This is a genomic window from Acidimicrobiales bacterium, from assembly GCA_035531755.1.
Classification (GTDB): domain Bacteria; phylum Actinomycetota; class Acidimicrobiia; order Acidimicrobiales; family UBA8190; genus DATKSK01.
The window spans coordinates 1-44,096 of the sequence record DATKSK010000066.1 but is presented as its reverse complement, the minus strand read 5'-3'; the positions used below and the strand labels follow the sequence as shown (position 1 = coordinate 44,096).

Annotated in this window: 26 protein-coding genes; 16 read left to right on the top strand and 10 right to left on the bottom strand. The window is 74.0% G+C overall.

All coding sequences use genetic code 11. From position 1 onward, the window contains the following. Window positions 1-222: 222 nt before the first annotated feature. Entirely contained in the window at window positions 223-2,649 is a 2,427-nt protein-coding gene (locus VMV22_13200; GenBank protein ID HUY23287.1) for a YfhO family protein, read from the top strand. Here VMV22_13200 and VMV22_13195 read toward each other — a convergent pair. Further along, window positions 2,633-3,538 (bottom strand): glycosyltransferase family 2 protein, encoded by a 906-nt coding sequence (locus tag VMV22_13195; GenBank protein ID HUY23286.1) that lies wholly within the window; start codon window positions 3,536-3,538, stop codon window positions 2,633-2,635. The genes VMV22_13200 and VMV22_13195 overlap by 17 nt on opposite strands. A gap of 127 nt (window positions 3,539-3,665) precedes the next feature. Here VMV22_13195 and VMV22_13190 point away from each other — a divergent pair, with 127 nt between their 5' ends. The 3 genes from VMV22_13190 (at window position 3,666) to VMV22_13180 (ending at window position 7,102) form a co-directional block, all read left to right on the top strand. Beyond that, complete coding sequence (locus VMV22_13190; GenBank protein ID HUY23285.1) at window positions 3,666-4,595, top strand: sulfotransferase; 930 nt, start codon at window positions 3,666-3,668, stop codon at window positions 4,593-4,595. 218 nt (window positions 4,596-4,813) lie between these two features. Beyond that, window positions 4,814-5,602: a class I SAM-dependent methyltransferase gene (locus VMV22_13185; protein ID HUY23284.1), complete on the top strand. Its 789-nt coding sequence runs from the start codon at window positions 4,814-4,816 to the stop codon at window positions 5,600-5,602. A gap of 174 nt (window positions 5,603-5,776) precedes the next feature. Continuing rightward, window positions 5,777-7,102 carry a glycosyltransferase family 4 protein gene (locus VMV22_13180; protein HUY23283.1) on the top strand — a complete coding sequence of 442 codons (1,326 nt, stop codon included), beginning with the start codon at window positions 5,777-5,779 and terminating at the stop codon, window positions 7,100-7,102. A gap of 51 nt (window positions 7,103-7,153) precedes the next feature. On the opposite strand, the gene VMV22_13175 is transcribed toward VMV22_13180, so the two are convergent. Next, complete coding sequence (locus tag VMV22_13175) at window positions 7,154-11,650, bottom strand: alpha-(1->3)-arabinofuranosyltransferase family protein (protein HUY23282.1); 4,497 nt, start codon at window positions 11,648-11,650, stop codon at window positions 7,154-7,156. A gap of 144 nt (window positions 11,651-11,794) precedes the next feature. On the opposite strand from VMV22_13175, the gene VMV22_13170 reads away from it, so the two are divergent. Together VMV22_13170 and VMV22_13165 are read left to right on the top strand one after the other, a co-directional pair. Beyond that, window positions 11,795-12,538, top strand: coding sequence for a hypothetical protein (locus tag VMV22_13170; protein ID HUY23281.1), 744 nt, complete (start codon window positions 11,795-11,797; stop codon window positions 12,536-12,538). A 12-nt stretch (window positions 12,539-12,550) separates the two neighbouring features. Continuing rightward, window positions 12,551-14,824 carry a YfhO family protein gene (locus VMV22_13165; protein HUY23280.1) on the top strand — a complete coding sequence of 758 codons (2,274 nt, stop codon included), beginning with the start codon at window positions 12,551-12,553 and terminating at the stop codon, window positions 14,822-14,824. On the opposite strand, the gene VMV22_13160 is transcribed toward VMV22_13165, so the two are convergent. The 3 genes from VMV22_13160 to VMV22_13150 form a co-directional block, all read right to left on the bottom strand. Continuing rightward, the gene (locus VMV22_13160) at window positions 14,809-15,687 is read right to left on the bottom strand and encodes a sensor domain-containing diguanylate cyclase (protein ID HUY23279.1); all 879 of its coding nucleotides are present in this window, start codon (window positions 15,685-15,687) and stop codon (window positions 14,809-14,811) included. The genes VMV22_13165 and VMV22_13160 overlap by 16 nt on opposite strands. A gap of 476 nt (window positions 15,688-16,163) precedes the next feature. Beyond that, the gene (locus VMV22_13155) at window positions 16,164-16,553 is read right to left on the bottom strand and encodes a hypothetical protein (protein HUY23278.1); all 390 of its coding nucleotides are present in this window, start codon (window positions 16,551-16,553) and stop codon (window positions 16,164-16,166) included. 124 nt (window positions 16,554-16,677) lie between these two features. After that, window positions 16,678-18,444, bottom strand: a complete 1,767-nt coding sequence (locus tag VMV22_13150; protein ID HUY23277.1) for a hypothetical protein — start codon at window positions 18,442-18,444, stop codon at window positions 16,678-16,680. Between the two features lie 173 nt (window positions 18,445-18,617). On the opposite strand from VMV22_13150, the gene VMV22_13145 reads away from it, so the two are divergent. Next, entirely contained in the window at window positions 18,618-19,094 is a 477-nt protein-coding gene (locus VMV22_13145) for a CoA-binding protein (protein HUY23276.1), read from the top strand. A gap of 9 nt (window positions 19,095-19,103) precedes the next feature. Here the strand turns inward: VMV22_13145 and VMV22_13140 are convergent, their stop codons facing one another. After that, window positions 19,104-22,982, bottom strand: coding sequence for an adenylate/guanylate cyclase domain-containing protein (locus VMV22_13140; GenBank protein HUY23275.1), 3,879 nt, complete (start codon window positions 22,980-22,982; stop codon window positions 19,104-19,106). Between the two features lie 325 nt (window positions 22,983-23,307). After that, entirely contained in the window at window positions 23,308-24,198 is an 891-nt protein-coding gene (locus VMV22_13135; GenBank protein ID HUY23274.1) for a hypothetical protein, read from the bottom strand. 105 nt (window positions 24,199-24,303) lie between these two features. On the opposite strand from VMV22_13135, the gene VMV22_13130 reads away from it, so the two are divergent. The 4 genes from VMV22_13130 (at window position 24,304) to VMV22_13115 (ending at window position 29,868) form a co-directional block, all read left to right on the top strand. Continuing rightward, window positions 24,304-24,840 carry a histidine phosphatase family protein gene (locus VMV22_13130; protein ID HUY23273.1) on the top strand — a complete coding sequence of 179 codons (537 nt, stop codon included), beginning with the start codon at window positions 24,304-24,306 and terminating at the stop codon, window positions 24,838-24,840. 58 nt (window positions 24,841-24,898) lie between these two features. Further along, window positions 24,899-27,364: a hypothetical protein gene (locus tag VMV22_13125; protein ID HUY23272.1), complete on the top strand. Its 2,466-nt coding sequence runs from the start codon at window positions 24,899-24,901 to the stop codon at window positions 27,362-27,364. A gap of 51 nt (window positions 27,365-27,415) precedes the next feature. Beyond that, window positions 27,416-28,306: a class I SAM-dependent methyltransferase gene (locus VMV22_13120; protein HUY23271.1), complete on the top strand. Its 891-nt coding sequence runs from the start codon at window positions 27,416-27,418 to the stop codon at window positions 28,304-28,306. A gap of 77 nt (window positions 28,307-28,383) precedes the next feature. Further along, window positions 28,384-29,868, top strand: coding sequence for a glycosyltransferase family 39 protein (locus tag VMV22_13115; protein ID HUY23270.1), 1,485 nt, complete (start codon window positions 28,384-28,386; stop codon window positions 29,866-29,868). A gap of 30 nt (window positions 29,869-29,898) precedes the next feature. Here VMV22_13115 and VMV22_13110 read toward each other — a convergent pair whose 3' ends face one another. Together VMV22_13110 and VMV22_13105 are read right to left on the bottom strand one after the other, a co-directional pair. Then, on the bottom strand, window positions 29,899-31,398 hold the full coding sequence (locus VMV22_13110) for an acyltransferase (GenBank protein ID HUY23269.1): 1,500 nt from the start codon (window positions 31,396-31,398) through the stop codon (window positions 29,899-29,901). A 28-nt stretch (window positions 31,399-31,426) separates the two neighbouring features. Beyond that, window positions 31,427-36,019 carry an alpha-(1->3)-arabinofuranosyltransferase family protein gene (locus tag VMV22_13105; protein HUY23268.1) on the bottom strand — a complete coding sequence of 1,531 codons (4,593 nt, stop codon included), beginning with the start codon at window positions 36,017-36,019 and terminating at the stop codon, window positions 31,427-31,429. 259 nt (window positions 36,020-36,278) lie between these two features. On the opposite strand from VMV22_13105, the gene VMV22_13100 reads away from it, so the two are divergent. Genes VMV22_13100 through VMV22_13085 form a run of 4 tightly spaced genes read left to right on the top strand, consistent with a single transcriptional unit; the run spans window position 36,279 to window position 40,197 of the window. Next, window positions 36,279-37,646, top strand: coding sequence for a nicotinate phosphoribosyltransferase (locus VMV22_13100; GenBank protein HUY23267.1), 1,368 nt, complete (start codon window positions 36,279-36,281; stop codon window positions 37,644-37,646). A gap of 10 nt (window positions 37,647-37,656) precedes the next feature. Continuing rightward, window positions 37,657-38,934, top strand: a complete 1,278-nt coding sequence (locus VMV22_13095) for an MFS transporter (GenBank protein HUY23266.1) — start codon at window positions 37,657-37,659, stop codon at window positions 38,932-38,934. 53 nt (window positions 38,935-38,987) lie between these two features. Beyond that, window positions 38,988-39,683: a nitroreductase family protein gene (locus tag VMV22_13090; protein HUY23265.1), complete on the top strand. Its 696-nt coding sequence runs from the start codon at window positions 38,988-38,990 to the stop codon at window positions 39,681-39,683. A 28-nt stretch (window positions 39,684-39,711) separates the two neighbouring features. Then, entirely contained in the window at window positions 39,712-40,197 is a 486-nt protein-coding gene (locus VMV22_13085) for a hypothetical protein (protein HUY23264.1), read from the top strand. Between the two features lie 52 nt (window positions 40,198-40,249). On the opposite strand, the gene VMV22_13080 is transcribed toward VMV22_13085, so the two are convergent. Beyond that, on the bottom strand, window positions 40,250-42,571 hold the full coding sequence (locus VMV22_13080) for a hypothetical protein (GenBank protein HUY23263.1): 2,322 nt from the start codon (window positions 42,569-42,571) through the stop codon (window positions 40,250-40,252). A gap of 59 nt (window positions 42,572-42,630) precedes the next feature. Between VMV22_13080 and VMV22_13075 the strand changes: the two genes are divergently transcribed. Then, the gene (locus VMV22_13075; protein HUY23262.1) at window positions 42,631-43,617 is read left to right on the top strand and encodes a Gfo/Idh/MocA family oxidoreductase; all 987 of its coding nucleotides are present in this window, start codon (window positions 42,631-42,633) and stop codon (window positions 43,615-43,617) included. The last annotated feature ends 479 nt before the right edge of the window (window positions 43,618-44,096 follow it).

Here is a 44,096-nt window from a genome sequence, read left to right as displayed (position 1 = left end):
CTGCTCGACGTGGCCGACCGGCACCGGGGCCGGGTCGACCCCGCCGCCATCGCCCCCACGGTGCAGTGGCGCAAGACGGCCAGCCGGCTGACGACCGCCGGCGGGCCGGGCGCGTAGACGGTCGACGCCTGACCGTCGGGGGCGTCGCACCCCCGCAGCACACCACAGGGCGCCGGGGGGGCGCTCCGTCCCCACGGCCCACCGATCCCTTACGTTGGGCCGATGACCGCCGCCCCCCCGACCCGGCGCGCCGCGCGCCTGCGGCGCCTCGGCCCCGATGCCCTGGGCATCGGCTGGGTGCTGGCGGCGGCCGCGGCGGTCATGGCGCCGGCGCTGGCCCACGGGGCCTCGCTCGGGCCGTTCGACTGGCTGGCGTCGTACGGCCTGTCGAAGCAACCCGGCGTCGCCATCCACAACCGCCAGACCTTCGACCTCGTCACGGAGATGATCCCGTGGACGTCGCTGTCGTGGACCCAGGTGCATCACGGCCACCTGCCGTTGTGGAACCCCTACAACGCGCTCGGGACGCCCCTGGCCTTCAACTGGCAGTCCGCCACCTTCAGCCTCCCCGCCCTCGTCGGCTACCTCTTCCCGCTGCACCTCGCCTACAGCGTCCAGGTCCTGACGACGCTCGCCGTGGCCGGCACCGGCGCCTACACCCTGGGCCGGCTGCTCGGCGTGGGCGTCCTCGGCTGCGTCATGGCCGGGACCGTCTACGAGCTCAGCGGGGCGTTCTTCAGCTGGCTCGGCTGGCCCATGGCGGCGGTGCTGTCCTGGGCGGGGTGGTTGTTCGCCGCCGCGCTCCTCGTGGTGCGCGGCCGACGCCGGAGCCGTGCCATCGCCGCCGTCGCCGTCGTCGTGGCCCTGGCGGTCTACGCCGGGCAGCCCGACGCCCTGGTGCTGCTGGCGGCCGCGCTGGCGGTGTTCGTCGCCGCCCTCCTGGTGCAACGGGCCCCCGTGCTCGGCGGGTCGGGCGGCGTGGGGCGCGCCGTGCTCGACCTGGCGGTGGCCGGCTGTGCCGGGGCCGCGCTGGGGGCACCGCTGCTCCTGCCCGGCGCGCAGCTCCTCGCCGGGTCGGTGCGCGGCGCCAAGGGGGGCAGCCAGGCGCTCCCCGTGGGCGACCTCGTGCACGTCTTGCTGCAGGGCTTCGACGGATCGCCTGCGGGGCGCTGGTTCGGCTCGTCGTTCTACATGCGCACCGCCTCCTACGTGGGGGTCATCGGCATCGTCCTGGCCGCGCTGGCGCTGGCGGCAGCCTCGGGCCGGCGTCGTCGCCGGCCCGAGGTCGTCGCCGTGGGCGTGGTCGCCGTGGCCGCCGCCGCCCTCACCGTGCTCCCGCCGGTGGTCTTGGGCTCCGTGCAGTGGCACCGGGCGCTGCTCCCCATGGACTTCGCGCTGGCGGTGCTCGCCGGGGTGGGGACCGACGTCCTCGTCCGGTCCCGGGGCGCCCGCCCGCGCCGGTGGGCCGTCGCCGGGTTCGCGTCGGCGGCGGTCTTCCTGCTGCTCGTCTTCGCCCTGGGCCGGGGCAGCCTCCCCCCGGGCGACGCCGCGGCGCGCGCCCGGAGCTTCGTGTGGCCGTGGTCCCAGTGTGCCGTGGGCCTGGCCACCATGGCGGTGCTGACCGCCTGGGCCCGGTCCCGCCGTGCGGGACCGTCGGCGGGACCGGAGGACCCCGGACGGGCCACGCCCCGGTGGCGCCGGCCGCGGTCGGTCCGGTGGGCCGCCGCCGCCGTCCTGCTCGGCTGCGAGACCGCCTTCCTCGTCACCGCCGGCGCCTCGCTGTGGTCGTCGAGCCCCGACTTCCTGGCTCCCACGCCTGCCGAGGTGGCGCTGCGGGCCACCGTCGGCAGCGCCGTCGTGGGCCTCGGGAGCGACACCTGCTTCACCCCCGACCAGCTGGGCACCGTCCCCGACGTCAACGCCGCCTTCGGCATCCACGAGTTCGCCGCCTACGACCCGTTGCTTCCGCACCGCTACGACTCGGCCTGGTTCGCCCAGACGGGCCAACCACCCCTGCTGCACCACGGCACCGGCATCATCCCCTTCACGGTCTTCTGTCCCGTCGTGCCCTCGGCGCAGATCGCCCGTCGCTACGGCATCGGCTACGTCCTCGAGCACGCCGGGGCGCCGGGGCCCGCGGGCGCGGTCCTGGTGCGACGGATCGCGCAGGAAGACCTGTACCGCGTCCCGGGCGCCGCCGCCGCCACCCTGGTGGCCGCGGCGCGGTCAGGAGCGCTCCCGCCCGTCGACGCCCGGGGCACGGCCCTCAGGGTGACCCACCCCGACCCCGCCGCCTGGCGGCTGGCCACCCGCTCGGTGGGCCCTGCCGTCGTGCGGCTCCGGCTCACCGACGTGCCGGGCTGGCACGCCACGGTGGACGGCCGACCCGTGGCGCTGCAGGCGTATGCCGGGGTCATGCTCCAGCTGCGGGTGCCGCGCGGGCACCACACGGTCGAGCTGCGCTACCGCCCGGCGGCGTTCAGCGTGGGGATCGTGCTCGCGCTCGTGGCCGTGGCCGCCTCCGTGGTGGTCCCGGCGGGGCTGCGTCTGCGCGCCCGGTGGCGGCGGCGGACGGCCGGCGACACGGCCGGCGACACGGCGGGGCCGGTGGCGACCGGGGGGGTCGGCGCTCTCAGCGACCCGGCGTGAGGTCGGGCAGCCGCACCGGGTCCTCGACCAGCCCGCGGCGCGGGACCCACCACTCCGACGGGATGTTGTGCGTCTCGAGGAGCGACACCCACGCCGCGCGCAGCGCGTCGTCGTCGTTGCCGCCGAGCCCGCGCCAGTGCATGCCGGAGTCGGCGGCGAGCTCGCTCACCGCCAACGCCGCACTGCCCTGCCGGATCTTGCGCACGAACTGCTCCTCGGAGCGGTACGGGAAGTGACGGACCTCCAGCCCCCGCTGGCGCCGGCCCCGTCGGGAGACACCGTGGTTCCCCTGGTCCAGGCGCAGCCGGGGATGGGCCCGGACCACCACCTTGTGCAGTCGGTTGGGCTCGGCCTTGCGCCACCGCAGGCGCCGTACGGGGTTCGGCTCGGTGAGATCGTCGCCCGCCGTGGGGACGTGGTTGAACACCGGCACCTGCACGACGTCGGCGTCGCACGACGCCAGCCACGCGGCCACGGTCCCCGCTGGCACGGTCCCCGCTGGCACGGTCCACACCTCGTCGGCGTCGAAGGGCAGCACCCATCCCGCGCCGGCGCGCACCGCGGCCCGGGCGAGGAGGGTGGTCTTCTCCGCCTGGTAGTACGCCGGGAGCCGGTCGGCCAGCACGGTCACCGGGTGCGCCCGGGCCAGCCGCTCCAGGACGGCGCCGGTGTCGTCGGTCGACAGGTTGTCGGCGATGACCACCCGCTCCACGCCCTGCGCCAGGAGGTTGGCGATCACCGTCTCGATGACATCGGCCTCGTCCCGGACCATCCCGACGGCCCACACGCCGCCGGCGCCGCGCACGCCCTCGGGCAGCGGCTCGAGGTGGCGGCGCGCCTCGGCCGTGTGCCGAGACCACCCGGGTCGCCGCGTGAGCCTTCTGGGCACGCGACGTAGGCTAACTCGGGCGGTCGCCGGTACGATGCGCGCGTGACGCCGGTGGGGGATCGACGCGCGGCCGTCCCGTCGGGCACGCGCCGTCGGGACCGCTCGGACGACGGCTGACGGGGGCGCGGTGCCCCTCCCCAACCTCTTCGTCATCGGCGCGCCCAAGTGCGGCACCACGTCGCTGCACCGGTACCTGGCGCAGCATCCCCGCATCTCGATGTCGGCGCTCAAGGAGCCGAAGTACTTCCTCACCGAGGGGGCCCGGCCGCATCACCGCGGGCCGGGCGACGAACGCGCCTGTCGCAACTACGTCGTGGACCGCGGTGCGTACGAGGCCCTCTTCACCTATCCGCCGGGCCCCGGCGCGTACGCCGGCGAGTCGACGCCGTACTACCTGTGGGACGGCGCCGCCGCGGTCCGGATCCGGTCCCTCGTCCCCGAGGCACGCCTCGTGGCCGTGCTGCGCGAGCCGACCCTGCGGGCGTACTCCAACTGGGCCGACCTGCGCGAGCAGGGACGCGAGAAGCTCGACTTCGCCTCGGCGGTCGCCGCCGAGGAGGAGCGCCGGCGGTTGGACTGGGAGCCGTTCTGGCTCTACCGGGAGCTCGGCCTCTACGGGGAGCAGCTGACCCGGCTGTTCACGGTGTTCCCCCGCGAGCAGGTACTGGTGCTGCTGGCGGAGGATCTCTCCGAGGCGCCCGATCGCGGTGTCGACGAGGTGTGCGCCTTCCTCGGGCTCGACCCCCTGCCCGCGCCGTTGGAGGACGAGCGCCTCAACCAGACGATGTACAGGCCCGTGAACCGCAAGAGCCGGGCGCTCGAGCGCCTGCTCGAGCACGGCCAACGGGCCCGGCCGCTCGTGCCTCGGCCCGTGCGCCGGCTCGCCCGCGAGGCGGTGCGCCGCCGGCTGCGCTCCTCGGCCACCGCCGGCACCCACGGCTCTCGCCTGCGCCACGGGTTCGTCGACCTCTTCGCCGAGGACCGCCGGGTCCTCGACGGCCTGGGGCTCGGGCTCGACACCGCCCGCTGGGACCGTCAGGCCGACGACCCGGCCTGAGACCGGTCCACCTGCGATCCCTGTGCCCGAGACCGCCCCACGCCGCCCGAGACGCCGCCGTCCGAGACGCCGCCGTCCGAGACGAGAATTGTGGTCATATCCAGCCGGAACGGCGGCGGCCCGGCGCTACACTCGTCGCGTGCGGGGGACGGGGGGTTCGTGGCCGGGAGCGCGGTGACCGCAGGCAGCGCACAGGCGCGTCGCCGTCGCGGGCGGCCATGACGGCGCGGTCGCTCCAGCAGCTCTACGAGGACCCTGCCACACCGCTCATCTCGGGCTCGCCGCGCGCCAGGCTGCAGGCACAGATGCTGGTGGACGTCGGCTCGGGCGCGCACCGCCCGCTGCGCGCCATCGACGTGGGCTGCGGCGAGGGGACATGGACGGCCATGGCCGCCGACTTCGCCAAGCGGGCCGGTGTCGACGTCACCATCATCGGCCTCGACTGGTCCGTGGCCGCCCTCGAGCAGGCGCGCGGGCACGGGCTCGAGGTCGTGCGGTGCTCGACGGAGCATCCCGGCCTGCCGATCGGCTCGGGCAGCGTCGACATCGTCATCGTGAGCGAGGTCATCGAGCACCTCGTCGACCCCGACACCGTCCTCACCGAGGCGCGCCGTGTCCTCGTCCCCGGGGGGAGCCTGCTGCTGTCGACCCCCAACCTGGCCGCCTGGTACAACCGTGGCCTGCTCATGGTCGGCGTCCAACCGATCTTCACCGAGGTGAGCCTGCAGGGGATCTACGGTCGCCCCGGCCACGAGGTGGTGGGCCACCTCCGGGTCTTCACCCGCCGGGCGCTCCAGGCCATGCTGGAGGCCCACGGGTTCGTGGACGTGGTCATCACCGGGGCGCCCTACCACGACGTGCCCCGTCCGCTGCGGCCCCTCGACCGGCTGCTGTGCCGCACCCCGAGCCTGTCCTCCATCCTGCTGGCGTCGGCCACCGCTCCTCGAGGTACCCTCGGCGGACGGACCGGAGGGTCGGGGAGCTCGAGAGTCCACTCCGGGAGGTAAGAACGACCACTCTCCGGGGTTGTTCGGGCGGCGGAGCGAGAGAATTCATCAGATGTGACGATGAGAACGATCGCTTCCGATCCGTAGAGTCCCCGGGAAGAGGCATCGCACGGGCAGGACGCTTCGCGGTCACTCGAGGCGCGTCCGGGTTGTGGTCCAGCGGGGGGGGATTTCGTGACCGACGTCGAGCGTCAGTGGGGGGTTCTCGCCGTTCGCGGCGACGAGGCGGTCCTGGACGAGGTCGTCCTCGATCCGGGCCTCCCCACCCTGAGTCCCACGGCGATGTCGTCGGTGACGCACGTCGGGCGGGCCACCGGCGATCACGACGAGCGCCCCGGGGAATTCGCCATGGCGCGGCTCGACCGCGTGGCGGCCCGGGCCCTCGAGATCGGACTGCAGCGGGTGCAGGTGCTGGCCTGGCGTGACTTCGAGGACCCCGAGGCCGGGGGCTCCGAGCTCCACGCGCACCGCATGGCGACGGCCTGGGCCCGTGCCGGCCTCGACATCACCATGCGCACCTCGGCCGCGGCCGGCCAGAAGGCCATCACCAGCCGCGACGGGTACCACGTGATCCGCAAGTCCGGCCGCCACACCGTGTTCCCGCGCTCCGCGTTGAGCGGGCTCGTCGGCCGGCGCGGCCGGCCCGACGGGATCATCGAGATCTGGAACGGCATGCCCTTCTTCACCCCGCTGTGGGCCCGCTGCCCCCGTATCGTCTTCCTGCACCACGTGCACGCGTCCATGTGGCGCATGGTCATGTCACCCGGCATGGCGCGCCTCGGCGAGACGCTCGAGCTGCGTGTCGCCCCGCCGCTGTACCGCCACACCCGGGTGCTCACACCGTCGACGTCGTCGCGCCAGGAGATCCTGACCATGCTCCGGCTCGACCCCTCCCGGGTGAGTGTCGTCCCGCCGGGCGTCGACGCCCGGTTCCACACCGGCACCGGCAAGTCGACGGCCCCGCTGGTCCTGGCGGTGGGGCGCCTGGTGCCCGTGAAACGACTCGAGCTCCTCGTCGACGCCGTCGCCCGGGCGCGCCGGGTCGTGCCGAGCCTCCGCTTCCAGATCATCGGCGAGGGCTACGAGCGCGCCCGCCTCGAGGCCAAGATCAAGGCCGTCGGCGGGACGTCGTGGATCGACCTCACCGGCTACGTGTCCGACGACGACCTCGCCGACGCCTACCGGCGGGCGTGGGTCATCGCCAGCACGTCACTGCGCGAGGGCTGGAACATGACCATCACCGAGGCGGGTGCGTGCGGCACGCCCGCGGTCGTCTCCGACATCGCCGGGCACCGCGACGCGCTGACACACGGTGTGAGCGGGCTGCTCGTCGACCCCGGGGACGAATTCGTCGAGGCGCTCGTGCAGGTGCTCACCGACACGACGCTGCGTGAGAGCCTGGCGCGCGGCGCCATGGCGCGGGCCCGCAACCTGACCTGGGAGGCGACGGCCGCCACCACCCTCGGCGCGCTGGTCGAGGAGGCCGAAGCCCGCCTGTAGGCGCCGTCCCGGCGGCCGGACGGCCGTCGGCCCCGATCGGGCCCGGCGTCCTCAGCGACGCCGGCGCCGCAGCAGTTCCACCACGGCGTCGGCGCCCAGGAAGACGATGGCCGTCCACACCAACACGTTGGCCGCCTCGAAGTGGACGGGCCATCCTCCCGGCGGGAAATGCTGGCTGGCCTGCTTGGCCACCGTGTAGGCGGCGCCCCCGACGGCGAAGCCCACCACGGCCAGGGCCAACAGCCCGCGCGCCCGGGGGATGACCAGCGCCGCCAGCATGGCGAGCGCCACGCCGGCGAAGATGGCCAGGAACGCCGGCGGGGGCACCAGCACCGCAGCCACGAAGCCCGTCGCCGCGGCCACGACGGCCGCCAGCGCGGGCGTGATCTCCCGGCCCTCGGCGAAGGGGTTCGCCATGGTCGGGACGTCCTCCATCGCCGGCGTGCCGGCGGCGTCGTGGGCCGGAGGCGTGCCGGCGGCGCTGGCCACGGCCACGTCTCCCGGCCCACCCGACGGGGCCCGCCGACGGCGGGGCCACAGCACGAGCGCCAGGCAGGCCGCGACGGCGAGCCCCGACACCACCAGCATGATGTTCTCGATCGACTGCGGCGTCCACCGCAGGGTCACGGAGAACGCCCCCGTCCCCGTGGGCCGCACCAGCCAGCCGTTGGCGTAGCCGTCGATGAGCGTCGAGGGGCCGAGGTCGTGCCCGGTGGCGCCGACGGTGGCCGTCCAGCCGGTGTTGATGCTCTCGCCCAGGACGAGCCAGAACGGGCGGGTGGCGCCGGTCACCCGCAGGTGCAGCGTCGTCGCCGACGACGAGGTGACGTGCACCGACGGCGCCGGTCCCGGGACCGGCGCCGCCAGCCGCACCGCGGTCGCGGTCGTGGCCGCCGTCGTGGCGGCGCCCGTGGTGCCCCCGCTCGCAGCCGGCCCGCCGCCGGGGGCCGAGTCCAGCACCAGCTGGTCGATGTCGAAGCCCGTGGTCGCACCGGGCGTGCCCACGACGACGTGGCTGCCCGGCCCCAGGGTGATCCCGGCGGCGTCGGCACCACAGGGCCTCACGGTCAGCCCCCCGCCACCCAGGGCGGTGGCGGTGGAACCCGTGACCGCCAGCGGGACGGGCCTGCCGTCGACCGACAGGAGGTCGGTCCGGCACGTGGCGGGCAGCGTGGCACCCGGAGCCGCCACCGAGGTACCCGGGACGCCGAGCTCGGCGATGCCGAGGGGGAGAGAGATCGCCGCCTGCGACGTGTAGTCCTTCGTCGTCACGGTGCGGAGCCCGGTGACGGTGACGGTGAGGTCGTGCCCCGTCACGGGCGCGAAGTGCACGGGCATGCCGACGGTGGCACCCCGGCGGCGACCGTCGGCCACCGCCGGGAGCGTCACGGCGGCCGTCTGCGACCCGGCCGGGCAGCGGCCGTCGGCGGCGAGCCGGTCGCACGCCTGCACGCGCAGCGCCGTGGGCACAGAGTGGTGACCGTCGGCCGCCACCACCAGGTTCAGGTGGTCGACGGTCGAGCTCTGGGGCCGGTTCACCTGGATCCAGGCGCCCTGCTGGTTCGCCGCCCCCATGCCGGGCGACCACATCGTGGTGGGGTCGCCGTCGAGGGCGGCGGAGGCGGTGGCCCGCACGTCGCCGGGAAGCCGCCCCGAGGAGTACGCCACGGTCCCGCCCTTGTCCGCCGGGGGCCGGCCGACCACGGCGTCGACGGTGTCGTCGGCCGCCGACGCGCTGACGCGGGCGGTCCCGGCGAGCGCGAAGGTGCGCGCCGCGGGCAGGGTGAAGGTCCGGGCCAGCACGGGCTCGGGGTCCGCCGCGGGCGGGATGGGGGCCACGCGCTGGCGGGTCATCACGACGACCAGGCGGTGCGACTGCGACGCCGTGCCCACCGAATGCAGGAGGTCGTCGGGCATGGCGATCACGTTCTGGGCGCGCGCCCCGGCCAGGCCGACCTCGGCCAGGCCCACGGGGGAGGCGGGCGCGAGGGCGCGCTTCGCCTTCGAGCTCAACGTGGTGGCGTCGATGGTGATGCGCAAGGTGCTGAACGTGCGGCGGGGGAAGGTGACGACCTGCCCGGCGCCGGACCGCGACGACGTCCCCAGCTCGACGTCCACGGGCGAGCCCCCGTCGAACGACAGCGTGGCCCGCGTGATCCACTGGTCGACCTGGTAGTCACCCGGTGCGCGCTGCAGGATGGTGGCGTGGCCCGTCGTCGTCGGCTGCGTGAGCGTGACCTGCCAGTACTTGTTCACCGCGGGCGTGCCGTAGTGGGTCTCCCAGGCGGTGTCGCGCATGCCGTCGATGGCCATGACCGGCGAATGGTCCGGGTCCGTCGGCACGCCCTGGACCGACGCCACGCCGCTCACCTGGGACGTGGTCTGGGCGTCGGCGGGGGAGTGTCCGAAGATGTCGAGGGCCACCTTCGGTCGGGGGTCGGAGGCCGCCAGGGTCACCCCGGCGCTCCCCGACACCGCGTTCCACAGGAACGTCTGCCTGCGGTTGCTGTCGGTGACGACGAGGGTCGCCCCCCCGGCCAGGGCGCTCGACATCGCCGTGGGGTGCTGGTCGAGGGTGCGGGAGAAGAGCACGGGCGACGTCGTGTCGAGCAGGCCGAGCCCGGCGATGTCCTTCAGGCCCACGCCGTCGCCGGCGACCACCAAGGCGCCGGTGGTGGACTCGCCGCGCACGAGTGGGCGCGGGTCGGCCACCGACAGCACCTCGAGCGGCGACGGCCAGCGGGCGTCGGGGGACGACGCCAGGGTGGTCTCGTCGACCATCGGGTACATCGACACGTTCGGCGTGGGCGTGCCGTAGCCCACGGGGTCGCCGAGCCCGGCGGCAGGGAGGTCGAGCGACTTCCAGAACTGCTGTGGCGGGGGCCGGTTGTAGAGCTCGTAGGCGATGTCACTCTGCACCAGCACGTCGCCCACGCTCATGAGTCGGGCCAGGGGCGCGAGGTCGGCGGGGACGGCGGTGCGGTTCTGCATCGGGTAGTCGAGGGCGTACAGCAGGTCGTAGCTCGGGAGGGAACCGGACACGACCTGCTCGTGGGTGGCGAAGGGCCGCGTCAGGAGCCCGGGCCAGATGGGGTCGACGGTGTTGCCGTAGCGGTAGGCGCCGAAGTTGTCCCCCGGGACGGCGAGCACGCGGGTCTGGCGGTGCGTGGCGTTGAGGGCGTCGGCGGCCTGGGTGACGTAGCTCGGGATCGGGGTCGGGAACGTGTACCGGTCGAGGACGGTGGTGCCGTTCCACGCGGGCGGGTTGGCGGCGGCCACGGTGGCCAGCGTCAGGACCGTGGCGGCCGCCCCCAGCAGCCGGCGGCGGTGCGCCAGCGCCGTGACCCCGGCGCCGAGGAGCACGGCCAGGCCGAGCAGCACGATGGGCGTGGCCCGGTCCGACGACCGCAGGGCCAGGCCGGCGGTCGTCTTGGTCATGAACGACTTGATGACGCCGCCCAGGATGGAGGGATCGCCGTAGGGATGCGACCCCACGGCGAGGATCATCCCCACGATGATCAGGACCAGGAAGAAGAAGCGCTGGCGCCAGCGCACGACGACGGCCGCCACCAGGGCGACGAGCGGGACGGCGAAGCTCAGGCCGATCAGCCACAGGTCCTGGGTGAAGCCCGCCGACGTGGCCGCCCACGGACCGGCGAGGTCGGCGCCGTAATAGAACCAGTAGCCGAGCCCCCGCAGCACCTCGGACGACAGCGACGTCTTGGCCACGGCCGAGACGGTCTCGGTGGTGCCCAGGACGTTCAGGCCGTACCCGGACTCGATGGCGAGCGCCCACGCCCACCACAGCGAGACACCGGCGACGAGGATGGCCGTGCGCCAGATCACGCCCCACGCCTGGCGCAGCGTGTGGTCCTTGGCGACGAAGACGGCGTAGACCAGCCACAGCAGCGGGGCCACCGCCGCGTAGACCGGGCCGCTGGCGTTGTTGCCGCTGACCGTCAGCCACACCAGGGCGGACAGCGCCGGGTAGCGCCAGCCGCCGGTGCGCACACCGCGGATGACGAAGGCCACCATCCACCCGAGCCCCGCCCACGGCAGGACGAGGGTGCCGATGCGGCCCACGTCCTGGAGGAAGTAGGGCGACAGCATGTAGGCCACGGCCGCCACGAACCGCCCGGGCCCACCGAGGCCCACGGTCCGGCACAGGTAGAGCACCCCCGCTCCGGCCCCGAAGAGGAGCAGCCCCACCCACAGGCGCTGGCCCACCCACAGGGGGATCCCGAGGGCGTGGACGGCCCAGAAGAAGGGGTCGAGCGGCCAGAGGAACCCGATCTGCTCGTGGGTGACGGTCCCGAGCCCGATGTTGGGGTTCCACATCGACGCCGACTGACCCAGGTAGCGCCCGGGGTCGAGGTAGAGGTAGCTCTTCGTGTCCGAGTCGGCCACGCCGGGCTGGGACCACAGCTGCGGCACGAAGGCGATGAGCGCCACCGCCAGGTACTCGAGCCAGCCACCGGGTGGGCGCGCCCACCCGGTGCGTCCGGCGGGCCCGACGCGCGCCGTCCTGCTCGGTGCCGTCAGGCTCAACGCGCCGTCCCCCCCCTCCCGGCGTGGGTGCCACTAGGAACGAGCCAGTATGCCATGCGCTCGAGCCCGGGCGGGGGCACCGCACGGGCCGCGACCAGCTACGACGGCCCGTGCGAGTAGCCTTGCTCGGGGGGAGATCGGGACGTGCGCAGACCACATGACCGCCCGCTGGTGCTGCTTGTCGTAGCGGCCCTGGGCGCAGCCAGCTGTTCGGGCGCGCCCGGGGCGCCGCCGGCCACCATGGGCAAGGTGGGCAGCACGCTCCAGGCGAAGAACGCCACGTTCACGCTGGACCAGGTCATCCCCGACCCCGCCTCGCACCTGGTGACGACCCTCCTGACCGTGCAGAACACCTCCACCGGGCAGAGCAGCTTCTCGAACCTGCCGGTGATCTCGCTGCTCAGCGACGCCGCCGGTCACACGTTCAGCGCCGACAGCAACAGCACCGTCATCGTCCCCGAGTGCGGGGGGGTCGGACTCTACGCACCCGTGGCGCCGGGGCAGACCGTGCAGGGTTGCGAGTACTTCAAGGTCCCCAGCGGGGCGGTGCCGGCGCAGCTCGAGCTGCTGGTGCGGCCGACGTTGCGCTGGCGCCTGTCGAGCGCCCCCCTGCCGGGCACGACGGGCAGCGGCACCACCGCGGGGACCGGCACCGGGACGGGTACGGGTACCGGAACAGGAACCGGCACCGGGACCGGCACCGGGACCGGCACGGGGACGGGCACGGGGACGGGCACGGGGACGGGCACGGGGACCGGGAGCGGGCCTGTTCCCGCCCACGTGAAGAAGAAGAAGAAAAAGACGAAGCACCCTGCCCGCCACCCGGCACGCAAGCCCGCTCGTCACCCGGCCCGCCACCGCGTGCGCCACCCCAAGCTCGCCGCCTAGGCCCGGCGTGCCATGGTGACCACGTCGGCGGCGGCGTCCGCCACCCGGCCGCCGGCCGACCCCGCAGCGCACGGGGGTGACGGGGCCGCCACCGCGGTCGGGGGTGGCCCGTGGGCGCGCGCCGGGACGTGGGTGGCCCTCGGGGCCGTGGTCCTGTGGGGCTTGGTGAAGTGGCGCGCCGAGCTCAACGCCGTGGCCTACCTCGACGACAGCTCGGTGCACGAGCAGATGGTGCGCTTCGCCCTCCGCCGGTTCCAGGCGGGCCACGTGCCCCTGACGAGCTGGTTCCCGTACCTGGGCCTCGGGTCGCCGCACTTCCTGCACTACCAGGGCCTCGGGGCCATGCTGACCGGCCTGCTCGGGATGGCCACCGGTGGCGACGCCGCCTTCCGGTTGACGCTGTACCTGCTCCTCGCGCTGTGGCCGTTGCCCGTGTACTGCTCGGCACGCGTGTTCGGCCTGAGCCGCGCCACCTCGGTGCTGGCCGCGGCGGCGTCGCCGTTCCTCGCCAGCGCGGTGGGCGTCGGCTACGAGCCCAAGGCCTACGTCTGGATCGGCTACGGGGTCTGGGCCCAGCTGTGGGCGGCGTGGGCGCTCCCGCTCGCCTGGGGCTTCACCTGGCGCGCCATGACGTCGCGCCGGGCCGTCCTGCCCGCCGCGCTCTTCGTCACGCTGACCATCGCCCTGCACTTCGAGACGGGGTACCTGGCCCTGCTGCCCATCGGCATCTTCCCGTTCCTGGCGCCCGGACCGCTGCGGGGGCGCCTGGGGCGCGCCGCCGCCGTGGCGGCAGGGTCGCTGCTCGCTTCGGCATGGGTCACCATCCCTGTCATCGTCGACGGTCGGTGGGCGGCCACCAACGAGATCCTCGCCCACGGCCCGCTCGTGAACGGGTACGGGGCGCGCCAGGTGCTGTCGTGGCTGGTGTCGGGCCAGGTCTACGACGCCCAGCGGTTCCCCGTCGTGACGCTCCTCGCCGCCGTCGGCCTCGTGGTCTGCGTGGCGCGCTGGCGCACCGACCATCGCGGTCGCGCCGTCGTGGTCGTATGGGCGATGAGCCTGGTCCTTTCCTTCGGCCGGACGACGTTCGGATCGCTCACGGTGCTCCTGCCCGGGAGCACGGACATCTTCATGCGGCGCTTCATGATGGGTGCGCAGCTCGCCGCGCTGTACCTGGCGGGCATGGGTGGTGTCGCCCTCGCCCGGGCGGTCGCCGCCGCGGTGACGAGGGTACGGCCGGGCGTGGCGGCCTGGGCGGCGTCACCGGGGCGGCGCCTCGGGCTGGTGGTGGCGGCCGGCGCCGCCGGCGCCGTGGCCCTGGCGCCGGCATGGTCCCAGACGAGCGCCTTCGCCTCGCGCAACGCCCAGGCCGTGGGCGCCCAGCGCGCCGCCGAGCGCGCCCGGGGCCCGGAGATCGGCCGTCTGATCGCCTACGTGCGTGGGCACGGCGGGGGGCGCGTCTACGCCGGGATGCCGTCGAACTGGGGTTCGCAGTTCACGGTGGGGGTGGTCCCGGTGTTCAAGTACCTCGAGAGCCGGGACGTCGACGAGGTGGGCTACACCCTGCGCACCGCGTCGCTCATGACCGATCCCGAGTTCTTCTTCGACGAGACCAACCCGGGGGACTACCCGCTCTTCGGGGTCCGCTACATGATCCTCCCCGCCGGCATGTCCTCACCCGTGCCGGCGCGCCTGGTCGAGGCCGCCGGTCCCTACCGGTTGTGGGTGCTGCCGGAGGCGGGCTACGTGCGCGTCGTCGACACCGTGGGCGTGCTCAGCGCGGATCGCACCGACGTCGGCCTGATGAGCGTCCCCTATCTCCGCTCCGACCTCCCGGGTGCCGCCCGCTACCTCGCCGTCGCCTACAGCGGCGGCGCCCCCGCGCCGCTGACCGCGCCCGTCGGGGACGTCACCGGCTCCCCGGGGCGCGTGCGCGACGAGCGCGACGACCTCCCCGAGGGGCGCGTCACGGCGACCGTCGTGGCGCGTCGTTCCGCCGTCGTGGTCCTGAGCGCCTCGTACGACCCGGGCTGGACGGTACGCGTCGACGGCCACCCGGTCGCCGTCGAAATGCTCGCCCCGGCGCTGCCGGGCGTGGCGGTGGGGCCGGGCGTCCACCGCGTCACCTTCTCGTACGCCGGCTTCCGGTCGTACCCGGCCTTGATCGCCGTCGGCGCCGTCACGCTGGCCGCCCTCGTGTGGGTGGGGCCGCTCGACGGCCTGGGCGCGCTCCGGGCCAGGCGCCGGCGCGTCGGTGGGCCTGCCCCGGTTCAGCGCGCCGACTGACGGCGGCGCCGCTGCTTGGCGCGGTACATGGCGTGGTCCGCCTCGGCCAGCAGCTCGGCGGGAAGGGCGTCGGGATCGCTGGTGACGGCGAGGCCGACGCTCACCCCCACGTTCAGCTCGGTGCCGTCCAGGGAGAGGGGGACGTCGAACGCCGTCGTCAGCCGCTGGGCGATGGCGGCGGCGGCCTCCTCGTCGATGTCCTCGCACAGCACGACGAACTCGTCGCCGCCGAGGTGGGCGGCGGTGTCGGCGGGCCGGACGACGGTCTCGATGCGCCGGGCCGTCTCCACGAGGACCTGGTCCCCGACGCCGTGTCCCATGCGGTCGTTGATCCCCTTGAGCCCGTCCACGTCGCAGAACAGGATGGCCAGGGTCCTCGGCGTCCGTCTGTCCCGGGCGAGCGCCTGCTTCAGGCGGTCGTCGAGCAGGTAGCGGTTGGGGAGGCCGGTCACCGGGTCGTGCGTGGCGCGATAGGCCGTCTCGGCGTCGGCCAGCGACTGCTCGGTGACGTCGCGCAACAGGGCGAGGACGGCGGGCTCCCCGCCCCAGTCGGTGGGGACGAGCCGCATGTCGGCGAGGAGGGCCTCCTGGTCGGGCCGCCGGGTGGCCGTCGACGCCACCGGGAAGGTCGCCATCTTGCCGACCAGCTGGGAGCGGGTCTGTCCCAGCATGGTGGCGGCCGCCGTGTTGGCGAAGACGACGATGCCGTCGCGGTTGACCACGACCACACCGTCGGTGCTGCTCTCGACGGCACCCCGGAAGCGGCCCTCGGCGGTCGACAAGCGGTCGCGCAGGTCCCGGACCTCCCGGCGGAGGTCGTTGCGCTCCTCCTCGAGCCGGCGACCTATCTCGTCCGCGTCCACTTCGGGCCTTTCACGCCGTGCTCAGACGCCGGCCCGCGGGACGTCGGGGCCCCTGTTCGCCGGGTGGGCACCCGTTCCTGCCCAGTAAGGCCACCCGCCGTACCCCCCCCATCACTGATCGTGCGCTCACATGGCCCACGCCCCTCCCAAACTACCCACAACCGGCCGGCAAATCCTGTCCGATACCACGGAGCGTCCATGCTTCCCCACGGGATCCCGGTGCCGCTGCCCGACGGCCGGTGGCATCTGGTCGTAGCTCGAGGGGTCGAGCGGATCCGGGTCACGCGCTGGCTCGTCGACGGGCCGGCCCTGTCGCCCGGCTTGTCTCTCGGGACCACCCCCGAAGCCATCGCCTGGCGGTTGTGCGGGCTGGCGCCCGTCGATCTCCATGATCGCCAGCGGTTGCCCGAGGTGCCCGACGCGCGCCGACGGCTGACCCGCCGGCACCGGGCACCACACCTCGCCCTCGACCCGGGTCAGTCGAGCGCGTTCAGCGCCTGCTGCGCCGCGGCCAGCCGGGCCGCCTTGGCCTGGTCCTCCTCGGACCGACGGCGGCGGTCCGCCTCCCGACGCACCAGGAGCTCCTGGTAGGCGCGGTTCGCCTCGTCGACGCACGCCCGCACGTAGGCCACGGCCCCGCGCAGGTCGGCGGCGGGGACGGTCCAGTGGATCGTGCCGCCCAGGCGGACGTCGGGAGAGGGCATGTGCACGAAGTCGGGGGACCCGCTGCGTTGGGTGCTGCAGGTGCGGAACTCGCGTGCCCAGTCGCTCGTCGGCCGCCTCGTCAGGGACCACACCACGCGCACCTGGTCGCCTTCCACGTCGACGGCGTCCTTGCTCGTGATCGCGATCGGCTCCCACGGCATGGCGTTGGACCTCCTTCGGCGCTCTGCGACCCGAGGCTAACCGCCGCCCGCCGCCACGTCAGAAGCGCTGCCGGCGCTCCGCCCGACCCGCACCCCGACCCGGAGGTTGGCCACCGCCGCAGGGTCAGGGCCGCCGCCAGCCGATAAGGGGGGAGGTGGAGAGCCACCGCGGGCCCGAGGTGTACGCCTCCACCAGCCACCGGGCGCCGTGCTGGGGCACGCCCGTGCCCACCGGGGGGCGCAGCGTCACCGTCCTCGAGGCGTGCGGCCCGATGACGACGGGCCGGTCCGAAGCCGTCGCCCAGAACCCGTTGACGCTGCTGCCGGTGTTCACGAGGAAGTGCGGCGTGAGGGCGCCCGCCGTCCGGTTGTGCACGGTCACGGTCACGGCGTCGAGCGATCGCCCGGCATGCGAGGTGCGCACCGACCGCACCGCCAGCTGCAGGGGCGCGGCCGAGAACGCCAGCAGCGACACCACCACGACGCCGGTCACGGGGAAGGCCATCAGGAGCGCCGGCCGCGCGCCCAGCAGGCCGCGCAGGCGCGCCCACGGGGCGGCCACCGCGGGCCGAGGTTGCGACGGCGGGCGCGCCCCGGCGGCGACGGTGACCGCTGCCACCACCGCCATCGGGAAGAGGTCCACGAGGTAGCTCGACAGGCTCCGCGCCGAGAAGAAGAAGGCCACCGGGAGCAGCAGCGGCCAGATGCGCTTCATCGCCGGGTACCAGACGACGAAGGCCGCCACCACGGAGAGGTAGGCGAGGGCGCCCGCCACATCGAGGAGGCCGAGGTCGGCGCCCCCGGTGAGGCCGTGGGTCGCCAGGGTCACGAGGCCCTGGCCGTCGGCGACCAACGGGTCGACGAACGGGGCGAGGGTCCCGTGGAACCACGCGCCGGGCTGCCACACCACGAACGGGAGGTTCACGGCGGCGAAGACGGCCACCACCACCGCCACATAGGCCGTTGCCACCGGGGCGCCGCGGCGCCCGGCGCGGCGAGTCTCGACGGCCACGCCCACGACGAGGAAGGGCACGCAGAACCACGGCAGTTGCTTGACGGCGCAGGCGAGCCCGAGCGCGACGGGCCCCATGAAGCGCACCGGGCCCGCCGCCGTGCCCAGCGCGAAACGGTCCCATCGCCACACCGCCAGGATCAGCAGCGGCAGGAAGGGCGCGTCGGTCCCGCTGTTGCCGAACATGCCGACGAAGATCGGGGTGATGGTCACCAACGCGGCCAGCCACCGCAACGTGACCGGGAGGAGCGCGAAGAGGAGCACGCCGGTCAGCAGCCACGCCGCCAGGTCCACCCAGTCGACGACCTGGTGGTCGAGGCCGAGCAGGATGGCCGGGACGTCGACGAGGAAGGATCCGGCCGGGTACGACGCGTGCATCACGTGGGACCCGGTGACGGTGTAGGTCCAGTAGTGGTCGGGGACGCTCAGCAGGCGCGCCGCCGGCGCCATGGAGGCCGTGTACGGGTTCACCCCGTGCACCAGGGCGTGCGCCGACACGTCGTCGAAGGCGGCCGAGTCGGTGCTGTAGAAGGTGCGCGTGTGGATCATGACCGCCTGCGGCACCGCCGCTGACGCCAGGGCGGCGCCCAGCGCCGGGCGTTGCAGCCACGCGGACCGGGGGCTCCCCGTCAGCCAGCACGCGGCGGTGCCCGCCACGCCGGCCAGGACCAGCAGCGCGGCCAGGGCGACGGTCACCGGCGACGACCACCAGAAGCCCCACAGGTTGATGCCGCCGGTGAGCACCCCCAACCACACGAGCGTCCAGGCCCACCGCTCCAGGGGCACCGTGTCGACGGCGTCGGCCACGGAGGCCGAGGACGGGATCGCCTCGAGCCGGCGCAGGTGACGACGTGCCGTGGGTTGCGGGAGGAGGCTCATGACCGGTGCCGGGGACGGACGGGCTTCGGTGGCAGTCTGCCATGGCGTCCGCGGCGGGGGCGAGCGCCCGGCCCCTGCACCGGGGACCTCCGCCCCTGGTGGCCGGGCTCGAGCGGCGCGGATACTGCAGGAGGGCCGCCCGGCGCGGCCCCCCGGCAGGAAGGAAGGACACCGTGCCATCTCGGATCGACATCGACGACTTCCTGGCCCAGCGGCACATCGCCCTCGTGGGCGTGTCCACCGACTCGCGCCAGTTCCCGAACGCCGTCTACCGCATGCTGCGCGACGGCGGCCGGACCATGGTCCCGGTCAACCGCGGCGTCGCCGACGGGGCCGCCATCGAGGGTGACCGCGCCTATCGGTCCCTGGCCGAGGTGCCCGGGACCCTCGACGGGGTCGTCGTCATGGTGGGGGCCGACGCCGCCGCCGACGTGGTGCGAGACGCCGTCGCCCGGGGTGTGCCCCGGGTGTGGCTCCACCGGGGCGTGGGGAAGGGGTCGGTGTCGCCCGAGGCCGTGACGCTGTGCCGCCACAACGGCGTGAGGGTGGTCGACGGGGCGTGCCCGTTCATGTTCGCGGCGCCTGTCACCGGCATCCACGGGCTGCACCGGGCCCTGTCGGTGCGCCGTGTCCTGCGGCGCGCCGCCTGAGGCGACGGTTCACACCAGGTCGGGTGTCCAGACGACGCCGAGCCGTTCGAGGATGGCCGTGCTCTGCTCGGCCGTCCCGGCCGCCGTGCTCTGCTCGGCCGTCCCGGCCGCCGTGCTCTGTTCGGCCGCTCCGGCCGCCGGCCCCGATCCGTGGCCGAGGCGCGCCACGACCCGCAGGGTGAGGGCCCGCTCGTAGTCGGCCCCCCGCGTCTGGGCGGCACCCAGGCTCTCCCGGAGCGCCCGGCGCGCCCCGTCGAGGTCGCCCGTCCGTGCCAGGGCGGCCCCCAGGACCCGCAGGAGCAGTGGGTGCTGGGCGGACACCCCGCCGAGGGTCTTCGCCTCCTCGAGCGCCTCCTCCACGAGGCGTCGGGCGGCGTCGGGCCGGCCGGCGAGGAGCTCGCACTCGGCCATCCTGGCCTTGGTGTCGAGCACCTCGACGTGGCCGCCCACGCCCTGTGACTCCTGCAACGACTGCGCGAACAGTGCCATGGCCTCGTCGAAGCGACCCTCGCCGCACGCCACCCGGGCCAGCAGGCCCCGCACCGAGGCGGCCCCCGAGCGGTAGCCGGCGGCCTGCCAGATGCGCCACGCCTCGGTGAACAGCTCCGCCGCCTCGGCGAGCCGGCCCTGCTCGAGCGAGATCTCCCCGATGTTGTTCATGTAGAAGGCATCCATCACGGAGTTGCCCGTGCGACGCACCATCGCCTGGGCGCGGCGGTACAGCTCCAGGGCCCGCGACCACTCGCCGCGGAAGTACGCCAACCCGCCCAGCATGTTGAGCACGCTCGCCTGCCCGGTGAGGTCCCCGAGCTCCTCGAAGAGCGACAGGGCCTGCGTCCAGTTGGTGGGCTCCTCGAGTCGGCCCAGGTCCATGTGCGCCCAGTCGAGGACCTTCAGGGCGTTCGCCATGGCGTCGCGCTCGCCGGCCGCCTCGGCCTCGGCGACCGCGGCGTTGCACCATGTGATGGCGCGGGCGTGGCGCCCCTCCTCCTGGCAGAAGCGCCCGTACCAGGCGAGCAATTGGGCCCGTTGGGCGGCGGCCTCGGGGCCCTCGGCGCCCTCGATGGTGCGCAACCCGCGGGTGATCCACCGCAGCGCGGCCGAGTACCGGTCCAGCCAGCCCATCACGCGCGCCAGCTTCAGCACGACGCGGGCCTGGCCGACGGCGTCTCCGTGGATGTGGCGGCGCGCGGCGCGGTAGGCGGCCTCGGCCGCCAGGTAGTTGCCGGCGTGGTTCTGGGCGTCGCCGAGGTCCTCGAGGGTCCGGGCCACGGCATCGGGGCCCACCTCGGGCAGGTGCCGGGCGACGTCGAGCGCGCGCTGGTAGAACTCCGCCGCCTCGATGTTGGCGTAGACGGCGCGGGCGCGCTCCGCGGCCACGTGCGAGAACGACCACGCCTCCGCGTGGCGGTGCGCATGGAAGAAATGCAGTGACAGGAGCTCGGCGTGGTCGTCGGCGGCGTCACCGGCCTGGGCGCGGATGGTGTCGCCGGCGCGGGCGTGCAGTCGCTGGCGCAGGCGGAAGGGCAGGCCGTCGTACGCGCTGTCGCGGATGAGGGCGTGGGCGAACGTCACCGTGCCGTCCGGGCCGTGCTGCAGGAACTCGCCCAGCCGCTGCCAGCGGTCGTCGGTCACGGCGGGGGAGTCGTCGACGACGGCCCCGAGGAGCCCGGCCGGGAACGACCGGCCCAGGACCGAGGCGCGCCGCAGCAGGTTCCGGTCGAGCGGGTGCAGCTGGTCGATGCGGGCCGCGATGACCGCCTCGACCGAGTCCGGCAGGTCACCGAGGCCCTTGTCGGCCCGCGTGTTCGCCACCAGCTCGCGCAGGAAGAGCGGGTTGCCGCCCGAACGCTCCGCCAGCGCGGCGATGGCGTGCGGCGCGATGGGCGAGTCCCGGGTGGCCAGGTGGATCAGCTCGGCGGCGTCCTGGCCGTCGAGGGGGAGGAGGTCCACGAGGACCACCGCCGGCTCGCGTGGCGCCGAGAACCCGGTGGCCTCGTCCCGGCGGGTGACGCACACCACCCAGGGCCGGCCGCTCACCGCTGTCGCCCAGTGGCGCACGACGTCGGCGGACGCCTCGTCCATCCAGTGGGCGTCCTCCACGACGAGGAGCATGGGCGCGCCCACGAGCGCGCCCAGCAGCTCGGTGGTCGCCGACGCCAGCCGGGGACGGCGGAACTGCTCGTCGAGTTGCGCCGACTCCTCGGTGTCGGGCACGGGGACGTCGACCACCGACGCGAGCAGGGGGACCCACGGCGCCACTGCCGGTGCGACCCGGTCCACGGCGTCGCGCAGGCACGAGGCGGCCGCGGTGTCGGGCATGTCGGGGGCGATGCCCAGCAGCCCTCGCAGCAACCCCCGCAGCGGGAAGTAGGGCGTGGACGACTCGTAGTGCTCGCACGTCGCCCGGACCAGCGTCATGTCGCCGGCCATCGCCTGGAGCTCCTCGACCAGCCGTGACTTGCCGACGCCGGGCTCCCCCGTGATCTGGAGGAGGGCGCCGCCGCCCTGGCGCGCCCCGGTCACGGCGTCGCGCATGAGGCCGATCTCCGTGTGCCGGCCCACGAAGGGGATGCCGTCGTCGCGCCGGCTCCGCCGAGCCGTCGCCACGTTCCCCACGCTCAGCGCCCGGACGGGCTGGGCCTTGCCCTTCACCACGAAGGGCTCGAGCTCGACGGTGTCGACGTCGGCCCCGGACTGCTCGAGCACGTCGGGGCTCGACAGGATCTGGCCGGGCTGTGCCTTGGCCATGAGCCGGGCTGCCAGGTTGACGGCGTCGCCCATCACCGTGAAGGTGCGCCGGTAGTGGGGGCCGATGTCGCCCGCGAAGACCGAGCCGCGGTTGACCCCGATCCGCAGGGGCAGCTCAGGGCGCAGGTCCATCACCTCGCGCAGGACCAGCAGCATCCGGTGCTCGTCCCCGCCCGAGCTCGACGGCGCGCCGGCGGTGAGGATGATCTTCCCGCCGTCGCGGTCGATGTCGGTCCCCAAGAAGGCGACACCCTGCCGGTCGGCGGACCGCTGCACACCGCTGACGAGCCCGTCGAGGAGATGGGCGAGCTTTTCGGGGCCCGACGACTCGATGAGGGCGTCGGTGCCATCGAAGTGGATGAAGGCGACGGTCACCCGACGGTGCTCCGGCTCCTGCATCCCCGCCAGGAGCGCGGCGCGCACGGCCGTGGAGACGCATGCCGACAGGTCGGTCGAAGCGCTGACGGGCTCGAGGGTGGCAGGCGCGCACGACAGGCCGGGCGGCGCCCGCCGCAGGAGGACCCCGTCCCCCTTGCCGCTCCCCAGGACGCTCGAGCGCAGGGCCCGCGCCGTCGCCGGGCTGACGACGATCTCGCCCGCTTCGGCCGTGGACTCCATGCTCACCGTCGTGCTGGCCGCCGGCCCGGTGACGATCAGCTCCCGGTGCGTCTCACCGACGAGGAAGAAATCGAACGCGCCGCTGTGCACGCCCACCGACATCCGCAGCCCGACCCGGTGCCCGAGCACCGTGATCCTGCCCACGGCGCGCAGCGTCCTGCGCATGCCCACCGCCGCCCGGCACGCCCGGACCTCGTGGTCGTCGCCGGTGAAGAGCAGAAGGAGTGCGTCACCCCCGAACTTGATCAGGCCCCCGCCGTGGGCGTAGCCGACCGCCAGGAGATCCACGAAGCACCGGTTGATGGTCTCGCTGAGCTCCTCGGCGCCCACCTTGCCGTGGCTCGCCAGGCGCTCGGACAGCTTGGTGAAGCCCGAGATGTCGACGAAGGCCACGGACCCGGCGATGTCGCGGTGGATATCGGTGGGGGACCCGGTGACCCAGTCGACCACCAGCCGCGGCAGGTACGGCGCCAGGAGGTTCCCCGTCCCGCTGGCGGGGGGCGCGGGTGCACGCGACACTGCGGTTGCCTGCTCCGACACCACCTGCTCCGACACCAATTGCCCTGCCTGCCCCCTCCGGCCCCACGCACGCCACGGGGTGCGGTCGCACAAGCGTAGGCGGAGAGCCCCCTACGAGAAAGCACGTGCCCGGGCACCGGAGCAACCCCCGGCCCCCGGAGCCTCCCTGCTCGGGAACGCGGGCGGCGGCGCCCGCTCGGACCGCTCGGCGCCCGCTCGGACCGCTCGGCGCGCGGCCGGACCGCTCGGCGCGCGGCCGGACCGCTCAGCGCGTGGCCGGACCGCTCAGCGCGTGGCCGGACCGCTCAGCGCGTGGCCGGACCGCTCAGCGCGTGGCCGGGCCCAGCACCAGGTTCCCGATGCGCACGTGCGCGACGAAGTCGAGGTAGACACGGGGGCTGCTCTGCAGGTCGTCGCTCACCCGGACACCGACGGGCCCGGCCACCTGCGGTCCCCGGTCGGCGCCGTCGCGCCCTGTCAGCATCCACCCGCTCGGCTCGGGGCCGCCCGCCCGCCAGACCTTGGACGCGAAGGTGGTCGGGTCGGACCCAGAGATCCGGACCGCCACGCGGTACGGGCCGTAGGGCGGCCCGGCGGGGAAGTCCGCCGTCGGGTCGATGCCGGTGTCGTACTCGATGGTGAAGTCACCGGGTTGGCCCTTGCCCACCGGGTTCTGGGTGCGCAGCCACAGCCGGCGCGTCGCCGCGTCCCACACCAGGCCGAGGCGGTAGTACCCGGTCGCCCCGGCGTTGCGGTAGCGGGCCACCACATAGGCCAGCACGCCCCCGTAGGCGGGGTCCACGGTGTTGATGTCCTCCATGAACGAGACGTCGAAGGTCCCCTCGAAGTCGGCGACCGACGTGGCGGGCAGCACGACGATGTGCTCGGCGGTCAGGAACGGGCCCGCCCGCACGGCCACGCTGCCGTCGTGACCGTCCACCGACAGGTCGGCCGACGCGCCTTTGGCGACCACCCACGGCCCGCCCACGTCGGCGCCGCCCCATCCCCCCGACACCACGCGGTGGAACGTGTCGACGGCGAACGCGCCGGCGGGGACGGCAGGCGGCCGGACCGAGGGGACGGCGGGTCGCCGCGTCCCGGGGACGGTCACCGGGTGCCCCGATCCTCCGGCCGACAGCGCGATGCCGGCGGCGATCCCCCCGACCACCACGACCACGACTGCGATGGCAACCGTCTTCCGCTGCAGGGCACGCACCAGGGCAGCACCATACCGGCAACCGTCGCCGCCGGTGGTGCCGTCGTCGTCACATTCCGGGCGCGCCACCGCCCGGCCTCACGCCGGCGGGGCATCATGGGGATCGTGCAGCTCGTGCTGGTGCGACACGGCCGTGCGGGGACGAAGGAGGGATGGGCCGGCGACGATCGGCGCCGGCCCCTCGACGCCCGCGGGCGACGCCAGGCCATGCACATCGCCGACGTCGTGGCCCCCCTGCGACCCGACCGCATCCTCTCGAGCCCGTCCGACCGGTGCATCCAGACGATGGAACCCCTCGCCGCCGAGCTGGGGATCCCGATCGAGGAGGGTGCCGACCTGACCCCCAATGCCGCGCACGGCGCGCTGGCGCTCGTCCGCTCCCTGTCCACCCCGGGGTCGTCGGACCAGGGGTCGTCGGACCAGGGGTCGTCGGGCCAGGGGTCGTCGGACCAGGGGTCGTCGGGAACGGTCGTCCTCTGCACCCATGGTGAGGTGATCGGCGTGGTGCTGGCCGCGCTCGCCGCCGCCGACGGCATCCGCCTGCCGCGCCGCCCGCCGGGCCTGAAGGGGTGCGTGTGGGTCATCGAGTTCCGCCAGGGGCGGGTGGTGTCCGCGCGGTACATCGCCCCGGCGCGTCTCTGACTACTGGCGCGGCCTGACGAGCCATGGAGCCGCATGGGGCCCGTGGTAGACAAGCCCGGTGACCACGCTGCGGACTCGGCCGAGCACGGGCGTCGCCGCCACGCCGGGCCACGCCAGACCGTCTCGATGGGGCCACCACGCTGAGATCCTGCTCGTCAGCTTCGCCGCCCTGCTGATCGAGATCTGTTACACGCGGGTCATCTCCTACAAGCTCTTCTACTACTACACGTACCTCATCATCGGCCTCGCACTGCTCGGCATCGGCACGGGTGGTGTCCTGGTGGCGGTGTCGGCGCGGCTGCGCCGGGCGCGCACGGACACGGTCCTTCTGTGGAGCTTCCTCCTGGGCGCGCTGTGCGTAGTGGCGAGTTACGTCGTGGTGGCCCACATCTCGCTCGACACCCTCTCGATCTGGCGGTACGGAACGACGGGGGCGAAGAGCATGGGGGACCTGCTCGCCATCTGCCTCCTCGTCTTCGTGCCCTTCGTGGCCCCCGGCGTCATCGTCGCCACCCTCTTCGGGCGACGGCCCGAAGGCGTCGGCGGCCTGTACTTCGCCGACCTCCTGGGCGCGGGCCTCGCCTGCGCCATCGTGATCACGCTCACCGGCTCCATCGGGCCGCCGGCGACCATCATGCTGGCGGCGGCGGTGCTCTTCGTCGGGGCGGCCGTCGTGATGTGGCGTGTGCGTCCCCGGGCCGCGCCCGTCATGGTCGTCCTGGCCGGGCTCACCGCTGTCCTCGTGGCCGCTCCGAGCATCCTCCCGGCACAGCGGCTCGACACCACCAAGGCGAGCATCCTCGTCGGCACACCCATCTATTCGGCGTGGAGCCCGATCTTCCGTGTGGACGCCCTCCAGTCGACCCCCGACGTCCGCACCCTCTACCACGACGGCATCATCGGTTCCGCCATCTACCGGTGGGACGGCCACGTGTCGTCGCTCGCCCACTACGATTTCGGCGCCGACCCGCGGGCGATCCCCTTCGCCGTCACCGGGACGCCACCGAAGCAGGAGGCCGTCATCGGCGCCGCCGGCGGGCACGAGGTCCTCGCCTCGCTGTGGTTCGGAGCGGCGCACGTCGACGCCGTCGAGCTCAATCCGGTGACGTACTCGCTCGTCACGACGACCTTCGCCGACTTCGACGGCCACCTCGCCCAGAACCCGGCCGTGAACTACGTCAACGGTGACGGCCGCTCCTACCTGGCGCGCACCGACCGCAAGTACGACATGATCTGGTACCCGGCGCCGGACAGCTACGCGGCCACGAACGCCGCCACCGCCAGTGCCTTCGTGCTCTCCGAGAGCTACCTGTACACGACCGACGCCATCGTCGACAGCCTGAAGCACCTCACCGGTGACGGGATCTTCGTGGCCCAGTTCGGCGAGATCGACTACCAGCACAAGCCGTATCGGACGACGCGCTTCGTCGCCACCGCCCGCCAGGCCCTCACGAACCTCGGCATCACCGATCCCGGCGCCCACATCATGGTGGCGACGTCGCCGGCGCACCTGCTCGGATCGTTCACCCTGTCGACGATCCTCGTGAAACGCTCCGCCTTCACCCCGGCCGAGGTGAACCGGTTCGTGGCGTCGCTCGCCTCGGTCCCGGGGACGAGCCTGCAGTACGCTCCCGGGCGGGCGGTGCCCCGGAACCCCGTCGACACGGTGGCGTCGAGCACCGCCGCACAGCTACGGGCCTTCTACGCCTCCTACACGTACAACGTCGTCCCCACGACGGACAACGACCCCTTCTTCTGGCACGTGGCGCGTTTCGGCACCGTCCTGCGCGACTACTTCCACCCCATCACGAGCCAGGACCGCGAGGACCAGGTGGGAGAGCGAGTGCTCATCCTGCTCCTCGTGCTGTCCGTGGTGATCTCGGCACTGTTCCTGCTGCTGCCGTTCGTGGCCGTGCGCAAGGACTGGCGCCGCATGCCGCGCAAGGCGGGCTCGGCCCTGTTCTTCGCGGCCGTCGGGCTCGGCTTCATGTTCTTCGAGGTCACGCTCATGCAGCTGCTCAACCTGTTCCTGGGCTACCCGACCTACGCGCTGACGGTGACGCTGATGTCGATCCTCGTCTTCACCGGGATCGGCGCCCTGGCGAGCAGCCGCCAGGACGGCCACCGGGCCACCGTCCCGGTTCTGCTCGTCGCCCTCACCGCGTTGACCGCCTTCTACCTGTTCGGGCTCACACCACTCACCAACGCGCTGCTCGGCCTCCCCATGGCGGTGCGCGTGCCCATCGCCTTCGGCCTGCTCGCACCGCTCGGGCTGTGCCTCGGGATGTTCATGCCCCTGGGGTTGCGCGCCGTGTCGCGCCTCAGCGACACGCCTCGCGAATACGTCGCCTGGGGCTGGGCCGTGAACGGCTTCGCCTCGGTCGTCGGCGCCGTGCTGGCCACGCTGCTGGCCATGATCTTCGGGTTCCACGTGGTGCTCGGCCTCGGGTTGGTGGCATACCTGATCGCCCTGGTGGCGTGGCGCCGCGTGTCACGAGCACCGGCGCCCTCGGGCGCGGCGTGACCGCCCGCGGCAGCCGGGACGAGCCTCGCCCGGCGGTTACCATGGGCCGGGATGGTCACCGCCCAGGGTGAGACGGAGACGTCCTTCGCCGGCCCGGACAACTGGGGGCTGCGCCGTTCGATCGAACTCTTCCGGGCCTTCCGTGGCGGGCATTCGGAGTTCGACCGCTTCTACCGGACCGATCCGCAGGAGTTCTACCGGTTCCAGGCGGCCGACACGGTCGCGCAGCTGCGCCGGTACACCACGGTCGCGGGGAAGCTCGTGCTCGACATCGGGGGGGGACCGGGCTACTTCACCGAGGCGCTCACGCGGGCCGGGGCGCGCTGCGTCCTGGTCGAGCCCGAGGCGGGCGCCGCCGCCCGGCCGGAACCGCCCGAGCCCGGCCCCCCGACCGACGGTGCGCCGCCATCGGAGGACGCCGTGCGCCAACTCCACGACTGGCACATCACGCCGGGCCGGCTGGCCCCCGGACGGACCATCGCCGGCGACGGGAACGTGTTGCCGATACCCGACGGCGTCGCCGACCTGACCTTCTCGTCGAACGTCCTCGAGCACGTGGCGTCACCGGCCGTCTTCATGGACGAGCTCATCAGGGTCACCCGGCCCGGGGGCCTGCTGTACGTGTCGTTCACGGCGTGGTACTCCCCCTGGGGTGGCCACGAGACGGCCCCCTGGCACTTCCTCGGCGGGCACCGCGCCGCTCGTCGCTACGAGCGGCACTTCGGCCGGCCGCCGGGCAACCTCTTCGGGTCCTCGCTGTTCGCGTGCCACGTCGGCCCCACGTTGCGCCTGGCCCGGTCGCATCCCGGGGTCGACGTCGTCGACGCCCTGCCGCGCTACTACCCCGACTGGATGCGCTGGATCGTCCACGTGCCGGCCGTCCGGGAGCTGGCGACGTGGAACCTGCTCCTGGTGCTGCGCCGCCGCCCCGCAGGCTCGTGAGTCGGCGGCGGCGGCGCAGCGAGGAGCGCCGACCTGCCGAGCACGAACCGCCCGACCGGTTGGCAGACCGTGGCGCCGTGCCGCTTCCCGTGACGGCGCCGCCCCCCGTGACGGCGGTGCCCCGGGCGCGTGCGGGCCGGTGGTGGGTGTGGCTCGGGGCCATCACCCTCATGGGGTTCGGGATCCGGTTGGCCACCGTCCTCGGGCGCCCCGACCGCAAGCCCGGCGGGGACGCCTACTACTTCCACAATGCCGCCAACCTCCTCGTGTCGGGCCACGGCTTCATCGACCCGTGGCACTACAACGCCCTGGAGCATTCGGTCGTGCAGACCGCAGACTGGCCACCGCTGTTCGTCTTCGTGCTCGCCGCCACCTCGGTGGTCGGCCTGAAGTCCTTCTTCGCCCACCGCGTGTGGTGCTGCGTCATCGGTGCCGCCGCCGTCACCGTGGGCGGGCTGACCGGGCGCGAGATCGCCGGGCGCCGTGCCGGGCTCATCGCCGCCTTCCTGGTGGCGGTGTACCCCAACATCTGGATGAGCGACGAGCTCGCCCTCTCCGAGACCCTCACCCCGCTGCTCGTGGCCGGCGTCCTGCTCTGCGCGTACCGGTTCTGGAAGCGCCCCTCGACGGGCTCGGTGCTCGCCCTCGGTGCCGTCATGGGCCTGGCCGCGCTCGGTCGCGACGAGCTCGCCCTGCTGCTCCCGCTGATCCTCTTCCCCCTGGCCCTGGCGGCCCGCCTCCGCTGGCGCCGGCGGCTGGCGCTGCTCGGGCTCGGCACGCTCACGGCGCTCACCGTGGTGGCGCCCTGGGTGGGCTACAACATGAGCCGCTTCACCAAACCCACCTTCATCAGCTCGGGCCTCGGGATCACCCTGGCCTCCGCCAACTGCGACGTGACGTGGTCGGGGACGTTCGAGGGCTACTGGTCGCTGACGTGCTCGTTGCACGCACCCGTCAACCCGCACGCCGACAAGTCGGTGCAGTCGGCGCAGGCGCAGACCGACGCCTTGCGCTACATCCGGGCCCACGAGAACCGCCTGCTGCCCGTGGAGCTCGCCCGCCTCGGGCGGGCCTTCGGCGCCTTCCATCCGGCCATGCAGGTATGGCTCGACTACTACGTCGAGACGCGCCCGTACCACTGGGCGCTCGTCGGCCTCGGGATGTACTACGGCCTTGTCGCGCTCTCCGTCGGCGGCCTCGTCGTCCTGCGGCGCCGCCGCGTGCCGGTGTTCCCGCTCGTCGCGGTGGGGATCGACGTGGCCGCCACGGTGCTCGTGAGCTTCGGTCAGACGCGCTACCGCACCGCCTTCGAGGTGTCGCTGGTACTGCTCGGGGCCGTGCAGCTCGACTGGCTGTGGGGCCGGCTGCGGCGCACCGGGTCCCCACCCGACGTCGTGCTCGGGCGGCGCCATCCCGCCGACACCGGCGCGCCCCGCGGCGCCGCCCCCGACGCCACCAGCCCGTCCGGCTCCTCCGTCGACCGCGCCACGCCCGACGACCACCCGCCGGCGGTCACCGGGCCCCTCACACCGTTCCCGGCGTCGCCGGTGTCGGCGCCGTAGGCGCCGGTGGTGGTCGCCGTCCTGGCGATCTCACCTGGGCTCTTCGACCGCCTCGCCCGGGCCCTCGGCGTCATCAGCCCCCCGGCCCTGCTCACCGTGCTGGCCGCCCTCGTCCTCCTGACGGTCTGCGTCTACCTGCGCTCGCAGCTGCGCAGGCTCGAGGACATGACCGGTGTCTTCGCCGAGGAGCTCGCCCTGCTCCGCAAGGACGTCGCCGACGGCGGCGGGGGCTCCGGCTGACACCGCAGTCGGCCCGGCCCGGCCGCGTGCCCTGGCGCCGGGCCGCGGGATCCGGCTCCACCACCCCAGCCGGTCCTTCAAGCCGAGGATGGGCCGCTCCACGATCACATAGCTGGCGATGGCGGAGATCAGGCCCATGCCGAAGACGACGGCGAACATCCCGAGCAGCGGCAGGCGGAACAGCAGCCCCGTCCACTTGACGAACAGCGTGGCCCACGCCTGGTGCCACAGGTAGAGGCCGTAGGACACGATGCCGAGGGCCACCACGGGCTTCCACGTGAGCGCCCCGCGGATCACACCGCGGTGCTGGGGGCCGAAGACCGCCGGCAGCAGCAGGAAGAACGCGAACAGGCCGTACAGCACCTCCTGCTCGACGCCGCGCCCCGGCGAGCTGTGCACGAGCGGGAGCCGCGAGATCCCGATGTGCGACACCGACCACAGCATCGCCAGCGCCAGCCCCCAGCTGACCCACGGCATGGCCGGGTGCCAGAGCCACCGGGGCTCGCGGTGGCGGTGTGCCAGCCAGCTGCTCGCCAGGGCCAGGAACATGCCGAGCGCGAAGAGGTCGAGGTACGCGGGCAGTGTCGTCTCCATGGCGCCCGCCGCGCCCGAGTGGGAGTGGAGCAACCAGAAACGCAGGCCGATCCCGATGGTGTAGAGCACGACGAGGACCATGACCTCGCGGCGCATCTGGTGACGGTCGGAGCGGCGCCGCGCGTTCACCGCCATGGCGAACAGGGGCAGGAAGAAGTAGAAGGAGATCTCGGTGCACAGGGACCACGCCTGCGTGATCCCCGACAACGAGTGCTTCGGGAAGTAGATCTGCAGCAGGCCCAGGTAGATCAGCACCGAGTGCCACCCGGGATAGATCTTGTTGGCGTGCAGGACATAGCTCGTCACCACGAACGCCAGCCAGTACGCCGGGAGGATGCGCAGCAGGCGCCGCGCCCAGAAGGTCCCCACGGCCGGCGGCGCCCCGCCGGCGATGTGCGACGCCGCGAAGGGCCGGTAGAGCAGGAACCCCGAGATGAGGAAGAACACCGACACGCCGATCTCGAGGCGGGCGGTGTAGATGCCGTACGAACTTCGCAGGGTGAACCCCGAGTCGAACCCCGTGTGCACCAGGACGACGAGGACCGCTGCGATGGCACGCAGCCCGTCGAAGCAGGGGAAGTGCCGGGGCCGGACGCCCGGTATGCCGCTCTCGGGGCTCCGGAGATCCGGTGCCGCCGCGCCGTCGACCGGTTCGTCGATCGCCTCGGCAGCGGGAAGGGGCGCGGCGTCCACCATCAGTCGTTCGACCGTACCATGGCCGCTCTCACTCGGGCCGACGAATGTGCCTGCCCCGTGCAGGGTGGTTGGGGCTCGTCCGCCGTCCCGACCGGGGCGCGCCGCGGGCGCGACGGTCACGGACCTCCTGCACCAGTGCGTCGGCGCCGAGCACCGCCACGGCGATCCACGCCAGCGTGCTCGCCGTCTCGACATGGTTGGGCCACCCGAAGTCGGCGGCGTAGTGGAACGTGCGCTGGGCACTGGTCACCATGCGGTCCACGGCGACGAGCAGTCCCACCGACCCGACGGCGAGCACGACCCTCCCGTAGCCGGTGGCGGCGGCCAGGAAGGCGGCCGCGGCCACCGGGAGACCGGCGCCCGGGGTGACGACGGCGGCGGTGACCCCCCCGGCCACGACGGGCACGACGACCAGGCCCACCCACCCCGGCCGCGCCCCCGACGATCGCAACGGCGAGCCGAGCAGGGGGGAGCGCTCGGCGGCCGTGTCGGACGCCCCCGGTGGCGCGCCGTGGAGTCGTGCCGAGACGGTGCCCGGCGCCGAGGCCCGACGGTAGGCTCCGGCGGGGCCGATGGGCACGGCGACGCCCGGCTCCTCCGGCCGCGCACGGCGGCGCGGCCTCGCCCGCACCGACCGGGCGAGCCGACGCAGCCTCGCCCGCCATCGCCGCGGCAGGCAGCCCAGGGCAAGGCACAGCGCCAGCGACACCCCGGATACCACCAACGACGCCGACACCAGCCGCTGCGGCGTCCACTGCAGCATGATGACCATGTCGTGGCCCGCGGTGGCGGGGGTCACCAACCACCCGTTGGCGTAGCCGTCGACGAGCTGCGGCGGGCCCAGGTCCGCGCCGGTGCCGGTGATGGCGTGCCACCCGGCGTTGGTGCTCTCACCGAGCACCATCCAGAACGGCCGCGTCGGATGGTGGACCACGACCTTCGCCGCCGTCGCCGAGGAGTGCACGACCGTGAGCGTCGGCGCCGGCCCCGACTCGACGGGCTGCGCCCGCCCCGTCGCCCCGGTCGCCAGCGCGGACCCGCCCGGGCCCGAGTCGAGCACGAGGCTGTCGATGTTCACGTCGACGCCCGGCGGGAACCCCGGTTGGGTCTGCAGCTCGTGCGGGCCGGCGCCGAGGGTGATGCCGTCGGTGGCGCTGCCACAGCCGTGCACCCCGACGGCGTCGAGGGCCTCGGCGGCCGCCGTCGTGCCCGTGATGCTCACCGGCACCGGCACGCCGTCCACGGTGAGCAGGTCGCTCCGGCACGTCCCGGGCAGCGCGGCGGGGGCGGCGACGGCCCGGGGCATGCCGGGGATGGTCACCTCGGCGATGCCGAGAGGCAGGCCCACCTGCGTGTCGGAGTAGTAGTCGAGATCGGTCACCTGCCGCACCGTGCCGAAGGTGAGCCGCACGTCGGTGCCGGTCAGCGCGGGGAACGTCAGCGTGACCGTCTGCGTCGCCCACGGCTGCGTGCTGTCGGACAGGGCCGGCACGGGGACCGTCCGGCTCTGGCCCCCCGCGCTGACGGTCACCGACGTCGGCACCGAATGCCGGCCGTCGGCGACGACGGACATCGACAGGTGGTCGAACGTGAGCGGGCGCGCCAGGTCGTACTCGAGCCAGTTGCCGGCCTGCGGCCCCAGCCCGGGGCTCCACACCGTGGCCTGGTCGCCGTCGAGCGTCGACGACGCCCGGTCCTGCAACGCGCCGGGGAGCCGGCCCGACGAGTACGCCGCCTCGACACCGGGGACGGTCGTCCCGAGCAGCCGGTCGATGTCGTCGTCGGGGACCAGCGGCGACAGCTCGGCGGTGCCGCTCACCGAGAACGACCGCGCTGTGGGCAGCGTGAAGAAGCGGGCGATGTCGATCTCAGGGTCGGTGCGCGGCGGGACGGGGGCCGCGGTCTGGCGTGTCATCACGAGGGTCAGGCGGTGCGACGCGGAGGACGCGCCGGCCGCCGTCAACAGGTCCTGCGGCATGCGGAGCACCTCGTCGACCTGTTGGCCGCCGAGACGGACCTCGGCGAAGCCCACGCCCGACATCCCGTCGGTCGAGCGCTGGCCGCTCGTGTTCGTCCTGTCGATGGTGATCTGCAGCGTGGTGAACGTCCGCGTGGAAAAGGACACGGTCTGCCCCGCCGAGGTCCGCGACGTGCCGTCGAGGTCGACCGTGATCGGCCGGCCGCCGTCGAAGCGCAAGGTGGCGCGGGTGATCCACCGGTCACGTGGTCCATAGAGCGGCTGCACGAGGTTGACGTGGTCGGTGGTGAGGGGGTGGTCGAGCGTGATCCGCAGGAACTGGCCCACCGGGTCGTCGAAGGCGCCCACCGTCCACACCGTGCGGAGGTTGCCGTCCATCGCCTGGTCGGGCCGGTCCTCGGGCACGTAGGTGATGGGGTTGCCGTAGCCGCTCGCCTGCACGCTCTTCACCCCGAGCTGCACGGCCACCGTCCTGCTCGTGTCCCCGGCGGCCGCGGGGAACAGCGGCAGCCGGGCGTCGCGGCTGTCGGGGACGAGTGCCTTCTCGCCGGCCATCTCGGTGTACCCGACGTTCTCGCGCACGGTGCCGAACTGCTCGGCCTGGCGCCGGTTGGTGTCGGTGACCACCAGGTCGGCACCCCGGGCCACCTGGCGCTGCAGCTCGGCCGGCTGCGATGCGAACGACGGCGAATAGAAGACGGTCGCCTGCCCGTCGAGCAGGCCGGCGCCGGCGGCCGCCACCAGTCCGGTGCCGTCACCGTCGACGAGCATCGGGGTGGTGGCGCCCTCGGTCCGCAGGATGGGGCGGGCGTTCGCCACGGGGAAGGCCACCACCGGTGCCGGATAGGCGGCGTCGTGGGGGAGGCCCAGCGCCGTCTCGTCGATCTCCGGGTACTTCCTCGGCGAGGCCGCCGTGACCCTGGGGCTGCCGAACCCGATGGGGGCGCCCAGCCCGGGCGGCGGAGGGTCGAGCTTCTGCCACAGGGCCTGGGGGCGGGGCGTGTCGTAGTGCTCGTACTGAAAGTCGGACTCGAGCACGAGATCGCCGGCGCTCATCAGGCGGAGCATGGGAGCGAGTGCCGAGGGGTCGAAGGTGCCGGCCTGGACGCCCTCGTCGACCGCTCCCAGCAGGTCGGCCGACCCCGGCGAGCCGTAGGGCACGAGGCCCCGGTCCACCTCGGGGCGGGTCATGAGGCCGGGCAGCACCGGCTCGAGCGTGGTGCCCCAGTTGTAGACGGCGAAGTCGATGCCGGGCTCGGTCAGGACGCGGGTCTGGTGGGCCCCGGGCTGGTTGTCGAGGTAGTCGGCCGCCTGCGTCAGGTACGAGGGGATGTGTTCGGGCCTGCTCAGGTTGGCGGCGACGAATTGCCCCGTCCACAGCGCGGGAAGGTCAGCGGCCACGAGGCCGGTCGCCGCGGCGGCCGCCACCACCCCCGCGATCCTCCACCGGCGGGCGAGGGCGGCGACGCCCGCCCCGAGGAGCACGGCCACCCCGAGGACGACGAGCGGCGTGGCACGGTTGGTGCTGCGCAGGGCCAGACCCACCGTCGAGCCGGTGGCCCCCGCCTTGATCAGGCGACCCAGCGGCGAGGGGTCCGACAGCGGGTGCGCGCCGACGGACATGATCGTGCCCACCACGATCAGGGTCACGAAGAACGCCCGCTCGCGCCACCGGGTCACGAACGCGGCCAGGAACGCCGCGGCCGGGACGGCGAAGCTCACCGCCAGGAGCCACACCGACGTCATGTAGGGACCCGCCATCGGCAGGTACAGACCCACCTTGTCGACGCCGTAGAAGAACCAGTAGCCGAGGCCCCGCAGCGTCTCCGACGCCAGGCTCGTGCGCGCCACGGTGGGGATCGTCTCGGTGTAGCGCAAGATGTCCATGCCGTAGGTGCCCTCGACGGCGAGCCCCGTCGCCCACCACAGTGACACCGCCGCGCTGAGCACCCCGATCTCGAGCGTGGTCGCCAGCGCCCGGCGCCAGTCCACGCGGCGGGCGACGAGCTCCCACAGCACCCACAGCACGGGCCCCACGCCCACCAGCACCAGGGAGGCGGCGTTCGTGCTCCCGACCAGCGCCACCACCACGGCGAAGAGCGCGGGATGCCGCCACCCGCCGTGGCGCAGGGCCCGGGCCACGAGCCCGATCATCCACGGGAGCCCCACCCACGGCAGCAGCAACACCGACGCCCGGGCCTCGTTCTGCAGCACGTAGGGCGAGAGCATGTAGGCGAAGGCCGCCACCATGGCGCCCACGCCGCCCAGCGTGCCCATGTCGAGCGACCCGGCCCCCGGCGTGGTGGTCACCGGCGACAGGGTGCGCAGGAGGAACAGCACGCCCGCGCCGGCCAGGAAGAGCAGGCTGCCCGTCCACAGGCGCTGGGCCACCCACGTGGGCACCCCGAGGCCCTGCATCGACGCGTAGTAGGGGCCCATGGGGAGGAGGTAGCCGATGTATTGGTGCGTGACCGACCCCATGGCGACGTCGGGGTCCCACATGGACGCCACCTGCGACATGAACCGCGCCGGGTGGAGGTAGAGGTAGAGCTTCGTGTCCGCGCCCACCTGCCCCGGTGCGGTACGCAGGAGCGGGACGTACGCCACCGCGGCCAGCACGAGGTGCCCGGACCAGGTAGCCACGACGCGGCGCCCGGAGCGTGGCGGGCGGGGGGTGCTCGGCTCGTCGGCGGGCGGGCGGGTTCGGGTCACGGTTCGAGGTGGCGCGGCGCCCCCGCGGCACGAGCGCTCGAAACCTCGGGGCGGCCGGGTGGCAGCCTACGAGGTGCCCGCCCGCCATTGCCTGACGGTCCCGCGGCGGCCGCCGTCCCCACCCCCCGGCGAGCAGGCGAGTAGAACGGGGGCACATCGCGGCTTCCGGCGGCGAACGCGGGCAGGGCACATGAGCGGCGGGCTGCGGACCGATCTCTACGAGCTGAACATGGCGGCGAGCTACCTGCGCCACGCCATGAACGACACCGCCACGTTCAGCCTCTTCGTCCGGGCGCTCCCGCCCGAGCGGGGCTTCCTGGTGGCGGCGGGGCTCGGTGCCTGTCTCGACTGGCTCGAGCAGTTCCGCTTCGACGCCGAAGAGCTCGAGTACCTGGCCACGGTGGGCTTCGACGACGCCAGCCTCGAGGCCTTCTCGACGCTGCGCTTCACCGGTGACGTGTGGGCGGTCCCCGAGGGCCGCATCGTGTTCGCCCAGGAGCCCCTGCTCGAGGTCACCGCGCCTGTCGCCGAGGCACAGCTGGCCGAGACGGTCCTGCTCAACCAGATCACCTTCCAGACCACGCTGGCCTCGAAGGCGGCGCGCTGCCGCCTGGCCGCCGCCGACCGCCTCGATCTCGTGGAGTTCGGGCTGCGGCGGACCCAGGGGATCGAGGCCGGCATGGCGGCGGCACGCGTGGCGGCCATGGTGGGGTTCGTCGCCACCAGCAACGTGGAGGCGGCCCGGCGCTACGGGCTGCGCCCGTCGGGGACCATGGCCCACTCCTTCGTCGAGGCGTTCCCGACCGAGATCGACGCCTTCCGCACCTACGCCCGCGACCATCCCCGGGGGGTGACGCTCCTCGTCGACACCTACGACACCTCGACGGGCATGGCCAACGCCATCACCGTGATCACCGAGCTCGGCCTGGGCGAGGACGCCGCTGTGCGGCTCGACAGCGGCGACCTCGGCGCACTGGCCCACCAGGCCCGTCGCATGCTCGACGCCGCCGGGCTTCCCCGGGTCCGCATCCTCGTCTCCGGAGGCCTCGACGAGCACGACCTGGCCCGGCTGGTGGCCGACGGCGCCCCGGTGGACGCGGCGGGCGTCGGGACGCGCCTCGGGGTGTCCGCGGACGCCCCCTTCCTCGACAGCGCCTACAAGCTCGTCTCGTTCGCCGGCCGCCCGGTGATGAAGCTGTCACCGGGGAAGGTGTCGCTCCCCGGTGCGAAACAGGTATTCCGGGGCCCTTCGATGCGCGACACGATCGGCCTCCGTGACGAGGAACCGCCCGTCGGGACACGCCCGCTGCTCGAGCCGGTCATGCACGGCGGCCGGCGCGTCGACCCGGTGGTGGCGACCGTCCCCGCGGGCGGCCCGGTGGCCGACATCACGGCCGCCCGGGCGCGCTTCGAAGCCGACCTCGCCGACCTCCCGCCGGGGGCACGCGCCCTGGACGCACCGCAGGCCGTCGTCCCCGGATCGACAGCCGCCCTGCGGAGCACGGCCGAACGGGCGGAAGCCGCCGCACGTCGATCAGGTGGTGTGCCGCCATCGTGAGCGCCCCGTCGTGAGCGCCGGCGGTCCGCCGGGCGGGGACCTCGGGCTCCGTTCGTGGTCCGATCGCGCCATCGTGGGACTGGCGCTCATGGCGCTCGCCTCGGGATTCGGGCAGTTCGGCGCGGTGGCGGCACTGGGCGACGTGGCCGCGCACTTCGGCCGCATCGTCCACGGCAGGACGATCGCCGACCAGACCGGGCTGTCGCTCACGTCCCTCGGGGTGGGGCTCGCCGTCCTGCGACTGGCCTCGCTCGGTGGCCTCCCCCTCGCCGGCCTCGCCGACCGCTACGGGCGCCGGTTCATGCTCCTGGTGACCTGCACCCTGGGGCTCACCTTCACCGTCCTGGCGTCGGCCTCGCCCGGCTACTGGTGGTTCGTGGTCATCTTCGCGCTCGGCCGCCCGCTGCTGAGTGCCACCAACGCCGTCGCCCAGGTCAGCGCGGCCGAGGAAACCGGCACCTGGGACCGCGCCCGGGCCATCGCCCTCATCGCCGCCGGCTACGGCGTGGGCTCGGGCCTGACGGCGGTGATCCACGGCCTCGCCAAGTCGACCCTCGGGTTCCGGGGGCTCTTCGCCCTGGCCGTCATCCCGCTCCTGGCCATGCTCTTCATCCGGCGGTGGCTCGTCGAGCCCGGTCGCTTCGCCATCGCGGCCGCGGCGGTCGAACACCCCGTGCCGGTGTTCGGCGCGGTGGCACCCGCCTACCGCTGGCGCCTGCTCACGGTGGCGTCGCTGGCGTTCGCCGTCGCCGTGGTGACCGGCCCCGCCACGGGCTTCGTCTTCCTGTACGCGCAGAACGTCCTGAAGATGTCCGGCGACCAGACCGCCGCCATGGTGGCCGCGGCGGCGGCCTTCGGGTTGACGGGGCTGTTGCTCGGCCGGTTCCTGGCGGACCGGGTGGGGCGCCGTCCCACGGGCGCCCTCGCCATGCTGGCCATGGCCCTCACCGGCATGCTGGCCTACAGCGGGTCGCGCCTGGCGCTGCTCGTCGGCTACGAGCTGGCGGTGCTGGCGGCGGCGACCTTCGCCCCGGCGGCCGGCGCGCTCGCCAACGAGCTCTTCCCGACCTCGGTCCGGGCCTCGGTGGCGGGCTGGAACGTGGCCGCCAGCGTCGCCGGCGCCGTGACCGGCCTCGTCACCTTCGGGACCGTCGGCCAGATCGGGAACCAATTCGGGTTGGCCGCCGCCGTCACGTTCCTTCCCGTGGTGCTCGCCACCGCGTTGTTCGCGCTCCTCCCCGAGACCATGGGCCGCGAGCCCGAGGACCTGTGGCCCGGCACGGCGTAGCGCATGGCGTCGCGCCCGGCGTCGGGCCCGGTGGGGGAACTACCGTCGGCGTCGTGGACATCTCCGACGCCCTGCGCACCACGGGGGCGGTGCGCTCCTTCACCTCCGACCCGGTCGGTGACGACGTTGCCTACCGCCTCCTCGACACCGCCCGTTTCGCGCCCAGCGGGGGCAACCGCCAGGCGTGGCGGGTGGTGGTCGTGCGCGATCCGGCGCGCAAGGCGGCGCTGCGCGACCTCTACCTGCCGGGCTGGTACGAGTACCTGGCGCAGGGGGCGGCCGGTCTCGTGCCGTGGGCCCCGGTCACCGACGGGGAGGCCGAGCGGCGCGCCCTCGCCGAGGCCCCGGCCGTGGCGGCCGCGGCGGCGGCGGGGCCGGGGGGATTCGCCGAGCATCTCGACCAGGTGCCGCTCCTGCTGCTCGTCCTCGCCGACCTGCGCAAGCTGGCCACCGTCGACCGGGGCTTCGACCGCTACACGCTCGTGGGGGGGGCGTCGGTCTACCCCTTCGTGTGGAGCCTGCTCCTGGCGGCGCGCGGCGAGGGTCTCGCCGGGGTCATGACGACGATGGTGGTGCGGCGCGAGCCCGAGGTGCGCACCCTGTTCGCCGTGCCCGGGCACATGGCGGTGGCGGCCCTGGTGGCCCTGGGCCGGCCCGTCCACCAGCCGCGCCGCCTGACGCGCCAGGCCGTCGAGGAATTCGCCACCGTCGACCGGTTCGACGGGCCCGCGCTGCGCGGGCCGGCCTGAACGCCCGCCGCCAGGGCATCGCGGCGACGTGGCGCGCCGGCGCACCGAGGTGATCGAATTCCGGGTGGAGGACACCGGCGCCGTGGTGCGCGCCATGGACGACCTGGCGACGCGCCACGACGGCTGGCTGAACCTCCACCCCCACGTGCGCCCCGAGGACGAGCCGCCCCCGCAACGGGGGTTGGGCACGATGCTCCTGGCGGGCGCGGTGCACGACGTCCCCGTGTGCACCTGGGTGGCGGGAAAGGTCGGGCGCAACGGTGTGCAGCCGGACTCGGTGGGGGTGCAGCACGCCGTGGGCACCCGGGTGCTCGCCCGGCTCACCTCGGCGGGCGTGGGGCTGCCCGAGGGCTGGCGACTGGTCCAGGACCACCCCCGCCGCGGCCTGGTGGTGACGCCGCCGACACATGCCGACCACGGCGCCGTGCTGACGTGGCTCCTCGAAGCGGGCATGGTGGTGAGCGCCGTGCGACTCACGGGGGACTGGCGCGCCGAGGTGCACCTGGCGGTGTGACTCGGCGCCGGTCGGGCGCCGGTCGGGCGCCGCCTGCGGTGTGGAATGCGCCTCAGCCGGCCACGGCCATGGCGACGACGGGTGCAGCCAGCTGCAGGGTGCCGGCCGACCCGTCGAAGGGCGCGCCACCGAAGGCGAACACGCCCCCGTCGGCGGCCGCTTCCCAGTACCCGCCGGCCACGTCGGGTGGGGGAGCGGCCAGCGCCACCACGGGGCGCGCCAGGGCGGCGCCCCCCATCGACCCCCCGTAGGGCGCGTCGAAGGCGAACACGCCCCCGTCCGCAGCGACCAGCCAGTAGCCACCCGACCCCGGGTCGGGGGTGATCGCCACCACGGGCGCGGCCAGGTGCCGGCCCCCCATCGACCCGTGGAAGTCGGCGTCGCCGAAGGCGAACACCCCGCCGTCGGACGCCACCATCCAGTACCCGAGGCCGTCGGTGGTGGGCGCCATGCCGACCACCGGCGCGGCCAGGCGCACGCGCCCGAGCGACCCGTAGAACTCGGCGTCGCCGAAGGCGAACACCCCGCCGTCGGACGCCACCTCCCAGTAGCCGCCCCCGTCGGGCGTGGGGGCCATGCCCACCACCGGGCGCGCCAGCGTCTGGCCGCCCATGGAGCCGTAGAACGGCGCCCCGCCGTAGGCGAACACCCCGCCGTCGGACGCCGCCAGCCAGTAGCCGTGGCCGGCTCCGGCCGGCACGCACCCGGCACACTGCAGCGCCGGCGGTGACACCGACCCGGTGTGTCGGGGGTCGTGGTGGAACATGGGCCACGACCCCGCGCCGACGGCGCCGGCCGCGGCGTTCTGCACCCGGTACACGGCGACGAAGCCGCGGTCCCCGCTCGGGTCGGAGGGCGCGTACGTGCCCGCCAGGACCACGTCCATCCCGCTCACCGGGTCCGGTGTCACGAGGGGGGTGCCCTGGATGTCGAGGTTGGCGACGGTGCCGTCCCAGTCGACGAACTCGCCGTCGACGTTGTCCGCCGACACCGAGGGCGGCGGCAGCAGGAGCGATCCGGTGCGCCCGTCGATGATGTTCCACCCGAACGTCGAGCCGAACACCACGTCCTGGAAGCCGGGCGTGAAGGCGGCGGTGGCCACCCCTCCGAAGATGTCCGCGGGGTTCCCGGCGACGCCGGGCACGAAGGTCTGCGACACCGGCCCCCACAGGACGGCGCCGTGGGGGTCGAGGGCGTACACCTGCCCGCCGCCGTCGGACTGGCCCTGGCCGACCCACGTGGGCTCCACCACGTCGAGTTCGCCGGGGCGGCCGTCGAGGTCCGCCAGCGCCGGGGACGCCGGCGTGTAGCCCGACAGGCTCGTCTGCCAGTCGAGGGTGCCGTCGGCGTTCAGCGCGGTGACGGCCGTGGCGTCGGCGGTGGGCTCCCGGTCGGCCCAGTACCGGCCGTGGCCGAACACCACCTTGTCACCCGAGCCGTCGAGGTCACCCACCGCCGGCGAGGAGCTGACCACCTCGTCGGTGCGGTGCACCCACAGCACGCGCCCGGTCCCGTCCTCGGCCCGCACGACGCCGCCGTTCCAGTCGTAGAGCGCGCCGGGGCCCGCGCTCGAGTCACTGCCGGCCACCACCACGGGGCGCGACCCGCCGTCGAGGTCCGCCACCGCCGCCGACGAGAAGGTGCTGTCGGCCGTCTTGCGCGGCCAGCCGAGCACGGTGGCGCCGGTGCCGGCGTCGAGCGCGTACTGCGACAGGCTGACCCCGGCGGTGACGAGCGACGGGCGTCCCGACCCGGTGATGTCGGCGGCGGGCGGCGTGGCGTACACCGCCGGGTGGGCGCCGAACCCGTCGAACTGGTCCGGGAGCGTGCGCGACCAGCGCAGCGAGCCGTCCGGGCCGAACTCGGCCACCGCTCCCTGGTCGATGTTCAGTGACGGCGGTGGCCCCGTGGTGACATCACCGGCGTCGACCACGACGTCGTCGAGGCCACCGCCCGCCGGGTCGGGCACGACCGTGGGCGACGAGTCCACCGCCATCCCCATGGAGGCGGGCCACCCGGCGACGACCGAACCGTCCGACAGGTGCAGCGCGTAGACCTGGCCGGTGTCGCGCGCCCCGACCACCACGCTCGGGCCCGACCCGTCGAGCTGCGCGAGGTTCGGCGACGACTGGAAGACCTGGCCCGGCAGGAACGTGGCCCATTTGCACGACACCTCGAGGCCGTCGCCGACCACCGTCGGGGACGACGGGCACCCCGAAGGGAGCGCACCGGCCGGCTCGGTGGCGAGCCGGCTGGTCGTGACCACCGCCACCAGCGTCGCCGCCAGCACGGCGGCCACGTGGGCGGCCACCGCCAGGCGGCGCCGTCCCGGAGTCCGGACGCGCGCCGACCTCGAATGCACGGCCCGGGTCACGGCGCGGACACTATGCCCGTCCACGGGGCGTGGGCGTGCAGTGGCTGTAGCCTGCGATGATGCCTCCCATCCGCATCGGCGTCCTCGGCGCGGCGCGCATCGCGCCGGCCGCCATCATCCGGCCCGCCCGGGCCGTCGCCGGTGCCGAGGTGGTGGCGGTGGCGGCGCGCGACCACGGCCGCGCCACGGCGTTCGCCACCAAGCACGGCGTGCCGCGCGTGCTGTCGTCCTACGACGAGCTCGTCACCGACCCCGGGATCGACGCCGTGTACAACCCGCTCCCGAACGGCCTGCACGGTCGCTGGACCATCGCCGCCCTGGCGGCCGGAAAGCACGTGCTGTGCGAGAAGCCCTTCACGGCCAACGCCGACGAGGCGCGCGCCGTCGCCGCCGCCGTCCCGCCGGGCACGGTGGTGATGGAGGCCTTCCACTACCGCTACCACCCGGTGTTCGCGCGGGCCAAGCAGCTCCTCGCCGAGGGCGCCGTCGGGGACGTGCGGCACATCGCGACCGCGCTGTGCTTCCCGCTGCCCAGGTTCGGCGACATCCGCTACCGCCTCGACCTGGCGGGTGGGGCGACCATGGACGCCGGGTGCTACGCCATCCACATGGCCCGGCACCTGGCCGACGCCGAGCCCGAGGTGGTGGCGGCGACCGCCCTGCTGCGCTCGCCGGGCGTCGACCGGGCCCTGCAGGCCGACCTGCGCTTCGCCGACGGGCGCACGGGACAGGTCACGTGCTCCATGTGGTCGCGCCGGTTGTTGCGGGTGGGCCTGCGCGTCACGGGATCGGCCGGAGAGCTGAAGGTGTTCAACCCGCTCGGGCCCAACGTCTACCACCGCATCTCGGTGCGTAGCGGGGGCCGCCGCCAGGTGGAACACCTCACCCGCCGCCCCACGTACGAGTTCCAACTCGAGGCCTTCTGCCGCGCTGTGGCGGGGGAGGAGCCGCCCATCACGGGGCCCGACGACGCCATCGCCAACATGGAGGTGATCGACGCCGCCTATCGCCGCGCCGGCCTGGAGCGGCGCGTCCCCTCCGCCTGACGTCCGGGCGCGGCGGCAGGGCTCCGGTTCGGTGCCGACCGGTCGACGCCGGGTCGGGGCGCCGGGTCGGGGCGCCGGGTCGGGACGCCGGGTCGGGACGCCGGATCCGGGACGCTCTGCGGTATACCCCCACTGGGGTCATGCCACCGAGGGGCCCTGGTCCGGTGATCGAGGCTCGCCGCTCGACCCCCCGGCATCCTCTCGTCGGGGCCCGCGGCGGCACCGAATTCTTCTCGCAATTTCCCAGGTCACTCTGGCAGTCGTCCCAGTCTCCTCCCAGGTTGATGAGCGAAACTATGGGTTCGTCCCGCCAGGGGAGGCGGACGACCTGACTGGGGGGTGGGGGCGTGCGGATCCTCGTTCTGGGCGGTGACGGGTACCTGGGGTGGCCGACGGCGCTGCACTTGAGCCGCCGGGGCCACGAGGTGGCCGTGGTCGACAACTTCGTGCGGCGGCAGTACGACTTCGAGATGGGCGTG

What these genes read in the sequence shown, in the direction of transcription:
- VMV22_13200 (HUY23287.1), top strand. Translation starts at nt 223, where the DNA reads ATGACCGCCGCCCCCCCGACCCGGCGCGCCGCGCGCCTGCGGCGCCTC.
- VMV22_13185 (HUY23284.1), top strand. Translation starts at nt 4,814, where the DNA reads ATGACGGCGCGGTCGCTCCAGCAGCTCTACGAGGACCCTGCCACACCG.
- VMV22_13165 (HUY23280.1), top strand. Translation starts at nt 12,551, where the DNA reads ATGGTGACCACGTCGGCGGCGGCGTCCGCCACCCGGCCGCCGGCCGAC.
- VMV22_13155 (HUY23278.1), bottom strand. Translation starts at nt 16,553, where the DNA reads ATGCCGTGGGAGCCGATCGCGATCACGAGCAAGGACGCCGTCGACGTG.
- VMV22_13150 (HUY23277.1), bottom strand. Translation starts at nt 18,444, where the DNA reads ATGAGCCTCCTCCCGCAACCCACGGCACGTCGTCACCTGCGCCGGCTC.
- VMV22_13120 (HUY23271.1), top strand. Translation starts at nt 27,416, where the DNA reads ATGGTCACCGCCCAGGGTGAGACGGAGACGTCCTTCGCCGGCCCGGAC.
- VMV22_13110 (HUY23269.1), bottom strand. Translation starts at nt 31,398, where the DNA reads ATGGTGGACGCCGCGCCCCTTCCCGCTGCCGAGGCGATCGACGAACCG.
- VMV22_13100 (HUY23267.1), top strand. Translation starts at nt 36,279, where the DNA reads ATGAGCGGCGGGCTGCGGACCGATCTCTACGAGCTGAACATGGCGGCG.
- VMV22_13075 (HUY23262.1), top strand. Translation starts at nt 42,631, where the DNA reads ATGCCTCCCATCCGCATCGGCGTCCTCGGCGCGGCGCGCATCGCGCCG.